Source organism: Daeguia caeni (assembly GCF_042653845.1).
GTDB lineage: Bacteria > Pseudomonadota > Alphaproteobacteria > Rhizobiales > Rhizobiaceae > Brucella > Brucella caeni.
Window position 1 is genome coordinate 1 of the sequence record NZ_JBHSEL010000044.1, and the last position, 57,671, is coordinate 57,671.

The window sequence follows — 57,671 nt, forward strand, 5'->3', positions numbered from 1 at the left end:
GCGCCATCATCTGCCCAGATGATGGCTCAGAAGCCGATCATGCATTAAGATTGAAACCGGACCACATCATAGGGGCAGGCCACTCATCTCCTCAATCAGGCGAATGACGAGGCGTATCGCAAAAATGAAATGTTGAGTCGGGCTCTAACTATCATTAATATAATCCTTATGCATTCATTAACCATACTTATAAAAAAGTAACTTATTTTATGATTCTTTCAACACTGTTTTATTGTTTTTGTTGTATATTAGTATTTCATTTCGCGTATTAATTGTATTTCAGGAAACCGTATGAATCTGTAAGAGATCGCGCTAAATTCGCGCCATGCGCAACCTGTTGAAGACAATGATCCGAACGGCCTTCCTGATGGCTTTCTGTCTGTGCGTCGGCACGGCCATGGCGGAAAAGACAGCACCCTATTTCATGAACCAGTCCGAGCGGCTGCCGCTTCCTTCGCTGAAGGCACTCACACGCCTGCGCTTTGTCACGACAGTCGATTTTCCGCCATTCAACCATGTGAACGCGCAAGGTCAGCTCAGCGGTTACAATATCGATCTCGTCAAGGCGCTGTGCGAGCAGTTGAATCTCAGCCAGATCTGTCAGATTGAGGCCGTGCCATGGAACGAGCTTGAACAGCATTTGCGCGCCGGCAATGCCGAAGCCATCATTGCCGGCCTGATGCCCACGCCGGACAATCGTGAGGAATTCACCTTCTCGCGCAGTTATATGCGCTTTCCTGCCCGCTTCGTCACCCGCATTGGCCAAGACTTCGACCAGCCCGCATCCGAAGCCACACGCGGCAAGGCAATTGGTGTGGTATGGGACACTGCACATGAACACTTGCTCAAGAGCTATTTCCCGGAAGCTGCGGCAACGCTTTATCCTGACCGGGAAACCATGCTGGGCGACCTCATGCGAGGCAAGCTTGCAGCCGTTTTTGATGACGGCGCCTTTCTGGCAAGCTGGCTTGACACACCCGAGGGCGCCAATTGCTGCACCTTTACCGATGGCCCCTATCTTGCACCGCAATTTCTGGGACAGGGCATGAGCATTGCCGTTCACAACCGGAATGCAGCACTGGCAGACGCCTTCAACAATGCCTTGCAGGCCCTGGAGAAAAAGGGCGTGATGGACGAGCTTTACCTGCGCCACTTTCCAGTCAGCTTCTACTGACTGCCATGCCTGACGCAGCGCGATCACATTGTGCGATCATATTGGCGAACCATATTGGTCAATCAAACAAGATTCAGCCCCCGGGCGGGAAGCCTGTACGTCACAGGCCCCGGCAATATATGCGCCATTTCGTCGCATGATACGACAACAGCACCCAGTTATTTCAAAACATTTTGAAATTTCAGACGGCACAGTAATTACTGTGTCAAAAGAAATATATTTCCAATCAATGCGTTAATAAAAACAAAATTCAAAAATAATACAAAGTTTTCAATGAAATAAATTTTTCTGGATGGCTTCTAACATAAGATAGATTGCAAGTAAATTCTTTATTTTCACTTGAAGATCAGCGCCATCGATCAATAATCAGCATTGGGAGAACGGCAATATCGGCCAACCAGACCAGGCCAGACAATTGTCGGGAGATGGGATGCTTTTCGGCTTGCAACCGAAAACACCGCACGAGGAGGATACAGTATGTTTGATGGCGTACCCGCGCATTGGCACAAGGCACCTGAACAGAAAACGAAGTCCGACAATGAAGCCGCCTATGTCATGCTTGGCATCATGTTGGCCGCACTTGGTGTTCCGGCTGCCTTCCTGGGCTGGGCCCTGTTCACCAGCATCGCCTCGCTGTTTCAGTAACGGCCCTCTTCCGAACATGAAGCCATCAATCGCGGGCCGCTGGCGAAGCTCCAAGGCAATAGAACAATTCAGGCTTTCACAGAAACGCTGAATGGCGCCAGTATATTGTTTTCCGCAGTTCCGGATGGAAAACCGGTGCCCACTTTTCCTGGAACTGCTCCAATGGCCTCAAATTGCGCGGAACATCGCGGTTCCACAGGTGCTGACCGGAAACAAAAACCCTCGTTTTGACCACAGCAAAACGAGGGGCAATCAGTCTGAGAGCCCGCCACATGGCGGGCTCTCTGTTTTTAATGGGCCTGATTGGATTCAATGACAGGCGGAACATTTGCATCCGGCTCGCTGTCCGCCTCATCCTCGCGCCTACGCGGCTTATCCTTGCGTGCAATCACGCTGTAGAACATCGGAATGAACAGTGTTGCCACGAAGGTTGCAGCCAGCATACCGCCGATAACGCCGGTACCGATCGAATGGCGGCTGGCAGAACCCGCACCCGTGCTCAGTGCTAGTGGCAGAACACCAAGGATGAAGGCAAGCGACGTCATGATGATCGGGCGGAAGCGCAGGCGTGCTGCTTCCAGTGCCGCCGCAAGTGCGGTTTTGCCTTCCTCACGTTGCAGCACGGCAAACTCCACGATCAGGATGGCGTTCTTTGCCGCAAGGCCAATCAGCGTCACCAGACCGATCTGGAAATAGACGTCGTTGGTGAGCCCTCGCAGATAGGTGGCAAGCAAGGCACCAAAGACGGCAAATGGAACGGCGGTGATGACAGCAAGCGGCAGTGTCCAGCGTTCATATTGTGCAGCCAGGATCAGGAAGACCATGATCATGCCAAAGATCATGGCCTGCGAGCTGGTGCCACTGGTGGTGACTTCCTGATAGGCAGAGCCTGTCCAGGCAATCTGGTACCCTTCTGGCAGAACCTCACGCGCCACTTCCTGAATGACCTTGATCGCCTCGCCCGAAGTGAAGCCCGGCGCCGGATTGCCAGTCACCTTGGCCGCAAGAAAGGCATTGAAGCGTTCAATCTGATCAGGACCGACAATACGCTTGACCGTAACCAGCGCATCAAGCGGGATCATGCTGCCGGAATTGGCCCGCACAAAGACATGTTTCAGGTCACCCGGATCGCGGCGAAATTCAGCTTCGGACTGCAGATTGACCTGATAGTTACGGCCAAACAACGTAAAGTCGTTGACATAGAGGCTGCCGAAGGTCGACTGCATGGCGGTGAAAACCGAATTGATCGGCACACCCATGGCCTTGGCCTTCTCGCGGTCGAGCTGAATGTCATATTGCGGCACATTCGGATCGAATGTGGTTCGCACCGCCATCAGTTCCGGTCGCTTGCGCAGAGCCTCGACAAACATGTTCGTTGTCTGGGTCAGCGCATTGACGCCACCGCCGGTACGATCCTGCACATAGAGTTCAAAGCCACCCGTGGTGCTCAGCCCCATGATTGGCGGCGGGTTGAAGGCGATGATCAGACCATCCTGAATACCCGCATTCATGCCCATGAAGGTACCCGGCAGATTACGCGCATCCACGTCCGGCGTCCTGCGCTCCGACCAGTCTTTCAGCATGATGAACATGGTGCCGGCGCTGGTCTTCAAGCCGCCCGACAGGAGGTCAAAGCCCGAGACGGCAAAGACATTGTCCACCGCCGGATGGCTCTTGATCGTCGCACTTGCCTGATCAAGCACCTTGGTCGTGCGATCAAGCGATGCAGCTGGCGGCAGGACAGCGGCGGCAAACACGAAGCCCTGATCCTCATCCGGCAGAAGCGAGCCCGGAACCTTCTGGAACAGGAAATAGGTGCTGGCCAGAAGACCCGCAAACAGGCACAGCGCAATGCCTGCACGCTTCAGGAAGAACAGGACACCCACCGTATAGCCAGTGGTCAACCGGTCAAAATAGCGGTTGAAAATACGGAACGGCAGGGCCGGCTCATGATGTCCCGGCTTCAGAAGCAGACCGCAGAGTGCCGGCGTCAGCGTCAGGGCGACAATACCCGACAGGGTCACCGAAATCGCGATCGTGACAGCGAACTGCTTGTACATCTGGCCAACCAGACCGCCCATGAAGGCGACCGGGATGAACACGGCACAGAGCACGAGAACAATGGCGATAACCGGCCCGGTCACTTCGCCCATTGCCTTGATGGCTGCCTTGCGGGGCGAAAGCTTTTCAGTCGCCATGATACGTTCGACATTTTCCAGCACGACGATCGCATCGTCCACGACGATACCGATGGCAAGCACCAGACCGAACAGGGTGAGAAGATTGATCGAAAAGCCCAGCACATACATGCCGGCAAAGGTACCGATGATCGAGATCGGTACGGCAATGACCGGGATCAGCGTTGCACGCCAGCTTTGCAGGAAGACAAACACCACCAGAACCACCAGAATGATGGCTTCGATGAAGGTATGGATCACTTCCTCGATCGAGACCTTGATGAACTTGGTCGTATCGAACGGAATGGAGTAATTGATGCCTTCCGGGAAGCTCTGCTTCAGCTCGGCCATGCGCGCCTTGACCAGATCCATCGTGTTGAGCGCATTGGCGCCCGGCTGAAGATAGATGGCGATCGGAACAGCTGGCGTGCCATCAAGCTTACTGTCAACCAGATAGCTCTTGGTGCCGATTTCAACGCGCGCTACATCCTTCAGACGCAACATGGCGGCATTCGGCGTTGACCGCAGAATGATGTTTTCAAAGGCTTCCGCATTCGGCAGACGGCCCTGCGTGGTGGCCGTATAGGTGAACGGGCCAGCTTCGCTGTCCGGCTGATCGCCGAAGCGGCCAGCGGCAAACTGCGCATTCTGTTCCTGGATGGCATCGCGTACGTCACTTGGCGTCAGGCCAAACTGTGCCAGCTTGTCTGGGCGCAGCCAGATGCGCATGGAATAATCGATATTGCCGAGAAGCTGCACGTCACCGACACCCGGCAGGCGTTTCAGATCGTCAACAACGTTGAGCAGTGCATAGTTGCCGACATAGGTGCGGTCATAGCGTCCACCTTCGGAGAACATGGCCACCATGCCAAGAATGGTGGTAGAACGCTTGTCCACCGTCACGCCAAGGCGCTGCACTTCCTGTGGCAGGGTGGGAGTTGCACGCTGCACGCGGTTATTGACGTTAATCGTGGCCTGATCGGGGTCGGTACCAAGCGCAAAGGTGATGGTGAGCTGCATCGTGCCGCTGCCAAGGCTCGATGACTGCATGTAGAGCATGTTCTCGACGCCGTTGATCTGCTGTTCCAGCGGCGCAGCAACAGTCTGGGCAACCGTTTCGGCACTGGCACCCGGATAGGTGGCACTGACCACCACCTGCGGCGGTGTCAGTTCAGGATATTGCGCGACGGGCAGAATGCGAATGCAGACCAGCCCGGCAAGAACCAGAATGATTGAGATGACCGTCGCAAAGACCGGACGGTCGACAAAGAACCTGTTCATTATTTGCCTACCGTCTCTTCCTTGACTTCAGCCGCCTTCACATCTGCGGCTGGTTCAGCCGGCCTTGCGAAGGCGTCTGCCTCAACCGGCTGTACCGGCCTGCCGGGTGCAGCCTTGATGACGCCCTGGGTAATGACATGATCACCAGGATTAAGCCCCTTTGAAACCAACCATGAATCAGCCAGTTCCCGTTCAATCGTGACAGGACGCGCCTCTACGATATTGTCCTTGTTGACGACATAGACGAGCTGCGCCTGTGGTCCCTGCAACAGGGCTGCCTTTGGAATCGTGATGGCATCCTTGATATCCATGCCGAGAATTTCCGCACGCACGAACTGGCCCGGAATCAGACGGCGATCCGGATTTGGCACGATGGCACGTGCACCAAGCGTTCCGGTTTCCGCATCCAGCGATGACGAGGTGAAGTCGATGACACCCGTGTGGTCATAGGCCGTGCCATCGCCAAACAGGATGCGGATCTTCAGGCTGTCGGCATCCTCGCCGGTCGCACCACGTTCCGCGCGCAGGCGGTTGATTTCGGCCGCTTCCTTGTCGGTGAAGGAGAAGTTCACATAAACCGGATCAAGCTGGGTGATCGACGTCAAGAGGCTTGATGCAGCATCAGTACCGATGAGGCTTCCTTCCGGAACCTGTTCCTGACTGGTGATGCCGCTGATCGGCGCCGTTACCTTGGTATAGCCAAGATTAAGCTGGGCAGAGCGAAGCTGAGCCTTGGCAGCAGCAACGGCAGCCTTGTTCAGATCGCGCGTTGCAAAGGCAGTATCGCGCACGGCAGCACTCTGCACTTTCTGCTGCACGAGCTGTTCTGCACGTTCCGCATCGCGGATCGACTGCTGATATTGTGCCTCTGCCTGGGCAACCTGCGCCTGTGCGCGGGCCAGTTCAGCCTCGTAAAGCGCCGGATCGATTTCGAACAGCACGTCGCCCGCCTTGACCTCGCTGCCTTCAACGAAATTGCGGTGCAACAAAATGCCACCAACACGTGCGCGCACCTGAACATCGCGATAGGCGCTGACACGTGCGGCATATTCATAAGTGACAGGCACATCCTGCGGCACAATTTCAACCACAGTCACCTGCGGGGGCGGTGCGCCTGCACCGCCCGGTGCCTGCGCATGAGCAATCTGTCCTGCAAAAATGAGAAATGCGGCTCCCGCCGCAAACAACCGAATGGAACGCCTAATGGTCATGAGAAATTTGCCTTGCTAAAGCCCGGTGCCGTCAATTAAACATACAGAGGTGTTTGTAAACACGATAAGCCATGCATAAGTCAATTGAAATTCAAAAAATCACAAAGGATTTACCCGCTGATTCTTGGGTATTTTGATCACATGCATACATCCAGGCTTCGGCCTGACCATCGATGAGCTTGAAATGCGCAGAACCAAAGCTGAAGCCGCCGAAACGAGAGAGGCCATCATCATCGCCGCAGAACAGATGTTTCTGGAGCGCGGCGTCAATCAGACGTCGATTCAGGAAATTGCCAGGCGGGCTGGTGTTACCCGTGGCGCTGTCTATTTCCATTTCAAGGACAAGCTCGATATCTTCCAGGCCATTCTGGGACAGGCGTGTTTTCCGCAGGAAGAAATCATGTTGCAGGCGGCGGCGTGCAACCAGCCCAATACGCTGAATGTCCTGGAAACTTCGCTGATCCATGCTCTCAATTCTTTCATTGCCAATGAGCGACAGCAGATCGTTTTCACCATCATCAACCAGCGCTGCGAATATGTGGGTGAAATGGCGCCCATCATTGCGCGGCTTCAGGATGCGCGCGCCAATGTCCTGTCTCTCTTCACCGCACTCCTTGAGGTTGCCGAGCGCCGCAATGAACTGTCACGTGAGTGGACAGCACAAACAGCCGCACCCATCCTGTTGGCAGTCTTTGGCGGACTGTTGAGCGATTGGCTGCGCAGTGACAAAAGTTTCGATCTGGTCACCTATGGCAGCAAGGCGATCTCGGCCCTGATTCTATCTTTTAGGCATCGCTAAATATCGACCTGCTTCCCGGTCTGCATCAATCCCAAATATGTCGAGACCACCATCGACTGCTGGTTGTATGGATTTTATCCTGTCAACCATTGCTGATACACCCAAATAATTTACGCTTACGTTAATGTAACTCTTGCGTCATTTGAAAATCTCGACCACATTGAATTGCGGAGACCATCGCCAGATGGGCAGGAGCATAGCGACGGAGGAGTGTCGCACAGGAATAACGGAGCATATCTCCGGGGAGAGGACATGGCAAAAGGCGTGAAAGGGCAAAGCGCAGCCAAAACCGTGACTGCGCGCAGGGAGGACAATGCAAACGCAAATGGCGACATGCCGTGGTTATCGAGCTATCCAGCGGGCGTTCCGTATGAAATTGACCTGGAAGGAATAACGTCCGTTGGTGACATGATCATCAATTCGGCGCGCCAGTTTTCCAACAAGCCCGCCTTCAGCTGCATGGGGCAGGACTTAACCTACAAGGAACTGGATGATCATTCGCGCGCCCTGGCCGCCTTTCTGCAATCATGCGGTCTGGTCAAGGGTGACCGCGTCGCCATCATGATGCCCAATGTGCTGCAATATCCGATTGCCTTTACCGCAATCCTGCGCGCAGGCTTCGTCGTGGTCAATGTAAACCCGCTTTACACGCCACGCGAGCTTGAGCACCAGCTCAATGATTCCGGTGCCAAGGCACTGATTGTCATGGAAAATTTTGCCTCGACCGTGGAAAGGGCCCTCCCCTCGATCCACGTGCAGAATATCATCGTCGCCTCCATGGGCGACATGCATGGGCTGAAGGGCCACATCATCAATTTCGTCGTGCGCCATGTGAAAAAGCTGGTGCCGAAGTGGAATATTCCGGGCCATGTCCGCTTCAGGGACGCATTGCGCCAGGGACGGGCAAAATCATTCAACCCGGTACCGGTTGTGAGCGAAGACCTCGCCTTCCTGCAATATACTGGCGGCACAACCGGCATTTCCAAGGGCGCAATGCTGACACACCGCAATATTCTTGCCAATGTGCGACAGATGGATCTGTGGCTTGAGGTTGGCTATCGCGCCAAGGGGAAGCCCAAGGATCTCAATCTCCTCTGCGCCCTGCCGCTTTATCACATCTTTGCACTCACGGTGAATGCGATGATCGGTATCCGCCAGGGCGGACGCAATATCCTCATCCCCAATCCGCGCGATATTCCAGCCCTGGTCAAGGAATATAAGAAATATCCGATACACATATTCCCCGGCATCAACACGCTGTTCAATGCGCTGGCCAATGATGCGGAATTTGCCACGGCCGATTTCAAGCCGCTGATCCTGACCCTTGGCGGCGGCATGGCGGTACAGCGGCCGGTTGCCGAACGCTGGAAACAGGTCACCAATTGCCACATCACCGAAGGCTATGGCCTGTCGGAAACCTCGCCCGTGGTTTCAGCCAATGCGCTTGATGCCGCCGAGTTTACCGGCACGATCGGCCTGCCGCTGCCATCGACCTCCATCAGGATCCGTGATGATGATGGCAATGATGTTGCCATTGGCGAGACGGGTGAAATCTGCGTACGCGGGCCACAGGTCATGCGCGGCTACTGGAACCGGCCAGAAGAAACCGCCTCCGCCATCATGCCGGACGGCTATTTCCGCACCGGCGATATCGGCATCATGGACGCGCGCGGCTTTACCAAGATTGTCGACCGCAAGAAGGACATGATCCTCGTCTCCGGTTTCAATGTCTATCCAAACGAGATTGAGGAGGTTGCCGCCCAGCATCCCGGCATTCTTGAATCGGCAGCCATCGGCATTCCGAACGAGCATTCGGGCGAAGTGGTGAAACTCTTTGTCGTGCGGCGCGATCCCAACCTGACGGAGGAGGATGTCAAATCCTTCTGTGCAGAGCGGCTTACCAATTACAAGCGCCCGCGTGAGATCGAATTCCGCGATGCGCTGCCCAAGAGCAATGTTGGCAAGATCCTGCGGCGCGAATTGCGTTCATAGGGCAATCAACTGGCGGGTGACTGCATATGGCACGATCCATTGCAATTGAAACTGCGGATGGATTCAGCTTGTCTGGTCAACTTTTTGAGGGAAGCGGTACAAAAGCGCTGGTACTGATCTCCTCGGCCACGGCAGTGCCGCAAGGCTTTTATGCCGCCTTTGCCGAACATCTGATTGCCCATGGCGCAAGCGCCGTGCTGACCTACGATTATCGCGGCGTGGCCCAATCAAGACCGCGGAAACAGCCACGCCGCTCCATCCGCTATACGGACTGGGCGCTCAAGGATTTTCCTGCCGCCCTTGCCTTTCTCAAATCCGTTGCGCCCGACCGGGAAGTCGTCGGCATTGGCCAGTCCTTCGGCGGCCATGCCTTTGCCATATCGGGCGTTGCCAACCAGTTTGCACGATATGGCATGGTGGCGAGCATGTCCGGCATTACGCGCCTGATGCGTGACCGGCTGGCCTGGCCGCGCATGAACCTTGTCGGCGTGCCAATCTCCTTTTTCACCCGCACCATGCCGCGCTGGGTTGGCGGCGAACCAATTCCCAGTTCCGTGTTTCGCGACTGGGCGCGCTGGTGCCGGATGAAAGAGTTCTTTTTCGATGACCCCCATCTGAATGCCACAGAGCGGGTGGCGGAAATCACCACCCCCATTCTGGCGGTCGGGCTGGAGGATGATCCGTGGGGCACGCCTGAGACCATACGGCATTTCTTAAACCACCACATCAATGCCCCCGTCACGGAACGCTGGTATTCACCGGCAATGGTCGGCAATCAGCCGATCGGTCATCTCGGCTATTTCCGCTCGCGCTTTGCCGCAACGTTATGGCCCGAAATGACGGAATGGCTTCTCGACGGACGTCTGCCCCAACAGGAGCAGAAGGCGGCCTGAGAACGGTCGCCGCTTCATCCGTGAGCAATCACAATCCCGCCTGCGGCTGCTCATGCAAGGCCGGTTCTGTCGTCAAACGGATGGGAGATTGGAAGAAAATCCGGCGCATTCAAGAGGATTCGAACCTCTGTTGGTGTCATTCGGAGGGCACCGTCCTGACCGCTGAACGATGCGTGCGTCAGAATGGCACGGAATAGGTCGAACCCGGCCCCGGCTTCATTACAATTCAGTGATCACTAAAACATGTGCAATGCTAACGTGCCAACAGGCGCGGCAATTCGGCAATCGATTCCAGGACTATATCGGCATGCGGCTCAAGAATTTCACGTGGGCTGTTGCCCGACAGAACGCCGATTGCAAGCCCCGCTCCTGCGGCATGAGCAGTTTCAAGATCGTGCAGATTGTCGCCCACCATCGCCAGTTCATGCGGCTCAAGCCCCAGTTTCTCGACAAAATAGAGCAAAGGCTCGGGATGCGGCTTGGGACGAGCTGCCGTATCATAGCCGATAACCAGATCAAACAGGCTGTCAATATCGAGCGCCCTGGCTGCGGCATGGGCGCCCGCTTCAGAATCATTGGTAGCAATGCCCAGCCGATAGCCCATTGCCCGCAGCGCGACCAGCGTTTCATGCAGGCCCTCTATGGCAACTGCCGAGCGTGCGCCTTCTTCGGCGGCAAACTGGTTGAAATCATCAACCAGCACCCGCATGCCCGCCTCGCCGAGATCTGGATGCCAAAGCGAGACAATATCCTCGACCGTGCCGGCGGCAATGACCGAATTGGCGCGAAAACGCTGCGCATTCCAGTCATAGCCGCCGAGATCCAGCAGCAAGCGGGCATGATCCTCATCGCCATCCGCCGAGCGCTTGGCCAATGTCCAGGACACGGAAAACCATGTCCGGTCAAAGTCGATCAACGTGCCGTCCTTGTCAAAAACGACGGCACGGATCGCCTTTAGGCGCTCTGGCGGCAAGGCCTGCATCATGCCTCAAGCGTTCCCGGACGTTTTTCCACCGCCGATGGCTTGGCACCCAGAAGCTTCAGCAAATCATCGCCGCGACGCACATAACGCAGCGAACGGCGGGTGAGAATGCGGCCAGCCTGTGGGGCTGTCAGCGTGATATCGCCTTCCGGTTCGCCCGGTGTGGTGACGACGGTGACAAGCTTTGCGCCCTCCTCAACCACATCGCCCGGTTCGACATGGTAGAGCACCATGCCGCCTTCCGGCGCGCGGATCATTTCGACATGGCTGAGCGGCGTGACAAGACCCTTGAATTCCGTATCGAGCTTGACGCTTTCGTCACGAATGACGCCGCGATGGACGAGGAACCTGTACAACCCTTCGGCATCACCCTTGCCCATATCGGCATAGACATCGGTCAGGCCGCGGAATTCGACCGTGGTGACGGCGCGGCGCTTCATGTTGCGCTCGGATTGCGGCATCTGCAGCACCGGATGGGCGCAGGCCTCCTCAAAAGCCGCATCTGCCGTGGTGTCCCAGGCAAGAATGGCGGTCGAATTGAGCGCGATGGCGAGATCCTTCATGTCCTCGACGAATTCGTCGGCAATATAGACATAGCTTTCGCTTTCATCGTCGCAGTGCAGGTCAAGCACGATGTCATGTGGCAGAGCCAGACGCAGAAGCGCAGCCTTCAGGCGTTGGGCCAGCGCCACCGGCGCATCCGGACCCGGCAGAGACGACGTGTCAAAATCCGGCAGCAGCGGGAAGGCGCGGTTGAAGTTGACCTGCGTATGGAATTCAAACCGGCCCATATGCTGATAGGCCTGCCACTGATTCGAGCCGATCGGGTTGGCCTGCGGCACAATGGTGATGTTGCCGAGAATGCGGCCCTCGGCTTCGGCCTTTTTCAGCATCGGAACCAGAAAATGCAGCGCTGCCTGCCCCGGCAATTCGCCACCATGCAGCGAGGATTGTAGATAGGCCGAGGTTGCGGATTTATCGCTGCCCTCAAAACGCAGGACGCGCAGTTCAATGGCATTGCCCGGCACATCACCGGCAAACTTGATCATTTCGGTTTTCATTCTTCGTTCCAGTTCTGAATTTGCATAAGCCTGCAATCCGGCTGTATCAGGAGTATAGCTAAGCTTTGCGCCGCGCATGTAAATGCGCGACAAGACCTTGCGTGGAAGCGTCGCGGCCATCGGCCTTCTCTTTGCCCGCAACCACCGGCAGCAATTCCGTCGCCAGTTCCTTGCCAAGTTCCACGCCCCATTGATCAAAGGCATTGATGCCAAAGAGCTGTGCCTCGACAAAGACGCGGTGCTCATAAAGCGCAATCAGGCGGCCAAGCGTGTAAGGATCAAGCAGATCATGGACCAGCGTCAGCGACGGGCGATTGCCGGAGAAGACGCGATGCGGAGCGATGCGTTCAACCTCTGCCTCTGGCAGGTTTCGCGCGCGCAGCTGTGCGCGGGCCTCATCCAGCGTGCGACCCTTCATCAAGGCTTCCGACTGGGCAAGACAATTGGCAAGCAGCATTTCATGCTGGTGATCAAGATCCTTTTCATGTCCCCTGGCTGCGACGATGAATTCCAGCGGGATCGTATCCGTGCCCTGATGCAGGAGCTGGAAGAAGGCATGCTGACCATTGGTGCCGGGCTCGCCCCAGACAACCGGGCCGGTTGGACCCGAGACAGGCTTGCCATCCACCGTCACACTCTTGCCGTTGGATTCCATGTCAAGCTGCTGCAGATAGGCAGGCAGACGGGCAAGACGCTGGTCATAAGGAATGATCGCCCGGCTGCCATAGCCGCAGATGGCACGGTGCCAGTAGCCGATGAGCCCCAGAATGACCGGCATGTTCTTCTCAAGCGGCGCATCGCGGAAATGCCTGTCCATGGCATGCGCACCGGCAAGGAATTTGCGGAAATTGTCTGCGCCAATGGCAATCATCACCGGCAGACCTATGGCCGACCAGACGGAATAGCGTCCGCCAACCCAATCCCAGAAACCAAAGACGCGCCCTGCATCGATGCCAAAGGCCGCAACCTTATCAAGCGCCGTCGAGACAGCGGCAAAATGATGCGCGACCGCCGCCTCGCCCAGACGATCCGCCACCCATTTGCGCGCCGTGGCGGCATTGGTCATGGTTTCGATGGTGGTGAAGGTTTTCGACGCGACAATGATCAGCGTTCTGGCCGGATCAAGCGCGCCAAGCGTGTCGGCAATATGGGAGCCATCAATATTGGAGACAAAATGCGCGCGCGGCCCGTCATGATAGGGCGATAGCGCCAGCGTCGCCATGACTGGTCCCAGATCCGAGCCGCCAATACCGATATTGACAATGTCGGTGATCTTTTCGCCCGTTGCGCCCTTGATGCTGCCGGAACGGATGCCTTCGGCAAAATCCGCCATGCGCGCCAGAACCTGCTTCACATCCGGCAAGACATCATGGCCATCGACCAGGATTTTTTCCGACGTCGCATCGCGCAAGGCAACATGCAGAACCGCACGGCCTTCCGTATTGTTGATATGTTCGCCCGCAAACATCGCCGCGCGGCAACCTTCGACATCGGCAGCCTTCGCTGCCTCGAAAAGCAGCGTCATGGTTTCGTCATTGACCCGGCATTTCGACCAGTCGAACAGCAGGTCATCAAGCGTCAGCGAATAACGCGCGAATCGGCCAGGATCTGCGGCAAAGGCCATGCGCATGTCATCTGGCGCGCCATGCAGCCAATGCGCCTTCAGCCTTGCAACCACCTGATCCAGCTTTGCCGCGTCTCTCGCCATGATGCCCTCCTGTAAATCGATTTAAATGCGGATATCATTACCGTCAAAACGCGATTCAAGGCAAACCAATGCCATCACATTTCAAATCATTCATTTGTTCTATACACCATATAAATTGCAATATGGCGACCCTTTTGGAGTGATTCATGGACCTTGCCGGAGAAGAACGGATTGCAGCCCCGCGTCAGGCGGTCTGGGACGTATTGAACAATATAGAAACGCTGAAGGAATGCATCCCCGGCTGCGAGGATCTGGAACGCATTTCAGAGCATGAGATTCGTGCCGGGCTGAAGGTCAATCTCGGCATAATGACCGTGCGCTTTCATGGCATGCTGGAACTCAGCAACATGGTCGAGCCGCAATCCTATACCATTTCCGGGCGCGGCGAAGGCTCGATTGCCGGTTTCGCGCATGGGGTGACTGATGTACACCTGACGGAAGACGGGGAATATACCATTCTTTCTTACGAAATCCGCGGTGATGCGGGCGGAAGGATCGCGCAACTCGGCACAAAGCTGCTTGGAAAAGTGGCGCGCAAAATTGCCGATAAATTCTTCGCAAATATTGCACAATCTGCCGCAAAGGCTGCTGCCAAAGCCGGTTGATTTCAGCTATATCACTGGCGCATCGTCCAGCCTGAAAACATTCTGGTCAATATGATGCAAGAACAACAAGATGAAGCGTTTGCGCCTTGGTCAACGCAATCGCTCCGAAAACGCCGGAACACCCGCCTGAAAGCCCACTCATGAAACCCAAAGATATTGCATCCTATATTTTCCTCGCAATTGCCTGGGGGCTGTCCTTTCTGGTGACCCTGCATGTGGTCAGGGGCTTTGGCTGGGTCGGGGCTGTCGCTTTCCGCGCCCTGATTGCATCGGCAACGCTCTTTGCCATTGCGCGCCTGTCGGGGCGCACATTAAGCTTCCGGATCGGCTGGTCACGCTTTGCCGTGCTTGGGCTTTCAACCGTCACGCTGCAACTCATCGGCCTGTCCTATGCCATCCCGCGCATTGGCACGGCGATGTCGGCCATCTGCGTTGCCTCGATCCCGCTGTTTTCCATGGTCATCAGCCAGCTCTGGGGGCTGGAGCGTATTACCTTGCGCGGACTCACCGGCCTGCTGCTCGGCTTTTTCGGCATGATCGTGCTGGTCGGCTTCCCGGCACAGGAAATCACACAAAGCTTCATTCTGGGCTGCATTGCCGCCATCATTGCCTGCATCGCCTCTGCCTATGGCAGCAATTATGCCAGCCGCAATTTCAAAGGCATCGGCTCGTGGGAAATGACCATCGGCTCTTTCCTGCTGGGCGGCATTCTGTGCCTGCCGCTCCTGATCGTCGTGCCGGTTCCGGGCATCCCCGCCCCGGCCGATTTTCTTTATCTGTTCACCGCAGCCTGTCTGATGAGCGCGCTGACCTATCTCATCTATTTCCGGCTTGTCGCCAGCATCGGCCCGACCAAGGCCGTCAGTGTCGAATTCGTCGTCACCGTCATTGCCGTGCTGGTCGGGGCGCTCTATCTCCACGAGCCATTGTCCGTGCTGCAACTGATCGGTGCTGCCGTGATCATTACCGGCTGCAGTCTGGTACTGAGTGCGCGCCCTGGTGTGCCGCCACAGACAGCTGCGGAATAAGCCCTTATAATCAAATGCTTTTTACTCATCATGCGCGCCCGGTTGTTCCGGGCGCCCCTGTTTATGTCAATCTGCCATAATTGACCATATGATAAAAAATTTGACCTTCTGTGAAAATCTGTCATCCTGTATGCAACCGGGCATGAAGCAACGCAAGATTGCATCCCGGAAAACGGTAAGGAATGCGCAAAGGGAACCCGCATTCCTGATTAGCAAAATGGGAGATGCGATCCATGGAACCTTCCACGAAGGGATCAGCAGGCAATTCATCCATTGATGCAAATGCTCACGCTCGTGAGCCGGATATTCGCGGCGGACGGCTTGCCGCCGATGCCTATCAGCATGTGTTTGATGACCTGCATCCACCACTGAGCCCGCATGAAGCATTGGTCGAATCCGACCGCTGCTATTTCTGTCATGATGCGCCCTGCATGAATGCCTGCCCGACGGGCATCGATATTCCGATGTTTATCCGGCAGATCAATACCGGCAATCCGAAGGGCGCGGCAAAGACAATCCTAAGCGAAAACATTCTCGGCGGCATGTGCGCGCGCGTCTGCCCGACGGAGACCTTGTGCGAGGAAGTCTGCGTGCGTCAGGTCGCCGAAGGAAAACCGGTCAAGATCGGCCATTTGCAGCGTTATGCCACCGATATTCTGATGGTGGAAGGCAAGCATCCGTTCCGGCGCGCGGCTCCGACCGGCAAACATATCGCCATTGTGGGGGCAGGCCCGGCCGGTCTTTCCGCCGCCCATCGCCTTGCAACCTACGGCCATCAGGTGACGATCTTTGAAGCGCGCCCCAAGGGCGGCGGCCTCAATGAATATGGCATTGCGACCTACAAGGCCGTAAACAATTTCGCCCAGCGCGAGCTTGAATTCGTGCTGCAGATTGGCGGCATCAATATCGAATACAATCAGCGGCTTGGTCAGGATATTTCCATCGAGACACTGAAGAGCGGCTATGATGCCGTCTTTCTGGCCATGGGGTTGCCGGGCGTCAACAATCTCGGCCTTGCCGGCGAGGATGCGCCCAATGTGATCGACGCAGTCGATTACATTGCCAATCTGCGTCAGGCAAAGGATCTCAGCTCGCTTCCGGTCGGTCGCGACATTGTGGTGATCGGCGGCGGCATGACGGCGATTGACGTTGCCATCCAGACCAAGAAGCTTGGTGCGGAGAATGTCACCATCGTCTATCGCCGTGACCGGGAACACATGAATGCCAGTGCTTATGAACAGGAACTGGCACAGATCCAGGGCGTGGTCATCCGCCATTCCCTGCAGCCTCATGCACTGGAACGCAATGCGGATGGTATGGTGCGCGCCATCACCTTTGAATATACCACCGTCAGGGACGGCAGGCTTTGCGGCACCGGCGAATATCTGACACTTAAGGCCGACCAGATCTTCAAGGCAATCGGCCAGAAATTTGAACCCGATCCGCTGCGCGGCTCCGGCATTGGCATGGCGGGCGGACGCATCAGCGTGGATGCAGAACGGCGCACGTCAGTTCCCGGCATCTGGGCGGGCGGTGACTGTGTGGCCGGCGGTCAGGATCTGACCGTTGCCTCGGTCGAGGACGGCAAGATTGCCGCCGAATCCATCCATGCCACCTTGATGAAACAGCCTTATGCCGTCGAAGGCTTTGCGGATACGGTACTGTCCGGCGCCACGCCGGCTGGCCGCGATTTCAGCGTGCCTTTGGACGTACACCTTACCGGCGGTCAGATTTGAGGGGGATCAGACATGGCCAATCTTGCAACGAATTTTCTCGGTATCAAATCGCCCAACCCGTTCTGGCTTGCCTCAGCACCACCAACCGACAAGGCCTATAATGTCGAGCGTGCTTTCAAGGCAGGCTGGGGCGGCGTGGTCTGGAAAACGCTGGGGGCGGAAGGCCCGCCGGTGGTCAATGTCAACGGCCCGCGCTATGGCGCCATTCATGGCGCTGACCGCAGACTCCTTGGCCTCAACAATATCGAGCTCATCACCGACCGTCCGCTGGAAGTGAACCTGCGGGAAATGAAGGAAGTGAAGATGCGCTGGCCAGATCGGGCGCTGATTGCTTCCATCATGGTGCCGTGTGAGGAAGAGGCATGGAAGACTATCCTGCCGCGGGTTGAGGAAACGGGTGCAGATGGCATTGAGCTCAACTTCGGTTGTCCGCATGGCATGAGCGAGCGCGGCATGGGCGCTGCGGTCGGTCAGGTGCCGGAATATGTCGCCATGGTCGTCAAATGGTGCAAGCAATATAGCCGCATGCCGGTGATCACCAAGCTGACGCCGAACATCACCGATATTCGCAAGCCAGCACGCGCCGCCTTTGCCAGTGGGTCGGATGCCGTGTCGCTGATCAATACGATCAATTCGATCATCGGGGTCGATCTTGATCACATGGCGCCCGTGCCCTCGATTGACGGACATGGCAGCCATGGCGGCTATTGCGGCCCGGCCGTAAAACCCATTGCACTCAACATGGTGGCGGAAATTGCCCGTGATCCGGAGACGGCAGGCAAGCCGATTTCCGGCATTGGCGGCATCACCACATGGCGCGACGCGGCCGAATATATCGCGCTTGGCTGCGGTACGGTTCAGGTCTGCACCGCCGCTATGACCTATGGCTTCAAAATCGTGCAGGACATGATCGACGGGCTGTCAGACTGGATGGATGCGCATGGCTATAAAAGCATTGATGATTTCCGCGGTCTGGCTGTGCCAAAGGTCACGGACTGGCAGTATCTCAACCTCAACTATGTGACCAAGGCGCGGATCAATCAGGATCTGTGCATCAAATGCGGCCGCTGCCACATTGCCTGTGAGGATACATCGCATCAGGCAATTACCAGCATGCTCAATGGCGAACGCCATTTCGAAGTGATCGACGAGGAATGCGTTGGCTGCAATCTGTGCGTTAATGTCTGCCCGGTCGAAAACTGCATAACCATGGAGCAGATTGCCGGCATTGATCCACGCACCAAGGCGCCAATTTCGCCGGAATATGCAAATTGGACAACCCATCCCAACAATCCAATGGCCGTGCGGGAAGCGGCCGAATGACAAACGAAAAGCGCCGGGCAAAACCCGGCGCTTTTCCTCTAATAATCATTGGCAAAACGTGCCTGAATGCTCTGCGACAAACGTGCAACCGGGCGTTCGGTGTTGCCCGGCGGATTCCAGCGCAATTCCTCGATCTCACTTGAGGCTACCGGTATCTGGTCGTCGCGTAATTTGAGATGAAAGAGATCAGCTTCCACCGTGGCACCTGCCTCATTGGCGGCAGGGGCAGAGATGCGTCCGGCATAATGAAGCTGTCCGGCATCAATGTGAATGCCGAGTTCCTCTTCAATCTCGCGAATGAGACAGGTCTTCGCGTCCTCACCCGCATCGATCTTGCCACCCGGTTGGATGAAAAACGTGCTGCCGTGTTTGCGCGTCAGCAAAAAGCGCCCCTCATCATCGCGGATGATCGCCGCGGCAATCCGTATCAGTGTCATTTCAGTCTCTCGTCAGTCTCTCGGGCGGATGCCATCCAGCACGATGGCGCAGATCGCATCCACTGTCTTGTCGTAAAAATCAGGCTCTTCCACCCGATTGCCCAGAATGGCGGCAACCTGCACCGCAAAGTCCGAATAATGCTGTGTCACGGCCCAGATGGTGAAAATCAGATGATAGGGATCAACCGGCGCCAGACGCTTTTCAGCGATCCAGCGGTGAATGACGGCTGCCTTTTCATCAACCAGTTGCCTGAGATGGCCCTTGAGAAAATCGGAAATGGCCGGCGCGCCATGCAGGATCTCATTGGCAAACAGCCGTGACGCCGCCGGACGTCTGGCCGACATTTCCAGCTTCAGCGTGATATAGCGCCTAAGTTCCAGCAAGGGGTCGCCTTCGGGGTCAATCAGTTCAAACGGTTCCAGCCAGCTTGCCAGCGTATCCTCAAGCACCGTCACATAGATATTCTGCTTGCGCGGGAAATAATAAAGCAGATTTGGCTTGGACATGCCGGCCTTTTCCGCGATCTGATCGATGGTCGAGCCGCGAAAGCCATAGGTCGAAAACACATCCAGCGCCGCATCCAGAATGAGCTTGCGGTTGATGCCCTGAATGCGCGTTGCCCCTTCCGTCTTTTCCCCCGTTGCCGTCTCAGGCACTGCTTCCGCGCGGGCAGCAGCATCGCCGCGCTTGCGGCGGGCACGGGGTTTTACAGGGGCTGTGGCCATTTGACACCTTTCGATAGCGTAGAATTCTTCAAAAGCGCTTGACCGTTCTGTTGCGCTCTTCTAGCCTGCATTTTGACCAAGTAGTCAAGTTTTTGCTGAAGAAGCAAGAATATTGTGGCCGCAGAGCCAGGTCATGGGAACATATATTGTAGCCAAACGATGCGCCATGCAAAATCATGGACGCTGTTTCAAGGCTACACAAAGAGGAGATTGACCGCATGGTGCTTACCAGCAATCTCAGAATCAATGGCGATCGCCTATGGGACAGCCTGATGGACATGGCAAAGATCGGCCCGGGCGTTCGCGGTGGCAATAACCGCCAGACCCTGACTGATGAGGATGGGGAGGGGCGCAGACTTTTCCAGTCATGGTGCGAAAAGGCCGGGATGACCATGGCCGTCGACACGATGGGCAACATGTTCTTCACCCGTCCCGGTGAAGATCCGGATGCTGACCCGGTCTATATGGGCAGCCATCTCGACACCCAGCCGACAGGCGGAAAATTTGACGGTGTGTTGGGGGTTCTTGGTGCGCTGGAAGTCGTGCGCAGCCTCAATGACATGAACATCAAGACCAGACGCCCGATCGTCGTCGTCAACTGGACGAATGAGGAAGGCACACGCTTTGCCCCAGCCATGCTGGCTTCCGGCGTGTTTGCCGGCGTGCATGATCAGGACTGGGCCTATGAGCGCACCGACGCCCATGGCAAGAAATTTGGTGATGAGCTGAAGCGCATTGGCTGGCTGGGCGACGAGCCGGTCGGCAAGCGCAAGATCCACGCCATGTTCGAGCTGCACATCGAACAGGGGCCAATCCTTGAGGCGGAAAACAAGGATATTGGCGTTGTCACCCATGGCCAGGGCCTGTGGTGGCTGCAGGTGACACTCACCGGCAAGGAAGCCCATACCGGCTCAACGCCGATGAAAATGCGCAAGAATGCCAGCCTTGGTCTGGGTAAAATGCTGCAGCTCGTCAATGAGATTGCCATGGCGCATCAGCCGGATGCGGTTGGCGGCGTCGGCCATATCGAGGTCTCGCCCAATTCGCGCAATGTGCTGCCGGGACAGATCGTGTTTACCGTTGATTTTCGCTCGCCGGACAAGCAGGTGCTCGACGGCATGAAGGCGCGCTTTGAACAGGAAGCGCAGAAAATCGCCGAAGAGCTTGGCCTTGGCATCAAGATTGAAGAGGCGGGCCACTTTGATCCCGTCACCTTTGACGAAGGCTGCGTGACAGCCATTCGCAATGCCGCCGAGCGGCTTGGCTACAGCCATCGCAACATCGTGTCGGGGGCCGGCCATGATGCCTGCTGGATCAACCGGGTTGCCCCCACCGCCATGGTGATGTGCCCCTGTGTTGATGGGCTGAGCCACAATGAGGATGAAGAAATATCAAAGGAATGGGCGTCGGCTGGTGCTGACGTTTTATTGCATGCCGTATTGGAGACTGCTGAAATTGTAAGCTAAGTACAGGCACATCCATACGGCCATTCTGTTCGCAACAATACCACAAAAGGGGAACGAACAATGGCAGCTATAGGGACTGTGACAGGCGCTGGAAAAGGCAAGACCAAGGTCATCAAAGGCGGCACGGTGATTACTGCCGACCGCACCTATAAAGCCGACGTTCTGATCGAAGGCGAGAAGATCGTGGCCATTGGCGATGATCTGACCGGCGATGAAACCATCGACGCAACGGGCTGCTACATCATGCCCGGCGGCATTGATCCGCATACGCACTTGCAAATGCCCTTCATGGGCACCTATTCCTCGGACGATTTTGACACCGGAACCGCCGCGGCACTTGCCGGCGGCACGACCATGGTGGTCGATTTCGTTTTGCCGGATTCAGAAGGCAATCTGCTTGAGGCATTGCAGGAATGGTTCCAGAAGGCCGGCAAGGCGCGCACGGATTATTCCTTCCACATGGCCATTACCGGTTGGAACGAGCGCACCTTCAACGAAATGGCCGAGGTGGTGAAGCGCGGCATCAATACGTTCAAGCATTTCATGGCCTATAAGGGCGCATTGATGGTCAATGATGATGAAATGTTTGCCTCCTTCCAGCGCTGTGCCGAGCTTGGTGCCATGCCGCTGGTTCATGCCGAAAATGGCGACATTGTCGCGCAATTGCAGGCAAAGCTCATGGCAGAAGGCAATAACGGGCCGGAAGCGCATGCCTATTCGCGCCCGCCGGAAGTGGAAGGCGAGGCAACCAATCGCGCCATCATGATCGCCGATCAGGCAGGCGTACCGCTTTATGTCGTGCATGTCTCCTGCGAGCAGAGCCATGAGGCCATCCGCCGGGCGCGCCAGAAAGGCATGCGCGTCTTTGGCGAGCCGCTGATCCAGCACCTGACCCTGGATGAATCGGAATATCATCACCGGGACTGGGACTATGCGGCGCGCCGCGTCATGTCGCCGCCTTTCCGCGACAAGAGCCATCAGGACAGCCTCTGGGCCGGTCTTGCGGCTGGCTCCCTGCAGGTGGTTGCCACCGACCATTGCGCCTTTACCACCGAACAAAAGCGCTATGGCATTGGCAATTTCACCAAGATTCCAAACGGCACCGGCGGGCTTGAAGAACGCATGCCGGTTCTGTGGACGCGTGGTGTGCGCACGGGTCGTCTGACGCCGAATGAATTCGTCGCCGTGACCTCGACCAATATTGCCAAGATCCTCAACATCTATCCGCAGAAGGGTGCGGTGCTGGTGGGGTCGGATGCTGATCTGGTCATCTGGGATCCGGAGGCAACCAGGACAGTCTCGGCCAAGACGCAGCATTCGGCCATCGATTACAATGTGTTCGAGGGCTTTGAGCTGAAGGGGCTGCCGGTCATCACTCTCTCGCGCGGCCGCATTGCCTATGAAAAAGGCCATGTGACGGCCATGCCCGGCGACGGCCGCTTCATTGAGCGCGAAGCAAATGGTGCGGTCAACCGCGCCCTGTCGCAATGGAAGGAAATCGTTGCACCGCGCAAGGTGGAACGCAGCGAAGAACACATGCCGATTGGGGTTTGAGCAATGAGCATGGCCAAGCTTCGGGAAGCGCCGGCGGCCTGTGACAACATGGCTGCCGAGCCCGACAGCGCGCAAAAGCAGACCGTCATCGACATCAATGACCTGTCACTGGTGTTTGAAACCAATGACGGGCCGGTGCAAGCGCTGTCCAACATCAATCTCACCGTTGAACGCGGTGAGTTTGTGTCCTTCATCGGCCCGTCCGGCTGCGGCAAGACCACGCTGATGCGCGTGGTGGCGGATCTGGAACAGCCAACCAGCGGCACGGTCAGTGTCAACGGCAAGACGCCGCAACAGGCACGGCTTGACCGCTCTTATGGCTATGTGTTTCAGGCGGCTGCCCTTTTTCCATGGCGCACGATCGAGGACAATGTCGGTCTGCCGCTTGAAATCATGGGGCTTTCCAAGGCCGAGCGGCAGACGCGCATTGCCAAGAATCTTGCGCTGGTAAACCTCACGGGCTTTGAAAAGAAATTTCCATGGCAATTGTCGGGCGGCATGCAGCAACGTGCCTCGATTGCGCGGGCTCTGTCCTTTGATCCTGACATGCTGTTGATGGACGAGCCCTTTGGCGCCCTCGATGAAATTGTGCGCGACCACCTGAACGAGCAGCTTCTGAAACTGTGGGCGGCGACGAAAAAGACCGTCATTTTCGTCACCCACTCGATTCCGGAAGCGGTGTTTCTGTCAACCAGGATCGTGGTGATGAGTCCGCGTCCGGGCCGCATTCATGAAATCATCGATTGCGACCTTGGCCCGGACCGGCCACTGGAAATCCGCGAAACGGAGGCGTTCTTAAAGATCGCGCACCGTGTCCGCGAAGGCTTGCGTCTGGGGCATGTCCATGACTAACGGCTTCCTGCAGGACAAATTCATTCCAATGACAACCGTTCTGGCAGCCATCATCGTGCTCTGGTACGGGCTGGCAGTGTTTCTGAATGCGCCATTTGAACGCGATCAGGCCGAGCGGGCTGGCACGAGCATTTCCTTTTCGACAGTTGTGACCAAAACAATGGCGCAGGAACGCCCTGTCCTGCCCGCGCCGCATCAGGTGGCAGGCGAACTCTGGAAAAGCGTCTTTGACGTCAAGCCGACCTCAAAGCGCAGCCTGGTTTTCCATGGCTGGGTGACGCTTTCATCCACGCTTCTGGGTTTCGTGATGGGATCGCTGCTCGGCATTCTGCTGGCGGTCGGCATTGTCCATTCACGTACGCTGGACAAAAGCCTGATGCCATGGATCATCACATCGCAGACCATCCCGATCCTTGCCATTGCGCCGATGATCATCGTGGTGCTGAACGCGATCGGCATATCAGGCCTGCTGCCAAAGGCCGTCATTTCAACCTATCTGTCCTTCTTCCCTGTCGCAGTTGGCATGGTGAAGGGGCTCAGGTCACCCGATGTCATGCATCTTGATCTGATGCGCACCTATAATGCCTCGCCGTCGCAAGTGTTCTGGAAATTGCGCTGGCCAGCTGCCATGCCCTATCTCTTCACCTCGATGCAGGTGGCGGTTGCGATCAGCCTGGTCGGCGCGATTGTCGGCGAATTGCCAACCGGCGCGGTTGCTGGCCTTGGTGCGCGCCTTCTTGCCGGTTCCTATTACGGGCAGACCGTGCAGATCTGGGCGGCGCTTTTTGCTGCCGCCATCATGGCGACCGTACTGGTGGCGCTGATCGGCATCCTGTCCAGAATCGTCAACCGGCGCATGGGGGCAAGACCGGAGAGGACTGTGGCATGATCATCAAGCTCCTTGCACTGATTGCCCTGCTTGCCATTTCATGGATCATTGTTGGCTGGGTGGCCGGCCTGAAGGCGCGCAGCAAACGCGAGCAGAAACTGCTCAACATTGCTGTGCCCACCCTGTTCGGCATTGCCATGCTGATCTTCTGGGAAATGACCGTCCGCCTGCTTGAAGTCCCGTCGGTGCTGTTGCCTGCCCCGTCCGTGATCTGGGCGAAGATTACCTCCTCGCTGCCGATCCTCTGGGCGGATTTCCGCCAGACATTCCTGAAGGCGGTGATCTTCGGCTATGTCGCAGGCTGCGGACTCGGCTTCATTACGGCCATCATTGCCGATCGCGTGCCATTCTTACGCAAGGGGCTTTTGCCGCTTGGCAATCTTGCCGCAGCCTTGCCGATTGTCGGTGTGGCGCCGATCATGGTGATGTGGTTTGGCTTTGACTGGGAATCCAAGGCCGCCGTCGTCATCATCATGACCTTCTTCCCCATGCTGGTGAACACGGTGGCAGGCCTTGCCAGCACAGGTGCGATGGAACGTGACCTGATGGAGACCTATGGCGCCAATTACTGGCAAACGCTGATTAAACTGCGTCTGCCTGCCGCCATGCCCTTCATTTTCAACGCACTGAAAATCAACTCGACACTGGCGTTGATTGGCGCGATCGTGGCCGAATTTTTCGGCACGCCCATTGTGGGCATGGGGTTCCGCATATCTGCCGAAATCGGACGCATGAATGTCGACATGGTCTGGGCGGAAATCTTCGTCGCAGCCCTTGCCGGCTCATTGTCCTATGGGCTGGTGGCGCTGATCGAGCGCCGGCTCACTTTCTGGCATCCATCATATCGGGGAGGATAACAGCTTTTCCGGCATCCGTCAGCATAAGGCGGAGCCTGTCAACCAGAGGAGAACAGAAATGAAAAAGTCATTGCATGTAGCTGGACTTACCCTGTCACTTCTGTCAGGCGCGCTGATGGCAGGAACAGCCATGGCCGCAGACAAGCTGACATTGCAGCTCAAATGGGTCACGCAGGGCCAGTTTGCCGGCTATTATGTTGCCAAGGACAAGGGCTTTTATGAAGAAGAAGGGCTTGATGTGGAAATCAAGCCGGGTGGGCCGGATATTGCCCCGCCACAGGTCATTGCCGGTGGCGGCGCTGATGTGGTGGTGGACTGGATGCCATCGGCATTGGCCACGCGCGAAAAGGGTGTGCCGCTCGTCAATATTGCCCAGCCTTTCGAAAAATCCGGCATGATGCTGACCTGTCGCAAGGATACGGGCATCACCAAGCCGGAAGATTTCAAGGGGCGCACACTCGGCGTCTGGTTTGGCGGCAACGAATATCCGTTCCTGTCGTGGATGAACCATCTCAAAATCCCCACGACCGGCGGCCCGGACGGCGTGACAGTGCTCAAACAGGGCTTCAATGTCGATCCATTGATCCAGAAACAGGCCGATTGCATTTCCACCATGACCTATAACGAATATTGGCAGGTGATCGATGCCGGTATTCCGGCCGACCAGCTTGTGGTCTTCCCTTATGAGGATCAGGGCGTGGCAACGCTGGAAGACGGGCTTTATGTGCTGGAAAAGAACCTTGAAGACCCGGCCATGGTGGACAAGCTTGCCCGTTTCGTCCGCGCCTCAATGAAGGGCTGGAAATATGCGGCGGAAAATCCGGGTGAGGCTGCGGAAATCGTGCTTGAGAACGATGCTTCCGGCGCCCAGACCAAGGAAGTTCAGGAGCGCATGATCAAGGAAATCGTCAAGCTGCTTGGCAATTCCGATGGCACGCTGGATGTGGCTGCGGCAGAGCGCACCGTAGAAACACTTCTCGGCGGCGGCTCTGATCCGGTCATCACCAAGAAGCCGGAAGGGGCCTGGACGTCCAAGGTCACCGACGCGGCAAAGGCCAAGCAATAGGCTGACAAGCCTTGCGCATGAAATGCGCAGATGAAACAGGGCGCTTCCGGCAAAGCGGAAGCGCCCTGAACTGTTTCAAACAGGCGAAGCTCTCAGATTCCTGCCTTTTGATTTCTCGTAGCCGATTCCAGTTCGCGCTTCAGGCGCGCTTCCTCTTCCGCCTTTGGCCTGGTGAAGCGGCCAAGCAGGAGATAGGCAACCGGCGTCACGAACAGGGTTGCAATCGTGGCAAGGCCAAGGCCACCAACAATCACCCAGCCAAGCGCGATGCGCGCCTCTGCACCGGCACCCGTGGCCAGCACCAGTGGCACGCCGCCAAGAATGGCGCAGATCATGGTCATGCAGACCGGACGCAGGCGGATATTGGCCGCCTCTTCAATCGCCTCACGCACATCCAGCCCCTTGTCTCGCAACTGATCAGCAAATTCGACAATCAGAATGCCGTTCTTGGCCATGATGCCGACCAGCAGCACCAGCCCGATCTCGCTATAGACATTGAGGCTCGTGCCGGTCAGAAGCATGGCGACAACCGCACAGCCAAGGCCGAGCGGAACCGTTGCCATGACGATCAGGGCGCTGACAAAACTTTCAAACTGTGCCGCCAGAACCAGCAAAATGATGATGATGGCAAAGCCGAACACCAGCACGAGGCCGCTTGATGTGTCGCTCAGCGTTGCCGCTTCTGCGAGCGGAATGATGTGGCTTCCCGGCGGAAGCAATGGCGCTGCAATTTCCTGCACCGCGGCATAGGCATTGCCAAGCGCAAAGTCCGGTTTCAGGCCGGTGGTGATTGCCACCGAACGCTGGCGCGATTCGCGATTGAGCTGCGGCGGCACGGCCTTTTCCACCACGCTGGCAATGGATGACATCGGCACATAGCGGCCATCGGATGTCTTGAGGAAGATGTTTTCCAGATCCGTCGGGTCATTGATCGGATTGGTGGACGAGACAAATTTCACATCGAAACTGCGGTCGCCGACATAGACAGAGCCTATCTTGCGGCCATCGAGAACCGACTGAACCGCATTGGCAAGCCCCGTAATGTCAATCCCCAGATCGGATGCGCGCACGCGATCAATCTCGACGGCAAGCTGCGGCTGGGTCGCATCAACCGACAGGCGTGGCTGGACAAAGCGCGGATCCTTTTCCAGTGCTGCAACCACGGCCTGTGCTGCCGGTTGCAGCTTTGAATATTCGCTGCCGACAATGGCAAATTGCAGGCCACTGCCAGCGCCACGAATGCCCAGACTGTTCGGCTGGCCGGGGAAAATGCGTACGCCGGTAATGTCCTTGATGCGCTCGGTCACGTCCGCCACGATTTCCTGCTGCGAACGCTTGCGCTCATTCCATGGCGCAAGGGTGAGGATCATGAAACCATTGCTGGATGAGCCCATCGCGCCCGAAATCGCCAGTGTGGTTGCGATTTCACCACTTTCGCGCAGCGGTTCCACCGCGCGTTCGATCGCTTCCAGTTGCGACTGCATGAATTCAACGCTGACGCCCTGCGGGCCGGTAATGCGCAGTGGAATCGAAGCACGATCTTCCATTGGCGTCAGTTCCTGGCGGATGGTGCCAAAGCCGACATAGGCAAAGCCTGCAAAAAGAACAGAAACCAGCACCACGACATAAGGAGCGGCCAGACAGGCATGCAGCAATCTGCGATAGGTGGCACTCAGCGCCCCGCCAAAACGGCGCATGAACCGCGGTCCGTGGCTTTCTTCCTGCACGCCATTGGCTTCCTTCAGGAAACGGGAAGCCAACATCGGGCAGAGCGTCAGCGCCACGACCGATGACAGGAGAATGGAAATCGCCAGCACGAAGCCGAATTCACGGAATAGGCCACCTGCCTGCCCCGGCAGGAAGGAAATCGGCACGAAGACGGCAACAAGCGTCAGCGTGGTAGCAATAACGGCAAAGAACACTTCCTGCGTGCCAAGCACGGCCGCTGCACGCGGCCCCATGCCCTGATTGCGCCGGCGCACGATATTCTCCAGCACCACGATCGCATCATCCACGACAAGGCCGGTAGCAAGAACCAGCGCCAGAAGGGTCAGGATATTGACCGAAAAGCCGACGAGATAGATCGCAGCAATCGTGCCGATCAGCGCTACGGGAATGGAGAGTGCCGGAATAAGGGTTGCGCGCGCATCCCACAGGAACAGATAGATGATCAGTACAACGATCAGCACCGAGGCAATGAGCGCAATCTCCACCTCGTGGATGGCGCCATTGATGAAGCTTGCATCATCACTGGTGACCGTAATGCTGACCCCTTCCGGCAAGGTTGCCTGAAGGTTTTTGATCGCGGCGCGAATGCCGGTGGAAATATCCAGCGTATTGGACTGTGCCTGACGCACAATGCCAAGACCAATCGCATTCCTGGAATTGGCACGGACGGTTGAGCTTTCAATATCCGGCCCCAGCGTGACAGTCGCAACATCGGCAATGCGTGTATGGCCCTTGATGAAGACGGCCTCGAATGCCTCCGGCGTTTCGAGGGGCGCGCTTGCGCGCACCACGATTGACTGATCGGCACTGCGCAACGAACCGGCCGGCGCATCAAGCCCCATGGAGGACAAGGCATTGGCAATATCGGCAATGGTCAGACCATAGCTTGCAAGCCGCGCCTGATCGATATCGATGCGGAAAATCTTGTCGCGATCACCATTGATCTGCACATCGGCCACGCCTGGAACCGCTGCCAGCACATCCTGAATATGGTCTTCAACCAGAACAGTCATGTCATCAACCGACATCGTATCGGAAGTGACGGACAAACGCATGACCGGATCAGCATTGGCATCCGCCTTGACGATACGGGACGGGTCTGCCTCATCGGGCAGATTATTGGTAACACGCGAAATCGCATCGCGCATATCGGCGGCAGCGACATTGAGATCAACACCGTCATTGAACTCAACCGTCACACGGCTACGCCCAAAGGACGAGGTGGAGGAAATGGATTTGACGCCGGAAACGCGCGCAACCGCATTTTCCAGCACCTGAGTCACCTGACGGTCTATCGTTTCAGCGGAAGCGCCCTTGAAATCGGTGCTGATGGTGATGATCGGCCGGTCAACATCCGGCAGTTCGCGCACGTCAACGCCGGTGACGGCGGCAAGGCCTGCCACCATGATCAGCACATTGATGACAAAGGCAAAGACCGGACGGCGAATGAACAGGGCAATTGCGCCGCCATTGTCACCGGGAGAGGATGATTTCGTGCTCACCGGGCCATCCTCATTCTGCCTGTTCACCGGACTTTGGCGCGTCCTTGGCGACGCTGTCCCTGTTCTTGATCTGCACCGGCGCGCCATCTCGCACTGTCTGCACGCCCTCGGTGACGATCAGGTCACCAGGCTTGATCGGTGCATCGATGAGAACGCTGTCGGCATTGCGCTGCACAATGCGCACCATGACCTTTTGCGCCTTGTCACCTTCAATGCGCCAGATATAGGCGCCATCCGCCCCCCACTGAACCGCCAATGGATTGACCGAAGGATAGCGGTCGCCGGGGAAAAGCAAAGTGACCGAAAAGGACATGCCCGCGCGCAGCTGATCATCCGTATTCGGCACTTCCGCGCGCACATGCAGCGTGCGGCTTGCCTCATCAAGCATATTGTCGACGGCATTGATCTGGCCGTCATGGATCGTGCCGGGGAAGGCGGTTGATTCTGCCGTCAGCGGCTGTCCAACCCTGATCTGCGGGGCAAAGCGCTCCGGCACCCATATATCGATCAGCACCTTGCTGCGGTCATCAATACGGGCAATCGGCGTTTGTGCCGTGACATAATTGCCGACATTGACCGGAAGAATGCCGACAATGCCGGAGATCGGCGCACGCAATGTACGCCGTTTCAAGGCAAGTTCAGCATCCTGCAGTGCAAGCCTTGCATTGGCGACGGCAAGTTCTGCCGCAACCGACTGCACTTCGGTCGCCGTATTGGTTGCGCGCAGCTTTTCAATGCGCTGGCGCGCCATTTCCGCATCTTTCAGGGCAACCTTTGCCTTTTCGACGGCAATCGTCTCGGTTTCGGAATCCAGTTCAGCAATCGGATCGTCTTCCCTGACCTCATCGCCGGCCTTTACATAAAGCCTGGTCAGATAACCGCTGGAATAGGGTGTTACCGAAACCGTGCTCTGGGCACTGGCCGAACCAATAGCGGTCAGGCGGTTATTGATCGTCTGTTCCTGGGCAGGTTCGACAACAACAAGCGGAGCGGAGCGCGCAGACGACCCGCTGCGTGGAGCGCCATTTGCAGCAGGCGCCTGTTCGGCCACCATCGTCTGTTTGCTCTTATAGACATACCACCCGCCCGCGGCCACGCCGATGATCAGCAGGCTGAGAACGATCTGCTTCCAGGATTTCATGCAATTCTCCGGGCTTGGCACGATCAGACGACAGGCGTCGTGGCTGCGAACCACAGACCTGTCAATCAGAGACAGTGCCAGACAATCAGACCGAAAAGGATCCGGCAAATTACACCCGCCCCTCTTCAGATCCGCCTCTGTCAATATGCCATTGGTTTAGCCCTGGTCGAATTAAATTTCTGTAAGTTTTGCTGAAACCGGGGGCATGCAATGGCCCGCAATATCATTGTTCCGTCTGGTTTTGACCAACACGCCGCCATATGACAGATTGATAGCGAGAATTCCGACCTGTTTGAAATGGAATGAGAAAGTTGGGGAGCTTTCTCGATTTGGGACCATTCCATGGCTTCTGTTGATAAAGCGACAATAAGAACAGACGATCCTGAGGGTAAAAATACCCTTGGCGATACGGTCAGCCCAACTGCTGCGGAACATTTTGCCCGTTTGCGCTGGCACAACCGCCTGTCCAACAAGTTCCTGTTGCTGACCATGCTTGCGGTTATGATCGCGGAGGTGCTGATTTTCGTGCCCTTCGTTGCCAATATGCGCCTGCGCTGGCTGGGAACACAGCTGGGCGAAGCAAGCGCAATCTCCGAAGTGCTGCTGACCGACCACATATCGGACATTCCGAGCGAGCTGCAGAACAAGATCCTTTCCGTTACCGGCACCAAGGCCGTGGCGCTGCATGGCGCTGGGGCATCGCGCATGATCGCCATGTCTGACCTGCCCGATCAGATCGATGAGGTGGTCGATCTTGACCATGTCAGTGAAACCCACGCCATTGTCGATGCAATCCGCACATTGTTTGATAGCAAAGAAAGAACATTGCGAATCACCGGCAAGGTACCCACGGCCGATATGCCGGACCGCAGGATCGAGATTGTCATGTCCAATACGACCCTGCGTGCGGCAATGCTGCGATTTGCCCACAATGTGCTGATCCACTCGCTCATTATTTCCATCATCGCTGCGTCGCTGATCTATATGATCATTCATGTCATGCTGTTGCGGCCCGTGCGTCTGCTGCACCGTAGCATGATCGAATTTGCCGCCGCACCCGACAATCCGGCACGCATTCTCGTGCCGGAAAACCGCAAAGACGAATTTGGCATTGCCCAGCAGCAGATTTCCCATATCCAGAGTGACCTGCAACAGACGCTGAAAGAACAGAAACGTCTGGCCGATCTTGGTCTTGCCGTATCCAAGATCAACCACGACATGCGCAATATCCTGGCCTCCGCCCAGCTCATATCGGACAGACTGGCAGATATTGATGATCCGCTGGTACAGCGATTCGCACCAAAACTCATTCGCACCTTGCGCCGCGCCATCAACTATTCGGAAAGCGTGCTGGCCTATGGCCGTTCGCAGGAACCACCGCCCAAACCGCAACGCATCCTGCTGCACCCTGTCGTGGAGGATGTGCGCAATTCACTGCCGCTTTCCTCCGCAACCGAAATCTGTTTCGTGAACCGGGTGCCTGAAAATCTGGAAGTTTATGCCGACAGCGAACAGCTATTCCGTGTGCTGACCAATCTGTGCCGCAATTCGGTTCAGGCCATGACGCACGCAGCAGACACGATTGATGAAAAGATCCTGACCATTACCGCCGGCAAGATTGATTCGACCACCATCATCGGCGTCGAGGATACCGGCCCCGGCCTGCCGCCCAAGGCGCGCGAACATCTGTTTGCCGCCTTCAAGGGATCAACCAGCAACGAGGGCACGGGGCTTGGCCTTGCCATTGCGCAGGAACTGATTGTTGCACATGGCGGCACGATCGAACTGCGGGATGATCGTGCAGTCGGCGCACATTTCGAGATTCGCCTGCCCGACGAGCCAACGCGCCGTTAGCAGCGCGATAACCGGTCAAAACGCGACAGCACCTGACGAAATTGTGGCGGGAGAGAGGGATGGAACGCCGGAAAATCGGATCTGTGCAAAAAAAACAGCACAGAATGTAATTTTTTATGAGAAAGACGCTTGCATTTAGGCGCGTGTCCGACTATCAACCGCCCTACGCCGTAACGAGCGGCCGACACGGCAAGCACCCGTAGCTCAGCTGGATAGAGCACCAGACTACGAATCTGGGGGTCAGAGGTTCGAATCCTTTCGGGTGCGCCACTTTTTCTCCAGAAAAAATTTTGTATTCAATATCTTGATCTTGGCCTTAGACGCAAGACGTTCTTTCCTTGCCCCCTCAATAACGCAATGAAGCCATCACGTCGTTGGGAACAGATCTTGAAGATAGTTCGATTTTGCTTCCCGACCAATAGTCAAGCAATCCGGAAATTGTGCTGATTGCCTTTCCGCGATTGTGACATGAACGCAGCTGTTTCTTCTCCAATGCATGTTGTACTCAGGACGCCCCCGAAACCTCAGTTTGGTCCTTTCCTGTCCTATATGCACAAAGGGCAGTGATTTCTTCGCTCTGAATGAGTAATTTTTAAATTATCGCCTATCCATGTTTATCTATATGTTTATATTCACCCTGCAATTCTTCCTACCGCGAATTCTACAACAGTTTCCTGAACGACCACATAAATTAAGTTGATTTTTATTTCTCAACAATAATAGCCTCTTGTAATTTCATAAAATTTGATATGAATTATGGGAAGTTATTTTAGAATACGGGAAATAACACTGTGTAAGAGAGGTGGGGGGGCACCTTGGGGTAAGTGTAGTCCGACAGGACGACACCATCTAATACATCATTGCGCGGATGTCGCTGCGTGTTTCGAGGCAATCTGCAACCTGCCAGTCGTGCTTGCACGACTGAAGAAAACTGCTCACAGAAAGCTCGGATTTCTGGACATCTCGCGCCTTTGTGTACTGGTTTTCCTGCATGACTGCGGCAAGCTGCATCCCGGTTTCCAGGCCAAAGGTTGGCCTGCTGATATCTGGCGACAGGCTTGCGTTGGGCATCTTGCGGCCGGTGCCGCCATCTTCTGGGGCCATTATGAAACCGAGAAACTCGCCCGCGCGCTCAACATCGAGGCCTTGGCTGCGTGGGGTGTGGACGTCAATCTGCTTTACGCCGTGCTGGCGCATCATGGCCAGCCTTTCAATCTTGATGATAGCGCCAAGAAGGGCTGGCAACCAGTCGGAGCCGCGGGTTACGACCCGTTCCTCGCCGCCGAGGAGATAGGCAGCGCCATGCGGCACTGGTTCGCGCCGGCCTTTGCAGATGGCGGCGAGCCATTGCCCACCACGCCCGAATTCCAACATCTGATCTGTGGTCTCGTCATGCTCGCCGACTGGCTGGGCTCGACGGAGGAGATCTTTTCCTATGTCCCGGACCTTGACCCCGACTACTGGTCCAAGGCGCAGGCCAAGGCCCGGGAAGCGGTTGCGCGCATCGGACTCGATACGGAACGGCTGCGCGCATTCCTGGAGGGACGAGCCGATTTTGCGACCCTGACCGGCGGCTATGCACCACGCCCCGCACAGGCTGCGGTAGGAAACGTTCCTCTCGACGAACAGCTCATCATCCTCGAAGCGGAAACCGGTTCCGGCAAGACCGAGGCGGCGTTGTGGCACTTCGCCCGACTGTTCGAGGCGGGCCGCGTCGACAGCCTCTATTTTGCCCTGCCCACACGTGCCGCGGCCAAGCAGATCCACGGGCGTGTTCACCAGGCCATGCAGCGCCTGTTTGGCGAGGCGGCACCGGAGCCGATCTTGGCCGTGCCGGGCTATTTCCGGGCGGGCGAGCATGAGGGGCAGGCCTTGCCCGGCTGGAAAGTGCGCTGGGACGACGATGGCGGCGAGGAGGAGCGCCGCCTGCTTGGTCGCTGGGCGGCGGAAAATACGAAACGCTATCTGGCGGCGATGGTGGCTGTGGGCACCGTGGATCAGGCCATGCTGGCGGCGCTCCAAGTCAAGCACGCGCATCTGCGCTCGGCTGCGCTGGCACGCTCGCTTCTGGTGGTTGACGAGATCCATGCATCCGACCGCTACATGAGCGAGATCCAGACACATCTGCTCAAGACACATCTTTGCCGCGGCGGTCATGCGATGCTGATGTCGGCAACACTCGGCTCCGTGGCGCGGGTGAAGTGGTTGACGCAACAGCGGCGCGCCAATGAGCCTCCGTTCGATGTTGCGGTCAATACGCCCTACCCTGCCGTCTGGGGCAGGCTTCGCCAAGAGCCGGAGGCCCCTTCTCCCGACACCAGGGGAAAGCGCGTGGCTATGAGCCTTGCCTCGTCCTGGACAGCCGAAGAAGCAGCCCAGCGTGCTATTGAGGCGGCCGCCGCCGGGGCGAAGGTGCTCGTCATCCGCAACACCGTGTCGGCTGCGGTCGACACGTTCCGCGCAGTGGAGGCAGCTAGCGGTCATGATCTGCTCTGGAGAGTAAATGACAAACCGGCACTGCACCACTCCCGGTTTGCGGTGGAGGACCGTGAACTACTCGACAGGGCCGTGGAAAGAGCGCTGTCACCGAAGACCGACGAGCGGACAAACAGCGGATTAATCATCATCGGCACCCAGACGCTGGAGCAGAGCCTCGATATTGACGCGGACATGCTCATCACCGATCTCTGCCCGGCAGACGTTCTCTTGCAGCGGATCGGCCGCCTGCACCGTCATGCGCTTCCACGGCCCGAAGGATTTGAAGTGCCACGGTGCATCGTTCTCGCGCCTGAAAACGGGCTCGATGCTTTCACCGCGCCAAAGTTCGAGAACGGGCTTGGCATGTTCAAGGATGGCGGAGGCGTCTACGAAAATCTTCACGCCTGCGAGCTCACGCGGCGGCTCGTCATCGACCATCGCGAGTGGGTCATCCCGCAAATGAACCGCCTCTTGGTGGAGAGTGCCACACATCCGGAGAAGATCGAGGCGCTGAACAAAGAACTGGGTTCGGCTTGGGAAAAATACTGGAACCGCATTTATGGAGCCAGCATCGCAGAAGCGGGCAGCGCGCGGAATGCCCTCCTGCGCACCGAAGAAGATTTCATCGATCTGGGCGGAATGCCACGACTATTTCTCAACGAGGAGAAGGCACAGATGGTCCGCACACGCCTAGGCGCTGAAGGCGCACGAATCCGGTTCGCGGATGGCATGGTTGGGCCGTTCGGACAAGCCATCAGCGGAATCACGCTTCCCGCGCACTGGTCAAAATATCTCGTGCCACCGGACGAGCCGATCGTGCCTGAAATCAAGGATGGGAAGCTCTGCTTCACCATTGGGGAAACGCGGTTTTCCTACGGCCGCGAGGGACTGGAAAGGGTGAAACCATGAAGGGAAAGATGTTCAATCTCCTCACCGACGCATTTATCACCGCCCTCCCCCTCGGCGCACTGACATTGCCGGGAACCCTCGCCGCACTCGCTCGCGACGAGGTGGATGATTTTCCCGCACTGCGCGCCCACCAGGGCATGTTCTGGCACATGTTTCTTGTCCAGCTTGCCGCACTGGCCCTCCACAGAGCTGACGAAACGGAAATCCCGCAGGACGAGGAGACCTGGCGCAGATTGCTGCGCGGGCTGACGAAGGATTTTCCGGACGACGAGCCATGGTGCCTCGTGGTCGACGACTGGTCGAAGCCTGCCTTCATGCAGGCGGCGGTGCCGGATGAGGTCAAACTGGAAAAGCTGGCTCCTTCGCCGGACGCCCTCGACCTGCTCATTACCGCGAAGAATCACGACATCAAACAGGCCGTCGCGCGCAGGGCAGAGCCGGAGGACTGGCTGTTTGCACTTGTCACCCTTCAGACGGGCGAAGGCTATAACGGCCGCGACAATTACGGGATCGCCCGCATGAACGGCGGATCATCTTCGCGCCCGATGCTGGGACTGGCGCCATTGTCAAGTCGGACGCCGATGAACATGGCCCCGCGACCTGGCGCCTGGTTCAGTCGTGACGTCGCTGTGCTTCTGACCACCCGGCAAAGGGTGCTGGACAAGTCGGTAATCGATTATCCGCCCGTGGGCGGCGTCGGCCTGACCTGGCTTGCCCCCTGGCCCGAAGGAGCGCAACTCCGTACGCGGGATCTGGATGTCTGGTTCATAGAGGTGTGCCGCCGCGTGCGCCTGTCAATACGCGAGCATGGTCTTTTCGGCTCCACAGGAACTTCCAAGGCCACGCGAATCGATGCCAAGCATCTGAACGGCGCACTTGATGATCCCTGGGCTCCTGTTTTGAGGCCAGAGAACAAGAGCTTGACGCTGAACAGCGGCGATTTCGATTATCGAAGGCTCACCGAGCTGCTTTTTTCGGGCGACTGGGACAGGCCGGTCCTGGCGGAGCTGGCCGATATAGACCGGCAAGGCGAGACTTTGGCCGTGGTTGCCGCTGCACTTTCGCGAGGCAACAGCAAAACAGAAGGGTTCAAGTCTCGCGTTGTGCCCCTTTCCGGCAAGGTCGCCCAGGCTCTCGGGGCAAGACGACCCGAGTTGCACCAGCTTGCGCGGTCTCAGGTGGAAAGCATCGTGACGTTCGACAAGGCCTTGCGCGATGCCCTTGTGCTGGCGGCAGCGGGCGGTGAACGGGAGGAGCAGGAGGAGAAAAAGAAGAAGAAGGAAAAACTTTATAAATATGCCGAGCTCGCCCGCGGACATCTCGACCGCTACGCGGACGAGATCTTCTTCGAACATCTCTGGAGACGCTTCGAGGCGCAGGAAGCCGGACCGGAGGCCTTGCAAGCCGAAGAAAAGGCTTTCGCGGGAAAGCTTTGGAACCGCACGACGATGATCTTCGAACAAGCCCTGCCCGCCCTGCCCTGTGCCTCGTTGTTCCGTCCACGCGCCGAGGCGCGGGCAAGGTCATTGCTCCGCTTCCTGGTGAAGAAACGCTACCCAGAACTTTTTCCAATGCAGCAGCGAATGGAGACCATGACAGATGCCGCCTGAGGAGAACAGACAGACACCCGGCGATAGGGTGTTCCAGCTTGCCCAGAGCATGGTGAAACTCGACCCCGGCCAGCTTGCCAGGCTCCGCCGCATGGATCCAGAGGGACCCGGCGAAGGCGATTTCTGGCGGCTGGCCGTGCAGCATGATCTGCGCACGGACAGCAAGAGCCTGCTGTTCGTGCGCATTCTTGCCCTGCTCACGCCCAAAGGCGATCCGGACGGGCACAAGATGCTGCACGACAGGAGCAAGCCGCTCGGTGCGGCCCTTTTCGAAGCAGGTTATCCCGAAACGCGCCTGCTCAATTTTCTGGCGCTCCCTCATGCAAAACGTGGAGAGGCGCTGGAGCGCATGGCACGCTGGCTCGCAGCCAAAGGCCACAACGGCGTGAACTGCACCGACATCGCCCGTTTGCTCTTTTCGGACGATGTTTCGCACAGCCGCCGCCTGGCCGAGACCTACTACCGCGCCAAGGACAAGGCGCAATCGCAGACGGATTCAAACGAGGACAAAGCCGCATGACTACCCCGCGTTTCCTTCAGATCCATACCCTTCATTCCTATACCGCTGCGCTGCTGAACCGGGACGACAGCGGTCAGGCCAAGCGACTCGTTTACGGCGGCACCAGCCGGACGCGCATTTCCTCGCAATGCCTCAAGAGGCACTGGCGGACTGCGGAAAACGATCCGCATGCGCTGCAGCGGCTAGCGGGCTATGTCGACTCTTTCCGGTCCCGGGAACTGGTGACGGAGAAGGTGATCGCTCCTCTGAAGGGGCGTTACTCCGATGAGGTAGTGGCTGCGCTTGAGCCGGCATTCCAGAAGCTCGTGTACGGAGACAAGGCCGACAAGGGCAAGAAGAGCCGCCAGACCCTTCTTCTCGGTCAGCCCGAACTCGACTGGCTGGCTGCCCGTGCCGAGGAAATCGCCAGTAGCGCAAGCGACGCGAAAGCAGCAGGGAAAGCCGTTGCCGACTGGATCAAGGACAAGAATTTCAAGGCAATGGCAGAAAACACGGCCCTACCCGGCGGCCTTACCGCAGCACTATTCGGGCGCATGGTGACCTCCGACCCCGCGGCCAATATCGAGGCCCCGGTGCACGTAGCGCATGCCTTTACCGTGCATGCAACGGAAGCCGAGGATGACTACTTTACTGCCGTCGATGATCTGAAAAAAGACGATGACGACAGCGGGGCGGATACAATCCAGGAAACCGAAATCACCTGCGGCCTGTTCTATGGCTATGCAGTCATCGACCTGCCTGGGCTGATCGCCAATCTCGGCGGCGACCAGGATCTCGCCTCCCGGGTAACCTACAATCTCCTTCATCTCATTGCCGAAGTGTCGCCCGGGGCCAAGCTCGGCTCCACCGCGCCCTATGGCCGCGCTGACCTGATGCTGGTCGAAGCAGGCGACCGGCAGCCGCGTTCGCTGGCCACCAGCTACCGCAAGGCGATCCCCCATGACCTCAGCAAGGCCATCGAGGCACTGGACAAGCGCCTGAAGGAATTCGACGAGGCCTATGCCACCGGCGAGGAGCGCCGCCAGATGTGCGTGGAAGGCCAGATCGACGGCATCGAGAAGGGCTCGCTCGCCGCGCTGGCCGAATGGGCCGCAGGGAAGGTGAAGGAAGCCGCAAATGCCTGAGGAATACCGCTGGCTGGTCCTGCATCTCGAAGCGCCGCTGCTTTCGTTCGGTGGTGTGCGTATCGACCACATTGGCGTGACGCGGGATTTCCCGTGCCTGTCGATGATGACCGGGCTTCTCGCCAACGCGCTGGGCTACCGCCGTACGGAATGGGAGAAACATCAACAGCTGCAGGATCGGCTCATCTTTGCGGCGCGGCGCGATCGCGAAAACCCGGCGGGGCTGCTGACAGATATCCAGAACGCCTGGCTCAGCGGTGAAAAAGGCTGGACGACATGGGGTGAGCACGAAGAAGGTGGCGGGGCCAACGCCAATGCGCCGCACCGCCGCCTGCGCGACTATCATATGGACCAGCATGTCGTGGTGGTGCTGCGGCTGCGGGATGACGGCACGCCCGCTCTCGACACGCTTGCCGAAGCGCTGGCGAGACCCGCACGCCCGCTGTTCATCGGCCGCAAGCCCTGCCTGCCGGCAGGGCCGCTTGTGCGCGAGGCGCCCTTCGTCCTTGCGGCAACCGCCTATGACGCCCTGAGCAAGATCAGCGATGAAACCGGCGACGGCGAGGCGCGCGCTCTGGCCGCTGGGCGAAGGACCAGACACCGGAAAACCGGTGGACCGCATCATCGACATTCCCGATATCCGGAACTGGAGAACCGGACTGCATGGCGGTGCACGCAAGGTCGTCGAAGGCCGGATCGTGCCGGAAAGGCAGGCGGCATGACAGCATTTCACATGATCAGCCTCCCGGTCGATCTGCGCGAACTGCGCCGTCTCATGGCCGTCAACGGACTTGGTGCAGACGAAGGACGGGCGCTGCACCACTTTCTCTGCGAAGCATTCGGGAAGAGCGCGGTACAGCCCTTCCGCCTCATGCCAGGACGCAACAGCTCCCGGTATGCGACACTCTATGGTTACACGGAGCAGCCGGAAGCAGGGCTGCGGAAGGCACTCGCCGAAACCGCACCACCGGAAAGCGGACTGGTGTTCGACCTCGGCCATCTTGCCGTGAAGGCGATGCCAGAAAGCTGGAGCATTGGACGCAGGCTGGCCTTCGACGTCCGCGTGCGTCCGGTGCGCCGGCTCCGCAACCCAGTCGGCACCTTCACCCGCAAGGGCGCGGAAGTGGATGCCTGGCTGCTCGAAGCGCTGCACAGGTTTCCCGACCGTCCGCCGGAGGACGTGGGCGAACGGGTTCGCCGCGACGAGGTCTATGCCCGGTGGCTCGCCGAACGCTTGGACGGCGCGGCAAGAATCGAGACCGTCCGCATGACGCGCCTCGAACAGACCGTCGCGCTGCGCAAAGGCTCTGCTTCGCGCGGGCCAGACGTGACCCTGCAGGGCGAGCTGACGGTCACGAATGGCGCAGCCTTCGCGGAGAAGCTGCATCGGGGCGTGGGCAGGCACACGGCATATGGCTATGGCATGCTGCTGCTTCGTCCAGCGCAAGGAGGGTAACAGGAATGCTGTTGGGGCGCCTGGGCCTGGAGAAGGCCCGAATTCCGCACAGCGACCGCCATGGTCTGATCTGGCTGGAACGCGGGCGTCTCGAGGTTGAAGACGGATGCCTGCGCTTCGTCACGGCCGGAGGTGGAGAACTGAAAGCGGGGGATTATCAGATCCCCCATCAGTCGATTTCCATCGTGCTGCTCGGACCAGGGTCGAGTGTCACCCATGACGCGCTGCGCCTCCTTGCTCGCCACGGGTGTGCTTTGGCAGCCATAGGCGAAGGAGCGGTCCGCTTCTACACCGCCCCTCCCCTGATGCCGGACACTTCGGCAATCGCGCGCGAGCAAGTCCGCCTCTGGGCGGATCCCGCATCACGAATGGAAGTGGCACGCGCCATGTATGCGATCCGCTTCGGCGAGATCGTGCGCACACGCAACATAGAGGTTCTGCGCGGACAGGAGGGCGCACGCATCAAGCGGAGCTATCAGCTTGCCGCAGAACGCTACCACATAGCCTGGAGGGGACGCGACTATGATCGCGACAATCCGAGCGCAGGCGACATCCCCAATCAGGCCATCAACCACGCCTCAAGTGCGATGCGAGCTGCGGCCTGCGTGGCCGTTGCCGCCGTAGGAGCAATTCCCCAGCTGGGATTCATTCACGAGGACTCAGGGCAATCCTTCGTACTCGACATCGCCGATCTTTACCGGCACGACGTGACTTTGGATATTGCCTTTGGGGCTGCTGCAGAGGCACTTCGCTCTGATGAAAGCGTGGAACGCATAGTTCGACGCCGGGCAGTCCAGATCTTCCGCCAGAGGGAGGTTATTCCAGGCATGATTGACCGAATCAAAAGCCTGATCGGACCAGATCGGGAGCCAGACTGATGCCGATGGTGGTTGTCATTACCCGCGATGTGGAATCTCGGTATCGTGGTTTTCTGGGTTCGGTCATGCTCGAGCTGTCGCCAGGTGTCTATGCACATCCGCGCATAAGCATAAGAGTGAGAGAGCAGATATGGTCTGTCCTCCGCGACTGGCACAGTCAGTTGCGCAGCGGAAGCATCATCATGACCTGGGCCGATAGCCGGGCCAATGGCGGCCTTGGACTTTTACACCTCGGTGAACCTGTGAAGGATATCGTCGTCCATGATGCCATGCTTCTCGTCAGACGAGCACTGCCCGATGAGCTTTTAAAAACAATCTGACACTTGTTTACCGCTCTTTGACATTGTGAAGAAAAACCGTAAGTTAAGCTCAAGAGGGCTCCCCCGCATACGCGGGGATAGGCCCTGAAAGTGGAGGGGGTGAAATGAGCCGGTGGGGGCTCCCCCGCATACGCGGGGATAGGCCCCGCATTTGATGGTCACCGACCCGCCGTATGGCGGCTCCCCCGCATACGCTGGGATAGGCCCTGGCGGCCAAAAGGGGACGAGGCAGGCCAAGGGGCTCCCCCGCATACGCGGGGATAGGCCCCGAATACATGCTATCCCCGGTTAAGCCGTACAGGCTCCCCCGCATACGCGGGGATAGAATTAAGCCAGACCAAGACTAGCCGGCCCGTTCCGGTTCATCCCGCTACACCGTCAATGTTTCATCATTTCAGCTGCGATTTGCGCACCACTCAGCTGTTTGGGGTAATAGGTCGGCCAGTGCTCCATCTCCTGCAGCAAGACTGCACGGTCATTGCCCCAATAGAGATGAAAATGATCCGCCCTTTCCGGCGCGATGCGGTGATCGCTGAACTGGATATAGTCCGGTGCCTCTGTGTCACCCTCTACTTTCGTGAAAACATAGCGCACACCACGATTACCCCTGGCATAGGTCAGGATTTCATGGCCGTCACTGACATAGATTGCCGAGACGGCATGATCAGGCCGCTCAAACGTCACCCTGTCGCCCTTGATGGTGATATGCTGAACATCGGTGCGGTAACCCTTTTCGTAATAGGAGCTATATTGATCCACGCTTTTGTCGCCATGAGCAGCCTTATGCGCAAAGACAGGATCAAGTGTTCCATCCTTGAGATATGGATAAACCGATTGCCATTCGCCTTCCCAGTCTGAGAGCGCTCTCGGTCTGACCTCCTGATCCTCGAAATAACCCTTGTAAACCCGGTCATCCACCGCGTGGGCATGGTCGTGCGCATGTTTATGCTCATGGGGCTGCCGGCTGTCAGCTGCACAGGCAACCGAAACATGAGCCAGAACAGCGCAAAAACCGGCAATCACCGTAAGCAGAAGATGTCTTTTCATCGTGATCTATGCCTTTCAGATAATACGATATGTAATAACATTACATTTCTTCATTAGATCAATCCGCCTGCTGGCGCAAGCTGGTGCGGAAAATTCCCAGCCGGTTGGCGGGGATGGGGATCAATATTGAGAAACCGATTGCGGATGAAAGGCGCTGAAGAGCGTGTCAGGAAGGCCTGGGGCACGGCATGCGCGCCATGACGGATGCGCGAAACCGTCATCCTGCCAAGCAGATGCAATGTCTGCCAAAGCTGGCACAGGCTCGTTCATGACGAACGAATAATTAGGAGGGAAATGGTGCTGCGGGAAAAGAGGCGAACAGGCCTTCCGCATGGGTCAGGATAGTGGCCCGCACGCGTATAATTCAAATGCTGATTCTTTTTTAAACCCGGTGGACTGCTGCATTGCTGCGCCTGCCGGCAACAACCGCCGACTTTCAGACAAAGGGTTTAAGGAAGCATCCAATGATATCAAGGGATTGAATGGTGCTGCGAGAGAGGATTGAACTCTCGACCTCACCCTTACCAAGGGTGTGCTCTACCACTGAGCTACCGCAGCACTTGCTTGAACGCGCGGACTTCTGCCACATCATGGCAGAAATCGCAAGCGGCCAAATGAAAAACTTTTCACTTAATGTGGAAATCCTCCAAAACTGGCGCAAACCCCCGCTTTTCCCGCACAAATTACCCGTGTAAAATGGCGTCCATGAACGACATGGACACGAAACTGGAAAAATTGAGTCAAGCTGAAAGACAAAAAAAGCGCCTGGCAGAGCAGTTGCGTGCGAATCTCGCGCGCCGAAAAGCGCAATTGCGTGCACGCCGCGCTGGTGCGGCGGATGAACGAGACAATGGCATTGCCGCAGCCAGATCGACCAACCTGACAGGCGAAGCAGGCAGCTGAGAATTGACCATCCGCAAGAGGCCGCCTTATTGCATTCCATTTCATGGACGGCGGAAGAACAACAACCAGCAAGGGCTTCCTTGAAGATCGCCGGTCTCTGCGATATGAGAACGGTCATATCTTCGTAGCGATGCATTTTACGTGCTCATGGCGTTGACACAGGAACGCCCCCAGCGCAGGGTCAAGGAAGATCGGGAACCGGTTTTCCGTCCGGAACTGCGAAAAATCATAGGGCAATTCAGAGTTTCCGTGAAAATCTGGATTGCTCTGGACATTCGACTTATCACATACGCCCTCGCGCTAATAGCAGTGTGACATGGCGCAACCGGCAACCGGGAGACATTCCGGCCCAGAAGGTGACAAAGCATGGATCGCATTAAGATCATCGGCGGCAACAAGCTGAACGGCGTCATTCCAATTTCGGGCGCAAAAAATGCTGCCCTCCCCCTCATGATCGCCTCGCTTTTGACCGATGATACGCTGACGCTGGAAAACGTGCCGCATCTGGCCGATGTTGAACAGCTGATCCGTATCCTCAGCAATCATGGCGTCGATTATTCGGTCAATGGCCGCCGCGGCCATCAGGATGGCAGCTATGCCCGCACCATCCATTTCACCGCGCGCACGATCGTTGATACGACCGCCCCTTATGAGCTGGTATCGAAGATGCGCGCCAGTTTCTGGGTCATCGGCCCGCTGCTTGCCCGCATGGGCGAGGCCAATGTGTCGCTGCCGGGCGGCTGTGCCATCGGCACACGTCCGGTTGACCTGCTTCTGGAAAGCCTGCAGGCGCTGGGGGCGGAAATCGAGATTGAAAACGGCTATGTCAAGGCGCGCGCCAGAAATGGCCTCGTCGGCACGCAGTACGGTTTCCCGAAAGTATCGGTTGGCGCCACCCATGTCATGATGATGGCAGCCGTGCTCGCCAAGGGTGACACCATCATCGAAAATGCAGCACGCGAGCCGGAAGTCGTCAATCTGGCCGAGTGCCTGAATGCCATGGGCGCAAAGATTAGCGGTGCAGGCACATCGACCATCCATATTCAGGGTGTTACCAGCCTGTCCGGCGCGCGCGTGCGCGTCATTCCCGATCGCATCGAAGCCGGCACCTATGCCATGGCCGTCGCCATGACGGGCGGCGATGTTCTGCTGGAAGGCGCACAGGAAAGCCAGCTTTCCGCAGCCCTCGACACGTTGCGTATGACCGGCGCCGAAATCACCCAGACCAATTCAGGCCTGCGTGTCGTGCGCAATGGCGGCGGCATCCAGCCGGTTGACGTGACGACCGATCCCTTCCCGGGCTTTCCGACCGACCTGCAGGCGCAGTTCATGGGCCTGATGACCAAGGCCAAGGGAACATCGCGCATTACCGAGACGATTTTTGAAAACCGCTTCATGCATGTGCAGGAACTGGCACGTCTTGGCGCAAAAATCTCGCTCTCCGGACAGACAGCGACGGTTGAAGGTGTGGAAAGGCTGAAAGGCGCGCCGGTAATGGCGACAGATCTGCGCGCTTCCGTGTCACTGGTCATTGCCGGGCTTGCCGCAGAAGGCGAAACCATCGTCAACCGTGTCTATCACCTTGATCGCGGCTTTGAGCGGCTGGAAGAAAAACTGTCGCGTTGCGGCGCAGATATTGAACGTCTGCATGGCTGATCACACATCTTGCGACATGCCGCCTATCCGGGCGGCATTGCACGATCATGGGGCATGGATGTTTCATCAACAGGGGGACTTCGCCAACGAGCTGAAATGCCTGTCGATTTTTTCTGCCTGACATGCCAGATTATTGAAAATCAGCTGAGCAGGTGGCATTTCCAGAACAACAGCATTGTTGGCCAGAATCGGGTGCATCGAGATGGAGCTATTAAAGCTTGTAGCCTTGGACGAGGAGGATTTGCAGGTCCTGTCCGCTCATCTTCAGGATGCCGTTCTGAAAGTTTCGGATTGCACTTTTTTCGCCCGTGAAAAACGCTTCGTGCTGGCAGCGAACCGCTTTGTCTGGGAAGAGGCAAAACGCCGTCTTTTCCGCAAGCCGACCTATCAGCGTCGCCGCACGGCCCTGCATTTCAACCGGGTTACCGGGGTAAAGACCCATGGCATTGATCAGAACAAGCCGGATGATGTGCTTTCGCTTCTTGCCATACGATTCATTGCCGGTGACAGCCCAAGCGGCACAATTGAACTGACTTTTTCTGCAAATGCCGCTATCCGGCTTTCTGTGGAATGCATAGAAGCGCAAATGACCGATCTCGGTTCGGCATGGGAAACCACCTCGCTGCCCCGACATGATGTCGTGTGAGCGATGCTGAACCGGCCCCATTTGCCCTTCATCCATGTGCAATGATGCGAGTTTAAAGGAATTCAGTCGTGGTAACGACGATCAGACAGACCGATCCCGATTTCGAACAGAAGTTTGCCAGCTTTCTTGCCAGCAAACGCGAAGTATCCGAGGATGTTGACCGCGCCGTGCGCGAAATCGTGGATCGTGTGCGCCGTGAAGGCGACAGCGCGCTGATCGATTATTCCCGCCGTTTTGACCGCATTGATCTGGAAAAAACCGGCATTGCCATTACGCAGGCGGAAATCGACAAGGCCTTCAATGAAGCACCGCAGTCGATCATCGATGCGCTGACCATTGCGCGCGACCGCATTGAAAAGCACCATGCACGGCAATTGCCACAGGATGACCGCTATACGGATGCGCTCGGCGTTGAACTTGGCTCGCGCTGGACGGCGATTGAAGCCGTCGGCCTTTATGTTCCAGGCGGCACGGCAAGCTATCCAAGCTCGGTTCTGATGAATGCCATGCCAGCAAAAGTTGCCGGCGTCGAACGCATTGTCATGGTCGTGCCCTCGCCGGATGGCAAGCTCAACCCACTGGTACTGGTCGCAGCCAAGCTTGCCGGAGTGACAGAAATCTACCGCGTCGGCGGCGCGCAGGCCATTGCCGCCCTTGCCTACGGCACCGAAACGATTCGCCCGGTCTCCAAAATCGTCGGCCCCGGCAATGCCTATGTGGCCGCGGCAAAGCGCATTGTCTTCGGCACGGTCGGCATCGACATGATCGCCGGCCCGTCGGAAGTGCTGGTCATTGCCGACAAGAACAACAATCCGGACTGGCTGGCTGCCGATCTTCTGGCGCAGGCCGAACATGATGTCGCCGCACAGTCGATCCTGATGACGGATGACGAAGATTTCGCCAGGTCGGTTGAGGAAGCCGTTGAACGCCAGCTTCGCACCCTGCCGCGCGCGGAAACCGCAGCCGCGAGCTGGCGCGATTTTGGCGCCATCATTCTGGTGAAGGATTTTGATTCGGCCATTCCGCTGGCCAATCGCATTGCAGCCGAGCATCTTGAAATCGCAACCAGCGATCCGGAGGCGCTACTGCCCAAAATCCGCAATGCCGGCTCCATATTCATTGGCGCCCACACGCCGGAAGTGATCGGCGATTATGTCGGCGGTTGCAATCACGTTCTGCCGACGGCACGTTCTGCGCGTTTCTCGTCCGGCCTCAATGTGCTTGATTATATGAAGCGCACCTCGCTTCTGAAGCTCGGTCCCGACCAGCTGCGCGTACTGGGGCCAACGGCCATAGAACTGGCGCGCGCCGAAGGTCTGGACGCACATGCGCAATCTGTCGCCATTCGTCTGAATCTCTGAGGCACCATGACCGCAGGCGTTCCAAATGCCCGTCTTGTCGATGTCGAGCTTGATGAATCCATCGGACGCTCGACCCCGGATGTCGAGCATGAGCGTGCGGTCGCCATCTTCGACCTGATCGAAGAAAACACCTTCCATCCGGTTGGCGACGAAATCGGCGGCCCCTACAAGCTGAAACTGTCACTGATCGAATCGCGGCTGATTTTCCACATTACCCGCGAGAATGGCGATGAAGTCGCCACGCATATCCTGTCGCTGACACCATTGCGTCGTGTCGTGCGCGACTATTTCATGATCTGCGAAAGCTATTATCAGGCCATTCGTTCCGCCTCGCCGAGCAAGATCGAGGCCATTGATATGGGCCGGCGCGGCCTGCACAATGAAGGCTCACAAACCCTGCAGGCGCGGCTGAAAGGCAAGATCGAAGTCGATTTCGACACGGCGCGGCGCCTGTTCACCCTGGTCTGTGTGTTGCATTGGCGGGGCTGATGCCGATGGTGGCGGATGACGTTACGATGCGGGCGGAAGCAGACAAGACCGAGAAAAATCGGGACAAGCCGCATCCAACGTCCATCCTGTTTGTCTGCGGCAAGAATTCAATCCGTTCTCCCATGGCAGAGATGCTGGCGCGCAAACTGCTGCCGGCCAATGTCTATATCGCTTCGGCCGGCGTGAAACGCGGCGAGCGCGATCCATTTGTTGATTCGGTGTTGCAGGAAGAAGGCCTGTCGCTCAATGACCGCCAGCCGCGCGACCTGGAAGAAATGACCGACGGTTTTTTCGACCTGATTGTCACACTGACGCCACTTGCGCATCATACAGTGCTGGAACGCATGCGCGGCTTTTCGGTTGATGTCGAATATTGGCCAACACCCGACCCGACATTGGTGACAGGTAGCCGTGAGCAAATCCTGTCTGCCTATCGTGATGTAAGGGATCGTCTGAAGCGGCGAATCACCGAACGATTGGGCCGATAGAAGGATCTTCCAATTCGGTTGTTCACAAATGGCGCCTAATCATATAGGTTCCGCCCAAATTTACGGTTGTGACCGCATTCAGGCGGTCATCCATACAGAAAGAAACAGGTATCGCATGGCGAAAGAAGAAGTCCTAGAATTTCCGGGTGTTGTCACCGAACTGCTGCCAAACGCAATGTTCCGTGTAAAGCTCGAAAACGATCACGAAATCATTGCCCATACGGCTGGCCGTATGCGCAAGAACCGTATCCGCGTTCTGGCTGGCGACAAGGTTCTGGTTGAAATGACCCCATACGATCTGACCAAGGGTCGTATCACCTATCGCTTCAAGTAACGCACCGGAAAAGCCCTTGTCGATGAACGCGCAACTCAAGTTGGTTCTGGCCTCTGGCTCTCCCCGCAGGATCGAGCTTCTGGCGCAGGCGGGCATCGAACCGGACCATATCCACCCTGCCGATATTGACGAAGAACCACAGCGTGCGGAACATCCGCGCCTGCTGGCGCGGCGTCTGGCACGGGAAAAGGCGCAGGCTGCCAAAAGCCAGCTGAAGGATGATCCCAATTACAAGGGGGCTTACGTGCTTGCCGCCGATACGGTGGTGGCGGTTGGCCGCCGGATCCTGCCCAAGGCCGAGATGATCGACGAGGCACGTGAATGCTTGCGTCTTCTGTCTGGCCGCACGCACAAGGTCTTTACCGGCGTATGCCTCATCATGCCCAATGGCAATCTGCGCCAGACGCTTGTGGAAACACGTCTGCGCCTTGAACGCCTGTCGCGGCTGCAGATGGATGCCTATCTTGCCTCTGGCGAATGGCGCGGCAAGGCAGGCGGCTATGCCATTCAGGGTCTGGCCGGCAGCTTTGTCGTCAAGCTGGTTGGCTCCTATACCAATGTGGTTGGCCTGCCCTTGCAGGAAACGATGAGCCTTCTGGCAAATGCTGGCTATCCGGTCTATCAGAACTGGTCGAGTGGCAAGGTCTGAGGCAGCAATGAGCGGCAAGAAGGAACAGGACCTGAAAGAACAAGGTCCGACAAAAGCGGACAATATCACGCCCTTGCGTCCGACTCGCCCCTGCCCTGAATGTGGCAAGCCGTCGACACGCGAATCTTATCCGTTCTGTTCGCACCGCTGCAAGAGCATTGACCTCCATCGCTGGCTGTCCGGGGCCTATGTAATCCCCGGAAAACCATTGGGGGAAGAGGACGAGGAAGATGGCTGAGGCTTTTTGGCTGCAATTTTCCTCAAGAAAATCAGTAAATTGACAAGACTGTTAGAAAAGCTTGCAAAAATTGCATCAGGGTGCTGGACAGCGCGAATTTTAATGCTATAACCCACCCACTTTCCGATGGGAGCCAACACCATCGATGGCACGGCGAAAGCATGCCAATGGATGCCCAGATAGCTCAGTTGGTAGAGCAGCGGACTGAAAATCCGCGTGTCGGTGGTTCGAATCCGCCTCTGGGCACCATCCCCATTTCCCAATCATATAATTTGAAACTGGATGTGCAGCGTGCAGCTGATTTCTGCTATTTCTCGCGCGTGCAGTTTCCCATTTCAGCAAGAATGCTTTAGCTATCACCAAACCGTTTCAACAGTTTCAGGAAAAGCCCATGCAGTGGACATTGTTTGGCATTCTGTCAGGTGCATGTATTGCAATACAGGCCCCAATCAACGCGGCGCTTGCCCGTGCCTTAGGCTCGCCCATTACCGCAGCAGCAATCTCGTTCCTGTCAGGGGCGGTAATCCTGATCATCATTGCTGCAATCTCCGCCAAGGTGACCGGCACAATGCCCGCCTTCCATGTCCCCCCGGCCTGGTTCTTCATCGCGGGCGGCGCTCTGGGCTGTGCCTATGTCACCACATCCATCCTGCTTACGCCCAGAATCGGCGCTGCGGCCGTCATGGGACTTGCCGTTGCCGGTCAGCTTCTCGCAGGGCTTCTGATCGACCGGATTGGTTTCATGGGCGTAGTGGTACGTGAAATTACCGCCGGGCGCGCTGTGGGCGCCATGCTGCTTGTCATTGGCGCATTGATGATTCGCTTCCTGTAACAGGCACCCTTCGGCTGCTTGCCCCCCCCAAAAACAAAACCCGCTGAAAGTCAGCGGGTTTGTAAGCGCTCTGAAGTTGTGAGGGCTTATCTGTCAGATCGACAGTTCGACTTCATGGCTTGCCGTTTCAAGCAGCGTCCAGACATGATCGCCGAAGGAGTTCCACACCTCGATGCGATAATGTTCGGATGCGTATTTCAACAGGATGATCTGAACGCGGTCGAAAATCGTGCGGGCGGCACCGGGAGCTGCCATTTCCTCCAGATTGACCGGCAGGGCCGCATTCAGAAGCCATGCCGCCTCACGCCCCTTCAATTCGATGCCGGTCTCGCGGTGGCTGATATCAACCAGACTGTGCGGCTCTGCTGCATAGAGCTTTTCCGAGGCTGCAATCAGGGCTGACGCCTTGTCCTCGTCAGCCAGAATGTACCATTCGTCCGGGCCGATGCAGGCTGCCGTAAAGCCATTCTTTTCGGCCATGAGGCCGATCTTCGCAGGCAGGGCAAGGCCGAGTGCATTTTCCGCCATCTCGCGCTTTTCAGGAGCAAAACGCAGGTTGAAGCGCGCGCAATCTGCCGCAGGCTGCACATCAAGCCGGCCATCAATGGCAATCCTGCGATGCGCATAAGGGTTGGTTTGTTCAAGCATGTTACAATCCTTATCCGTTCAGCTTCCTGCCTTCCGGGTCATAGAAGACCAGCCCGGTGATTTCTGCCGCATGCACGCTGCCGTCCGGCATGGGCATATAGACGGTTTCGCCCATACGGTTTCTGCCGCCGGAAATCAGCGCCATGGCGAAGGAACGGCCCAGTGTTTCGCTCCAGTAAGAGGATGTGACATGACCGATCATGGTCATGGGCACAGGCTGTTTCGGGTCGGCAACGATCTGCGCGCCTTCTTCCAGCACAAGTTTCGGATTCTTTGGTAACAGACCAACCAGATGCTTGCGGTCTGCCTTCAGCATATCCGGACGCGACAGCGAACGTTTGCCGACAAAATCGCGCTTCTGCTTGCCAATGGCCCAGTTGAGCCCTGCATCATCCGGCGTCACCGTGCCATCCGTATCCTGACCGACGATGATATAGCCCTTTTCCGCACGCAGCACATGCATGGTTTCGGTGCCATAAGGCGTGATGCCATATTTCTGGCCAGCCTCATAAAGCGCCTTCCACAGCGCCAGACCATAGCGGGCAGGCACGTTGATTTCAAAGCCCAGCTCACCGGTGAAGCTCATGCGGAACAGACGCGCCGGAACACCGAGGAATTTGCACTCAGCCACCGACATGTGCGGGAAGGCTTCGTCAGAAATATCCAGCCCTTCCACCATCGGCTCAATCAGCCTGCGGGCATTCGGCCCGTTCAGCGCCACAACTGCCCATTGCTCGGTGGTGGAGGTCAGCGACACTTTCAGATCCGGCCATTCGGTCTGAAGATAATCCTCCATCATGTTCAGAACACGCGGGGCGCCGCCGGTCGTGGTGGTGACATGGAAACGGTCCTGCGACAGGCGACCGACAACGCCATCATCACGGATGAAACCATCTTCGCCGAGCAGCAGGCCATAACGGCAGCGTCCGACGCCAAGCTTTGTCCACGGATTGGTATACATGCGGTTCATGAATTCCGCCGCATCCGGTCCGACCACCTCGATCTTTCCGAGCGTGGATGCATCGAACATGCCGAGGCTGGTGCGAACCGCCTTGCATTCACGCGCCACAGCCTGATGCATGTCCTCGCCAGGCTTCGGGAAATAGCGGGCGCGCCGCCACAGCGAAACCGGCTCGAAGACTGCGCCATGTTCCTCCGCCCACGGATCGATCGGCGTCTTACGCAGGATATCGAACAGCCGTCCACGATTATAACCGCAGAATGCGCCAAAGGTGGTTGGCGTATAGGGCGGACGGAAAGTGGTAAGGCCCACTTTCGGCGCCGGACGGCTCAGTGCATCGGAAGCAACCGTCAGGGCATTGATGTTCGAGGTCTTGCCCTGATCGGTCGCCATGCCATTGGTGGTATAACGCTTGATATGTTCGATCGAGTGGAAGCCTTCGCGCACGGCAAGGCGAATATCCTTGGCCGTCACGTCATTCTGGAAATCGATGAAGGCCTTGGCCGTGGCCGGATCGCGATCCGTCGGCAATTCACGACAATTGACCCCGGTGCAGATGAAATCACCGGCAACGGCATAGTCACTGGCAGTCGCCTTGTAGCCGGCATCGCCGGCAGCATCGGCACCCGCCTGCGCTCCCTCGTTCAAGGCGGATTTCAGATCGAAATTGCCATTGCCCGCACCGGCACAACGGCATTCCTCTGTGCGCTCGCCCGGAAGATAGATCTGGCGTTCCTCATCCCAGACCAGTTGTCCTTTCGTATGCGAGAACAGGTGAACACTTGGCGTCCAGCCGCCCGACATCAGCACGACATCGCAGGCAATCTTGCGCGGTGCGCCAACTGCGCCATTGCGGACCGGATTGGCGCGCACGGACGAGACACGGTGGCGTCCCGACGTATTGCTCACCGTCCAGCCGGGCAGCACTTCAATGCCGAGCTGCTTGGCGCGGCTTACCAGACTGTCGGCCACATTTTCGCGCACATCGATGATTGCGGCAATCTTCACGCCAGCGCCCGCCAGATCAAAGGCGGCAAGCCAGGCCGAATCATGTGAAGTGACGACCACGGCCTTGTTGCCGACCTTGACACCATAGCGGTTGAGATAGGTGCGGGCAGCCCCTGCCAGCATGACGCCCGGACGATCATTGCCGGCGAAAACCAGCGGCTTTTCAATCGAGCCTTGTGCAAGGACAACCTGTTTTGCCCGCACGCGCCACATGCGTTCGCGCGGTGCATTGACGGCAGGCTTGGCCAGATGGTCGGTCAGGCGCTGGCAAAGTCCCAGCATGTTCTGGTGATAATAGCCGATCGCCGTGGTGCGCGGCAGAAGCCTCACATTCGGCATGGCCTGCAGGGCGGCCAGGATGCTGCTCAGCCAATCCCAGCTTGCGAGGCCATTGATGACGGCTTCCGGCTCGCTCAGGAGCGAGCCGCCCATTTCCGCCTGTTCATCGCAGAGAATAACATTTGCGCCGCTTTTTGCCGCCTCATAGGCTGCGGCCAGACCGGCAGGGCCTGCGCCGACCACCAGCACATCGCAGAAGGCATAGCGGCTGGCATAGCTGTCCGGATCTGGCTCTTGTGGCGACTTGCCAAGGCCTGCCGCACCACGAATGAACGGCTCATAGAGCTTGTTCCAGAAGCTCTTCGGCCACATGAAAGTCTTGTAATAGAAGCCTGCCGGGAGGAACCTGTAGAAGAGGTCATTGATCGCGCCGACATCATGGCGCAGCGTTGGCCAGTGGTTCTGGCTTTCTGCTTTCAGACCGTCATAAAGCTCCAGCACCGTGGCGCGCGTATTGGGCTCATAGCGGCCAGCGCCACGATCAACGCCTACCAGCGCATTGGGCTCTTCCGAACCGGCAGACAGAATGCCGCGCGGGCGGTGATACTTGAAGGAACGGCCGACAAGATGTTCGCCATTGGCAAGCAGGGCAGAAGCGAGCGTGTCGCCCTGAACCCCCGAGAAAATCATGCCGTTGAAGGTGAACTGAACCGGCTTGGCCGCATTGACACGGCCTTTGTCTTGCAAACGCATATTGGGCATTATTTCGTCTCCGCAGCCGGGCTATCGGCCAGCACGGGGCGGGGCTGGCCCGCCTTATAGGTCATGGCAAATTTGTCGCTTACCGTATCGCGCACCGCATTGAAGAAGCGGCCGCAGCCATGGATATGGCGCCAGCGCTCAAAATGGGTTCCGCGCGGATTGGAGCGGGTGAAGAGGAAATCGCGCCATTCCTCGTCGCTCAGGGCCGAAGGATCGGCAGGACGGGCAATATGCGCTTCGCCGGCATAGGCAAATTCCAGTTCCGGGCGTTCCATTTCGCAATAAGGGCAACGGATAAGAAGCATTTTGATCCCCGATTCTAGTGCGCCACGGCAGCAGCGGCGGCCTCATCGATCAGGCGGCCTGTGGTGAAGCGTTCCAGAGTGAATGGCGCATTGATCCAGTGCGGCTCGTCGCGCGCGATCGTATACGCAAAGAGATGGGCCGAACCCGGTGTTGCCTTGAAGCCGCCCGTGCCCCAGCCGCAATTGACATAAAGACCCGGCACCGGCGTCTTGCCGAGAATGGGCGAGCGGTCGGGCGTGACATCAACAATACCGCCCCATTTGCGCAGCATGCGCATGCGCGTGAAAATCGGGAAGATTTCGCAGATCGCGGCAAGCGTATGTTCGATCAATGGCAGGCCACCGCGCTGGCTGTAAGACGTATATTGGTCGGTGCCCGAGCCAATGACCAGCTCACCCTTGTCCGACTGGCTGATATAGGCATGCACCGTGTTGGACATGGCCACACATGGGAAGATCGGCTTGACTGGCTCGGAGACCAACGCCTGCAACGGGAAGCTTTCCAGTGGCAGACGCACGCCAGCCGTATCCATGACAACCGAGGTGCTGCCAGCAACCGATACCGCAACCTTCTTGGCCTTGATGAAGCCGCGTGCCGTTTCAACGCCTGCAACACGGCCCGTCGCATCACGACGGATCGCAATGACCGGACAGTTCTGGATGATATCAACGCCACGGCGCGCCGCACCGCGCGCATAGCCCCAGGCCACGGCATCGTGGCGGGCAACGCCACCGCGCCGCTGCAAGGTGGCCCCCACCACCGGATAGCGCGCATTGGGCGAGATGTTGAGCGGCGGACAATATTTCTTGGCCTCTTCTGCCGTCAGCCATTCATTGTCGATACCGTTCAGGCGATTGGCATGAATATGGCGCTTGAAGCTCTGCTCATCATGCACCGTATGCGCCAGCATCATCACGCCGCGCTGCGAGAACATCACATTGTAATTGAGATCCTGGCTCAGGCCTTCCCACAATTTCAAGGCGTGATCATAAAGATGCGCGCTCTCGTCATAGAGATAGTTGGAACGGATGATGGTGGTGTTGCGCCCCGTATTGCCACCACCAAGCCAGCCCTTTTCAATCACCGCGACATTGGTGATGCCATGCTCTTTTGCCAGATAATAGGCAGCACCCAGACCATGACCACCAGCGCCCACGATGATGACATCATATTCGGCTTTCGGCTCGGCATTTGGCCATTGCGGATCCCAGTTCTTGTTACCGGAAAGCGCGTTTTTGATAATAGAAGCGACAGAAAAACGGGACATGACAACCACCAGTTCCACATCCGCACAGCCGGAACGATCATGCGGAATCCTCAGGCCAAGTTGTATTGCTTTACATCCCGTCCCGACAGCAGGCTTGCGTCACAACATGCACAAAATGCGACACTGTCACCATTTTGCGACAACCCATAAACCGTTCAAATTGCTTATATTTCAGGCTGATACAGAAAGACCGTTGCTCAAATTTACGTCAACAGTGCAAAAAATTAGTCAGTATTATTGACGTAATCGCTTTTTCTTTTATTGCTTAAACTGCTATTCAAACATTCAAACAATTCCTCCTGCATAAAATTTTCGCAAGAAAGGTAAAATCGTGTCGCATGCGAATCTGCTGGAAAGCGCCCTTGTCCGTCTGGATGAGGCCGCCGGTCACATCAACATTGACCCGGACGTCATCGAAAAACTGAAATACGCCCGTGAGACGATGAAGGTTCGTCTCATGATCCGTATGGATGACGGCTCACGAAAATCTTTTCTGGCGTGGCGCTGCCGCTATGACGACACACGCGGCCCAACCAAGGGCGGCATTCGCTACCATCCCGACGCAACGGCAGAAGAAGTTGAAACGCTGGCGTTCTGGATGACCTTCAAGTGCGCGGTCATGAACCTGCCCTATGGCGGCGGCAAGGGTGCCATTCAGGTTGATCCGCGCCAGCTTTCCAAGGCTGAGCTGGAACGTTTGTCACGCGCCTATATTCAGGCCTTTTCCGGCATTATCGGCCCGGACCGCGACATTCCGGCGCCGGACGTCTACACCAATGCCATGATCATGGGCTGGATGGCAGACGAATATTCGCAGATCGTCGGCCAGTCCTCGCCTGCCGTCATCACCGGCAAGCCGCTTGCCCTTGGCGGTTCGCTCGGCCGCAATGACGCAACCGCGCGCGGCGGCTTCTATCTCGTGCGTCATCTGGCCAAGGATCTCAACCTTGCACCGCAGCTGCGCGTTGCCATTCAGGGCTTTGGCAATGCCGGTCAGCACATGGCAAGCCTGATGGCAGGCGATGGCCACAAGATCATTGCCGTGTCCGACTCGGCCGGCGGTGTCTATTGCGCGGATGGTCTCGACATTGATCTGCTCATTGCCGCCAAGAACAACAATCAGTCCGTCACCTCGACCATTGGCCTGAAGGGCCATGAAATGCTGCGCGGCGATGATCTGGTTGCGGTCGATTGCGACGTGCTGGTTCCAAGTGCCATGGAAAACATGATCCATGCCGGCAATGCCGCTTCGATCAAGGCCAAGCTGATCGTCGAACTCGCCAATGGCCCGGTTACCACCGAAGCGGACAAGATTCTGGCTGACAAGGGCGTCACCATCCTGCCCGACATCCTGGCTAATGCCGGCGGCGTGACGGTGTCCTATTTCGAATGGGTGCAGAACCGTCAGGGCTATTACTGGACGCTGGAAGAAATTCACGAGCGCCTCAAGGCGATCATGGAACGCGAAGGCCGGGCAATCTGGAACCACGCCAGGGAACATAATGTAACGGTTCGCACCGCTGCTTATGTTCATGCGCTGCTGCGCCTTGCACAGGCCATCGAAGCCCACGGCACACAGAGCGATTTCATCGCCTGAAGCCTGCGCTGGCCATTGCCGGCCTTGCGCCGCCCTGTTTGCCGCCCGCCGGAACATTCCGGCGGGCTTTTTCTTGCAATGCCCTGCCGCCCTCCTACATGTGCAGAAACAAATGAACGGGGATTGCCATGAATATCGGCGAGGCAGCCAGCGCATCCGGCATATCAGCCAAGATGATCCGTCATTATGAGACAATCGGCCTGATTGAAGCTGCCGGA

At 57.4% G+C, this 57,671-nt stretch carries 50 protein-coding genes and 4 tRNA genes (1 of these 54 running past the window's edge); 38 read left to right on the forward strand and 16 right to left on the reverse strand.

The window, feature by feature from the left end:
- Positions 1–367: 367 nt before the first annotated feature.
- Complete coding sequence (locus ACFO1V_RS05075; protein WP_374830272.1) at positions 368–1,174, forward strand: transporter substrate-binding domain-containing protein; 807 nt, start codon at positions 368–370, stop codon at positions 1,172–1,174.
- 477 nt (positions 1,175–1,651) lie between these two features.
- Positions 1,652–1,819 (forward strand): hypothetical protein, encoded by a 168-nt coding sequence (locus ACFO1V_RS05080; RefSeq protein ID WP_374830270.1) that lies wholly within the window; start codon positions 1,652–1,654, stop codon positions 1,817–1,819.
- A gap of 290 nt (positions 1,820–2,109) precedes the next feature.
- Here ACFO1V_RS05080 and ACFO1V_RS05085 read toward each other — a convergent pair whose 3' ends face one another.
- Together ACFO1V_RS05085 and ACFO1V_RS05090 are read right to left on the reverse strand one after the other, a co-directional pair.
- Positions 2,110–5,277 (reverse strand): efflux RND transporter permease subunit, encoded by a 3,168-nt coding sequence (locus ACFO1V_RS05085; protein ID WP_374830268.1) that lies wholly within the window; start codon positions 5,275–5,277, stop codon positions 2,110–2,112.
- On the reverse strand, positions 5,277–6,488 hold the full coding sequence (locus ACFO1V_RS05090) for an efflux RND transporter periplasmic adaptor subunit (RefSeq protein ID WP_374830266.1): 1,212 nt from the start codon (positions 6,486–6,488) through the stop codon (positions 5,277–5,279). Before ACFO1V_RS05090 ends, ACFO1V_RS05085 begins: the two co-directional genes overlap by 1 nt.
- Positions 6,489–6,672: 184 nt before the next feature.
- On the opposite strand from ACFO1V_RS05090, the gene ACFO1V_RS05095 reads away from it, so the two are divergent.
- The 3 genes from ACFO1V_RS05095 (at position 6,673) to ACFO1V_RS05105 (ending at position 10,172) form a co-directional block, all read left to right on the forward strand.
- The gene (locus ACFO1V_RS05095) at positions 6,673–7,287 is read left to right on the forward strand and encodes a TetR family transcriptional regulator (protein WP_374830264.1); all 615 of its coding nucleotides are present in this window, start codon (positions 6,673–6,675) and stop codon (positions 7,285–7,287) included.
- A 252-nt stretch (positions 7,288–7,539) separates the two neighbouring features.
- Complete coding sequence (locus ACFO1V_RS05100) at positions 7,540–9,279, forward strand: long-chain-fatty-acid--CoA ligase (protein WP_374830261.1); 1,740 nt, start codon at positions 7,540–7,542, stop codon at positions 9,277–9,279.
- Between the two features lie 26 nt (positions 9,280–9,305).
- A complete protein-coding gene (locus ACFO1V_RS05105; RefSeq protein WP_374830259.1) occupies positions 9,306–10,172 on the forward strand; it encodes an alpha/beta hydrolase family protein in 867 nt (288 codons plus the stop codon).
- A 104-nt stretch (positions 10,173–10,276) separates the two neighbouring features.
- Here ACFO1V_RS05105 and ACFO1V_RS05110 read toward each other — a convergent pair.
- The 4 genes from ACFO1V_RS05110 to pgi all read right to left on the reverse strand — a co-directional run bounded on the left by ACFO1V_RS05110 (position 10,277) and on the right by pgi (position 13,923).
- Positions 10,277–10,344 (reverse strand) — tRNA-Arg (locus ACFO1V_RS05110).
- 81 nt (positions 10,345–10,425) lie between these two features.
- On the reverse strand, positions 10,426–11,157 hold the full coding sequence (locus ACFO1V_RS05115) for an HAD family hydrolase (protein ID WP_374830257.1): 732 nt from the start codon (positions 11,155–11,157) through the stop codon (positions 10,426–10,428).
- Positions 11,154–12,215, reverse strand: a complete 1,062-nt coding sequence (locus ACFO1V_RS05120) for a succinylglutamate desuccinylase/aspartoacylase domain-containing protein (RefSeq protein ID WP_374830255.1) — start codon at positions 12,213–12,215, stop codon at positions 11,154–11,156. The genes ACFO1V_RS05115 and ACFO1V_RS05120 overlap by 4 nt, the downstream gene beginning before the upstream one ends.
- Positions 12,216–12,273: 58 nt before the next feature.
- Positions 12,274–13,923, reverse strand: coding sequence for a glucose-6-phosphate isomerase (gene pgi, locus ACFO1V_RS05125; protein WP_374830253.1), 1,650 nt, complete (start codon positions 13,921–13,923; stop codon positions 12,274–12,276).
- 146 nt (positions 13,924–14,069) lie between these two features.
- Between pgi and ACFO1V_RS05130 the strand changes: the two genes are divergently transcribed.
- The 4 genes from ACFO1V_RS05130 (at position 14,070) to preA (ending at position 18,615) form a co-directional block, all read left to right on the forward strand.
- Positions 14,070–14,528 (forward strand): CoxG family protein, encoded by a 459-nt coding sequence (locus ACFO1V_RS05130; protein ID WP_374830251.1) that lies wholly within the window; start codon positions 14,070–14,072, stop codon positions 14,526–14,528.
- Positions 14,529–14,668: 140 nt separating this feature from the next.
- Positions 14,669–15,556 (forward strand): DMT family transporter, encoded by an 888-nt coding sequence (locus tag ACFO1V_RS05135; protein WP_374830249.1) that lies wholly within the window; start codon positions 14,669–14,671, stop codon positions 15,554–15,556.
- A gap of 224 nt (positions 15,557–15,780) precedes the next feature.
- Positions 15,781–17,292: an NAD(P)-dependent oxidoreductase gene (locus tag ACFO1V_RS05140; RefSeq protein ID WP_374830247.1), complete on the forward strand. Its 1,512-nt coding sequence runs from the start codon at positions 15,781–15,783 to the stop codon at positions 17,290–17,292.
- Positions 17,293–17,304: 12 nt separating this feature from the next.
- The gene (preA, locus tag ACFO1V_RS05145; protein ID WP_374830245.1) at positions 17,305–18,615 is read left to right on the forward strand and encodes an NAD-dependent dihydropyrimidine dehydrogenase subunit PreA; all 1,311 of its coding nucleotides are present in this window, start codon (positions 17,305–17,307) and stop codon (positions 18,613–18,615) included.
- A gap of 38 nt (positions 18,616–18,653) precedes the next feature.
- On the opposite strand, the gene ACFO1V_RS05150 is transcribed toward preA, so the two are convergent.
- Complete coding sequence (locus tag ACFO1V_RS05150) at positions 18,654–19,052, reverse strand: NUDIX hydrolase (protein ID WP_374830243.1); 399 nt, start codon at positions 19,050–19,052, stop codon at positions 18,654–18,656.
- 12 nt (positions 19,053–19,064) lie between these two features.
- Positions 19,065–19,778: an HTH-type transcriptional regulator RutR gene (rutR, locus tag ACFO1V_RS05155; protein ID WP_374830241.1), complete on the reverse strand. Its 714-nt coding sequence runs from the start codon at positions 19,776–19,778 to the stop codon at positions 19,065–19,067.
- A 218-nt stretch (positions 19,779–19,996) separates the two neighbouring features.
- Between rutR and ACFO1V_RS05160 the strand changes: the two genes are divergently transcribed.
- Genes ACFO1V_RS05160 through ACFO1V_RS05185 form a run of 6 tightly spaced genes read left to right on the forward strand, consistent with a single transcriptional unit; the run spans position 19,997 to position 26,462 of the window.
- Positions 19,997–21,244 (forward strand): Zn-dependent hydrolase, encoded by a 1,248-nt coding sequence (locus ACFO1V_RS05160; RefSeq protein ID WP_374830239.1) that lies wholly within the window; start codon positions 19,997–19,999, stop codon positions 21,242–21,244.
- 60 nt (positions 21,245–21,304) lie between these two features.
- The gene (gene hydA / locus ACFO1V_RS05165) at positions 21,305–22,798 is read left to right on the forward strand and encodes a dihydropyrimidinase (protein ID WP_374830237.1); all 1,494 of its coding nucleotides are present in this window, start codon (positions 21,305–21,307) and stop codon (positions 22,796–22,798) included.
- A gap of 48 nt (positions 22,799–22,846) precedes the next feature.
- On the forward strand, positions 22,847–23,650 hold the full coding sequence (locus tag ACFO1V_RS05170; RefSeq protein ID WP_374830280.1) for an ABC transporter ATP-binding protein: 804 nt from the start codon (positions 22,847–22,849) through the stop codon (positions 23,648–23,650).
- Entirely contained in the window at positions 23,643–24,539 is an 897-nt protein-coding gene (locus tag ACFO1V_RS05175; protein ID WP_374830235.1) for an ABC transporter permease, read from the forward strand. Before ACFO1V_RS05170 ends, ACFO1V_RS05175 begins: the two co-directional genes overlap by 8 nt.
- Positions 24,536–25,396, forward strand: a complete 861-nt coding sequence (locus ACFO1V_RS05180; protein WP_374830233.1) for an ABC transporter permease — start codon at positions 24,536–24,538, stop codon at positions 25,394–25,396. Before ACFO1V_RS05175 ends, ACFO1V_RS05180 begins: the two co-directional genes overlap by 4 nt.
- A 58-nt stretch (positions 25,397–25,454) precedes the next feature.
- On the forward strand, positions 25,455–26,462 hold the full coding sequence (locus ACFO1V_RS05185) for an ABC transporter substrate-binding protein (RefSeq protein WP_374830231.1): 1,008 nt from the start codon (positions 25,455–25,457) through the stop codon (positions 26,460–26,462).
- Positions 26,463–26,554: 92 nt separating this feature from the next.
- On the opposite strand, the gene ACFO1V_RS05190 is transcribed toward ACFO1V_RS05185, so the two are convergent.
- Together ACFO1V_RS05190 and ACFO1V_RS05195 are read right to left on the reverse strand one after the other, a co-directional pair.
- Positions 26,555–29,779, reverse strand: coding sequence for an efflux RND transporter permease subunit (locus ACFO1V_RS05190; RefSeq protein ID WP_374830229.1), 3,225 nt, complete (start codon positions 29,777–29,779; stop codon positions 26,555–26,557).
- Positions 29,703–30,833, reverse strand: coding sequence for an efflux RND transporter periplasmic adaptor subunit (locus ACFO1V_RS05195; RefSeq protein WP_374830227.1), 1,131 nt, complete (start codon positions 30,831–30,833; stop codon positions 29,703–29,705). The genes ACFO1V_RS05190 and ACFO1V_RS05195 overlap by 77 nt, the downstream gene beginning before the upstream one ends.
- Positions 30,834–31,175: 342 nt before the next feature.
- On the opposite strand from ACFO1V_RS05195, the gene ACFO1V_RS05200 reads away from it, so the two are divergent.
- The 9 genes from ACFO1V_RS05200 (at position 31,176) to cas2e (ending at position 41,982) form a co-directional block, all read left to right on the forward strand.
- A complete protein-coding gene (locus ACFO1V_RS05200; protein WP_374830225.1) occupies positions 31,176–32,687 on the forward strand; it encodes a sensor histidine kinase in 1,512 nt (503 codons plus the stop codon).
- Positions 32,688–32,880: 193 nt separating this feature from the next.
- A tRNA-Arg gene (locus ACFO1V_RS05205) sits at positions 32,881–32,957 on the forward strand.
- Between the two features lie 486 nt (positions 32,958–33,443).
- Positions 33,444–36,074 carry a CRISPR-associated helicase Cas3' gene (gene cas3 / locus ACFO1V_RS05210; RefSeq protein ID WP_374830223.1) on the forward strand — a complete coding sequence of 877 codons (2,631 nt, stop codon included), beginning with the start codon at positions 33,444–33,446 and terminating at the stop codon, positions 36,072–36,074.
- On the forward strand, positions 36,071–37,684 hold the full coding sequence (locus tag ACFO1V_RS05215) for a hypothetical protein (RefSeq protein ID WP_374830221.1): 1,614 nt from the start codon (positions 36,071–36,073) through the stop codon (positions 37,682–37,684). Before cas3 ends, ACFO1V_RS05215 begins: the two co-directional genes overlap by 4 nt.
- Positions 37,674–38,204: a hypothetical protein gene (locus ACFO1V_RS05220; protein ID WP_374830219.1), complete on the forward strand. Its 531-nt coding sequence runs from the start codon at positions 37,674–37,676 to the stop codon at positions 38,202–38,204. The genes ACFO1V_RS05215 and ACFO1V_RS05220 overlap by 11 nt, the downstream gene beginning before the upstream one ends.
- Positions 38,201–39,328, forward strand: a complete 1,128-nt coding sequence (gene cas7e / locus ACFO1V_RS05225; RefSeq protein WP_374830217.1) for a type I-E CRISPR-associated protein Cas7/Cse4/CasC — start codon at positions 38,201–38,203, stop codon at positions 39,326–39,328. The genes ACFO1V_RS05220 and cas7e overlap by 4 nt, the downstream gene beginning before the upstream one ends.
- The gene (gene cas5e, locus ACFO1V_RS05230; protein WP_374830215.1) at positions 39,321–40,784 is read left to right on the forward strand and encodes a type I-E CRISPR-associated protein Cas5/CasD; all 1,464 of its coding nucleotides are present in this window, start codon (positions 39,321–39,323) and stop codon (positions 40,782–40,784) included. The genes cas7e and cas5e overlap by 8 nt, the downstream gene beginning before the upstream one ends.
- A 5-nt stretch (positions 40,785–40,789) precedes the next feature.
- Positions 40,790–41,662 (forward strand): type I-E CRISPR-associated endonuclease Cas1e, encoded by an 873-nt coding sequence (gene cas1e / locus ACFO1V_RS05235; RefSeq protein ID WP_374830213.1) that lies wholly within the window; start codon positions 40,790–40,792, stop codon positions 41,660–41,662.
- Positions 41,662–41,982, forward strand: a complete 321-nt coding sequence (gene cas2e, locus ACFO1V_RS05240) for a type I-E CRISPR-associated endoribonuclease Cas2e (RefSeq protein WP_374830211.1) — start codon at positions 41,662–41,664, stop codon at positions 41,980–41,982. Before cas1e ends, cas2e begins: the two co-directional genes overlap by 1 nt.
- Positions 41,983–42,360: 378 nt before the next feature.
- Here the strand turns inward: cas2e and ACFO1V_RS05245 are convergent, their stop codons facing one another.
- Positions 42,361–43,029: a metal-binding protein ZinT gene (locus ACFO1V_RS05245; RefSeq protein ID WP_374830209.1), complete on the reverse strand. Its 669-nt coding sequence runs from the start codon at positions 43,027–43,029 to the stop codon at positions 42,361–42,363.
- Between the two features lie 331 nt (positions 43,030–43,360).
- Here ACFO1V_RS05245 and ACFO1V_RS05250 point away from each other — a divergent pair, with 331 nt between their 5' ends.
- A complete protein-coding gene (locus ACFO1V_RS05250) occupies positions 43,361–43,534 on the forward strand; it encodes a hypothetical protein (protein WP_380075068.1) in 174 nt (57 codons plus the stop codon).
- Here the strand turns inward: ACFO1V_RS05250 and ACFO1V_RS05255 are convergent.
- A tRNA-Thr gene (locus ACFO1V_RS05255) sits at positions 43,513–43,587 on the reverse strand. The two genes, ACFO1V_RS05250 and ACFO1V_RS05255, sit on opposite strands and share 22 nt — an antisense overlap.
- A gap of 147 nt (positions 43,588–43,734) precedes the next feature.
- Here ACFO1V_RS05255 and ACFO1V_RS05260 point away from each other — a divergent pair.
- From ACFO1V_RS05260 to ACFO1V_RS05310, 11 genes are all read left to right on the forward strand, one after another.
- The gene (locus tag ACFO1V_RS05260; protein ID WP_374830278.1) at positions 43,735–43,932 is read left to right on the forward strand and encodes a hypothetical protein; all 198 of its coding nucleotides are present in this window, start codon (positions 43,735–43,737) and stop codon (positions 43,930–43,932) included.
- A 366-nt stretch (positions 43,933–44,298) separates the two neighbouring features.
- On the forward strand, positions 44,299–45,588 hold the full coding sequence (gene murA, locus ACFO1V_RS05265; protein ID WP_374830207.1) for a UDP-N-acetylglucosamine 1-carboxyvinyltransferase: 1,290 nt from the start codon (positions 44,299–44,301) through the stop codon (positions 45,586–45,588).
- 202 nt (positions 45,589–45,790) lie between these two features.
- On the forward strand, positions 45,791–46,234 hold the full coding sequence (locus ACFO1V_RS05270) for a DUF2948 family protein (protein ID WP_374830205.1): 444 nt from the start codon (positions 45,791–45,793) through the stop codon (positions 46,232–46,234).
- A 68-nt stretch (positions 46,235–46,302) separates the two neighbouring features.
- A complete protein-coding gene (hisD, locus tag ACFO1V_RS05275; protein ID WP_374830203.1) occupies positions 46,303–47,595 on the forward strand; it encodes a histidinol dehydrogenase in 1,293 nt (430 codons plus the stop codon).
- A 6-nt stretch (positions 47,596–47,601) separates the two neighbouring features.
- Positions 47,602–48,084 carry a UPF0262 family protein gene (locus tag ACFO1V_RS05280; protein ID WP_374830201.1) on the forward strand — a complete coding sequence of 161 codons (483 nt, stop codon included), beginning with the start codon at positions 47,602–47,604 and terminating at the stop codon, positions 48,082–48,084.
- 26 nt (positions 48,085–48,110) lie between these two features.
- A complete protein-coding gene (locus ACFO1V_RS05285; RefSeq protein WP_374830276.1) occupies positions 48,111–48,572 on the forward strand; it encodes an arsenate-mycothiol transferase ArsC in 462 nt (153 codons plus the stop codon).
- A gap of 115 nt (positions 48,573–48,687) precedes the next feature.
- Positions 48,688–48,906, forward strand: a complete 219-nt coding sequence (infA, locus tag ACFO1V_RS05290; protein ID WP_184221405.1) for a translation initiation factor IF-1 — start codon at positions 48,688–48,690, stop codon at positions 48,904–48,906.
- Between the two features lie 22 nt (positions 48,907–48,928).
- Positions 48,929–49,555 carry a Maf-like protein gene (locus ACFO1V_RS05295; protein ID WP_374830199.1) on the forward strand — a complete coding sequence of 209 codons (627 nt, stop codon included), beginning with the start codon at positions 48,929–48,931 and terminating at the stop codon, positions 49,553–49,555.
- Positions 49,556–49,562: 7 nt separating this feature from the next.
- The gene (gene yacG / locus ACFO1V_RS05300) at positions 49,563–49,793 is read left to right on the forward strand and encodes a DNA gyrase inhibitor YacG (RefSeq protein ID WP_374830197.1); all 231 of its coding nucleotides are present in this window, start codon (positions 49,563–49,565) and stop codon (positions 49,791–49,793) included.
- Between the two features lie 173 nt (positions 49,794–49,966).
- Positions 49,967–50,042 (forward strand) — tRNA-Phe (locus ACFO1V_RS05305).
- A 142-nt stretch (positions 50,043–50,184) separates the two neighbouring features.
- Positions 50,185–50,625, forward strand: coding sequence for a DMT family transporter (locus tag ACFO1V_RS05310; protein ID WP_374830195.1), 441 nt, complete (start codon positions 50,185–50,187; stop codon positions 50,623–50,625).
- 93 nt (positions 50,626–50,718) lie between these two features.
- Here ACFO1V_RS05310 and ACFO1V_RS05315 read toward each other — a convergent pair whose 3' ends face one another.
- The 4 genes from ACFO1V_RS05315 to ACFO1V_RS05330 are packed head-to-tail and all read right to left on the reverse strand — an operon-like array spanning position 50,719 to position 55,856.
- Positions 50,719–51,273 carry a sarcosine oxidase subunit gamma gene (locus ACFO1V_RS05315; protein WP_374830193.1) on the reverse strand — a complete coding sequence of 185 codons (555 nt, stop codon included), beginning with the start codon at positions 51,271–51,273 and terminating at the stop codon, positions 50,719–50,721.
- 10 nt (positions 51,274–51,283) lie between these two features.
- Positions 51,284–54,283 (reverse strand): sarcosine oxidase subunit alpha, encoded by a 3,000-nt coding sequence (locus ACFO1V_RS05320; protein ID WP_374830191.1) that lies wholly within the window; start codon positions 54,281–54,283, stop codon positions 51,284–51,286.
- Entirely contained in the window at positions 54,283–54,588 is a 306-nt protein-coding gene (locus ACFO1V_RS05325; RefSeq protein WP_374830189.1) for a sarcosine oxidase subunit delta, read from the reverse strand. Before ACFO1V_RS05325 ends, ACFO1V_RS05320 begins: the two co-directional genes overlap by 1 nt.
- Positions 54,589–54,602: 14 nt before the next feature.
- Complete coding sequence (locus tag ACFO1V_RS05330) at positions 54,603–55,856, reverse strand: sarcosine oxidase subunit beta family protein (RefSeq protein WP_374830187.1); 1,254 nt, start codon at positions 55,854–55,856, stop codon at positions 54,603–54,605.
- 331 nt (positions 55,857–56,187) lie between these two features.
- Between ACFO1V_RS05330 and ACFO1V_RS05335 the strand changes: the two genes are divergently transcribed.
- Positions 56,188–57,453: a Glu/Leu/Phe/Val family dehydrogenase gene (locus tag ACFO1V_RS05335; protein WP_374830185.1), complete on the forward strand. Its 1,266-nt coding sequence runs from the start codon at positions 56,188–56,190 to the stop codon at positions 57,451–57,453.
- A 128-nt stretch (positions 57,454–57,581) separates the two neighbouring features.
- A protein-coding gene (gene cueR / locus ACFO1V_RS05340) for a Cu(I)-responsive transcriptional regulator (RefSeq protein ID WP_374830183.1) crosses the window boundary here: on the forward strand, positions 57,582–57,671 show its 5' end (the start). Its footprint extends 360 nt past the window's final position; 90 of the gene's 450 nt are visible here — the first part of the coding sequence; it begins with the start codon at positions 57,582–57,584; its stop codon lies off the right edge, out of view.

Excerpts from the sequence above, each read along its gene's own strand:
- ACFO1V_RS05280 (WP_374830201.1), top strand. The coding sequence starts at position 47,602 with ATGACCGCAGGCGTTCCAAATGCCCGTCTTGTCGATGTCGAGCTTGAT.
- ACFO1V_RS05250 (WP_380075068.1), top strand. The coding sequence starts at position 43,361 with ATGGGTCAGGATAGTGGCCCGCACGCGTATAATTCAAATGCTGATTCT.
- ACFO1V_RS05190 (WP_374830229.1), bottom strand. The coding sequence starts at position 29,779 with ATGGCGCGCCGGTGCAGATCAAGAACAGGGACAGCGTCGCCAAGGACG.
- cas5e (WP_374830215.1), top strand. The coding sequence starts at position 39,321 with ATGCCTGAGGAATACCGCTGGCTGGTCCTGCATCTCGAAGCGCCGCTG.
- ACFO1V_RS05140 (WP_374830247.1), top strand. The coding sequence starts at position 15,781 with ATGCGATCCATGGAACCTTCCACGAAGGGATCAGCAGGCAATTCATCC.
- ACFO1V_RS05325 (WP_374830189.1), bottom strand. The coding sequence starts at position 54,588 with ATGCTTCTTATCCGTTGCCCTTATTGCGAAATGGAACGCCCGGAACTG.
- ACFO1V_RS05315 (WP_374830193.1), bottom strand. The coding sequence starts at position 51,273 with ATGCTTGAACAAACCAACCCTTATGCGCATCGCAGGATTGCCATTGAT.
- ACFO1V_RS05285 (WP_374830276.1), top strand. The coding sequence starts at position 48,111 with ATGCGGGCGGAAGCAGACAAGACCGAGAAAAATCGGGACAAGCCGCAT.
- cas2e (WP_374830211.1), top strand. The coding sequence starts at position 41,662 with ATGCCGATGGTGGTTGTCATTACCCGCGATGTGGAATCTCGGTATCGT.
- rutR (WP_374830241.1), bottom strand. The coding sequence starts at position 19,778 with ATGGCCACAGCCCCTGTAAAACCCCGTGCCCGCCGCAAGCGCGGCGAT.
- ACFO1V_RS05220 (WP_374830219.1), top strand. The coding sequence starts at position 37,674 with ATGCCGCCTGAGGAGAACAGACAGACACCCGGCGATAGGGTGTTCCAG.
- ACFO1V_RS05120 (WP_374830255.1), bottom strand. The coding sequence starts at position 12,215 with ATGAAAACCGAAATGATCAAGTTTGCCGGTGATGTGCCGGGCAATGCC.
- ACFO1V_RS05180 (WP_374830233.1), top strand. The coding sequence starts at position 24,536 with ATGATCATCAAGCTCCTTGCACTGATTGCCCTGCTTGCCATTTCATGG.
- ACFO1V_RS05080 (WP_374830270.1), top strand. The coding sequence starts at position 1,652 with ATGTTTGATGGCGTACCCGCGCATTGGCACAAGGCACCTGAACAGAAA.
- ACFO1V_RS05105 (WP_374830259.1), top strand. The coding sequence starts at position 9,306 with ATGGCACGATCCATTGCAATTGAAACTGCGGATGGATTCAGCTTGTCT.
- ACFO1V_RS05100 (WP_374830261.1), top strand. The coding sequence starts at position 7,540 with ATGGCAAAAGGCGTGAAAGGGCAAAGCGCAGCCAAAACCGTGACTGCG.
- infA (WP_184221405.1), top strand. The coding sequence starts at position 48,688 with ATGGCGAAAGAAGAAGTCCTAGAATTTCCGGGTGTTGTCACCGAACTG.
- ACFO1V_RS05245 (WP_374830209.1), bottom strand. The coding sequence starts at position 43,029 with ATGAAAAGACATCTTCTGCTTACGGTGATTGCCGGTTTTTGCGCTGTT.
- ACFO1V_RS05130 (WP_374830251.1), top strand. The coding sequence starts at position 14,070 with ATGGACCTTGCCGGAGAAGAACGGATTGCAGCCCCGCGTCAGGCGGTC.
- ACFO1V_RS05295 (WP_374830199.1), top strand. The coding sequence starts at position 48,929 with ATGAACGCGCAACTCAAGTTGGTTCTGGCCTCTGGCTCTCCCCGCAGG.
- ACFO1V_RS05150 (WP_374830243.1), bottom strand. The coding sequence starts at position 19,052 with ATGACACTGATACGGATTGCCGCGGCGATCATCCGCGATGATGAGGGG.
- ACFO1V_RS05215 (WP_374830221.1), top strand. The coding sequence starts at position 36,071 with ATGAAGGGAAAGATGTTCAATCTCCTCACCGACGCATTTATCACCGCC.
- murA (WP_374830207.1), top strand. The coding sequence starts at position 44,299 with ATGGATCGCATTAAGATCATCGGCGGCAACAAGCTGAACGGCGTCATT.
- ACFO1V_RS05175 (WP_374830235.1), top strand. The coding sequence starts at position 23,643 with ATGACTAACGGCTTCCTGCAGGACAAATTCATTCCAATGACAACCGTT.
- ACFO1V_RS05195 (WP_374830227.1), bottom strand. The coding sequence starts at position 30,833 with ATGAAATCCTGGAAGCAGATCGTTCTCAGCCTGCTGATCATCGGCGTG.
- ACFO1V_RS05330 (WP_374830187.1), bottom strand. The coding sequence starts at position 55,856 with ATGTCCCGTTTTTCTGTCGCTTCTATTATCAAAAACGCGCTTTCCGGT.
- ACFO1V_RS05160 (WP_374830239.1), top strand. The coding sequence starts at position 19,997 with ATGGTGCTTACCAGCAATCTCAGAATCAATGGCGATCGCCTATGGGAC.
- ACFO1V_RS05090 (WP_374830266.1), bottom strand. The coding sequence starts at position 6,488 with ATGACCATTAGGCGTTCCATTCGGTTGTTTGCGGCGGGAGCCGCATTT.
- ACFO1V_RS05270 (WP_374830205.1), top strand. The coding sequence starts at position 45,791 with ATGGAGCTATTAAAGCTTGTAGCCTTGGACGAGGAGGATTTGCAGGTC.
- ACFO1V_RS05185 (WP_374830231.1), top strand. The coding sequence starts at position 25,455 with ATGAAAAAGTCATTGCATGTAGCTGGACTTACCCTGTCACTTCTGTCA.
- ACFO1V_RS05310 (WP_374830195.1), top strand. The coding sequence starts at position 50,185 with ATGCAGTGGACATTGTTTGGCATTCTGTCAGGTGCATGTATTGCAATA.
- ACFO1V_RS05320 (WP_374830191.1), bottom strand. The coding sequence starts at position 54,283 with ATGCCCAATATGCGTTTGCAAGACAAAGGCCGTGTCAATGCGGCCAAG.
- hydA (WP_374830237.1), top strand. The coding sequence starts at position 21,305 with ATGGCAGCTATAGGGACTGTGACAGGCGCTGGAAAAGGCAAGACCAAG.
- pgi (WP_374830253.1), bottom strand. The coding sequence starts at position 13,923 with ATGGCGAGAGACGCGGCAAAGCTGGATCAGGTGGTTGCAAGGCTGAAG.
- ACFO1V_RS05115 (WP_374830257.1), bottom strand. The coding sequence starts at position 11,157 with ATGATGCAGGCCTTGCCGCCAGAGCGCCTAAAGGCGATCCGTGCCGTC.
- ACFO1V_RS05095 (WP_374830264.1), top strand. The coding sequence starts at position 6,673 with ATGCGCAGAACCAAAGCTGAAGCCGCCGAAACGAGAGAGGCCATCATC.
- yacG (WP_374830197.1), top strand. The coding sequence starts at position 49,563 with ATGAGCGGCAAGAAGGAACAGGACCTGAAAGAACAAGGTCCGACAAAA.
- cas7e (WP_374830217.1), top strand. The coding sequence starts at position 38,201 with ATGACTACCCCGCGTTTCCTTCAGATCCATACCCTTCATTCCTATACC.
- ACFO1V_RS05075 (WP_374830272.1), top strand. The coding sequence starts at position 368 with ATGGCTTTCTGTCTGTGCGTCGGCACGGCCATGGCGGAAAAGACAGCA.
- preA (WP_374830245.1), top strand. The coding sequence starts at position 17,305 with ATGGCCAATCTTGCAACGAATTTTCTCGGTATCAAATCGCCCAACCCG.
- ACFO1V_RS05135 (WP_374830249.1), top strand. The coding sequence starts at position 14,669 with ATGAAACCCAAAGATATTGCATCCTATATTTTCCTCGCAATTGCCTGG.
- cas3 (WP_374830223.1), top strand. The coding sequence starts at position 33,444 with ATGGGAAGTTATTTTAGAATACGGGAAATAACACTGTGTAAGAGAGGT.
- ACFO1V_RS05170 (WP_374830280.1), top strand. The coding sequence starts at position 22,847 with ATGGCTGCCGAGCCCGACAGCGCGCAAAAGCAGACCGTCATCGACATC.
- ACFO1V_RS05085 (WP_374830268.1), bottom strand. The coding sequence starts at position 5,277 with ATGAACAGGTTCTTTGTCGACCGTCCGGTCTTTGCGACGGTCATCTCA.
- ACFO1V_RS05260 (WP_374830278.1), top strand. The coding sequence starts at position 43,735 with ATGAACGACATGGACACGAAACTGGAAAAATTGAGTCAAGCTGAAAGA.
- cas1e (WP_374830213.1), top strand. The coding sequence starts at position 40,790 with ATGCTGTTGGGGCGCCTGGGCCTGGAGAAGGCCCGAATTCCGCACAGC.
- ACFO1V_RS05200 (WP_374830225.1), top strand. The coding sequence starts at position 31,176 with ATGGCTTCTGTTGATAAAGCGACAATAAGAACAGACGATCCTGAGGGT.